57 protein-coding genes (2 of these 57 cut by a window edge) are annotated in these 55,847 nt (G+C 62.8%); 21 read left to right on the plus strand and 36 right to left on the minus strand.

Features of this window, described 5'->3' with window-relative positions; translation table 11 throughout:
• Together GJR99_RS04300 and GJR99_RS04305 are read right to left on the minus strand one after the other, a co-directional pair.
• Positions 1-499 carry the 5' end (the start) of a M24 family metallopeptidase gene (locus GJR99_RS04300; protein WP_151109619.1) on the minus strand. It extends 608 nt beyond the left edge of the window, so the window shows 499 of its 1,107 coding nt (coding positions 1-499); the start codon lies at positions 497-499; the stop codon falls past the left edge of the window.
• A 65-nt stretch (positions 500-564) separates the two neighbouring features.
• Positions 565-1,659, minus strand: coding sequence for a hemolysin family protein (locus GJR99_RS04305; RefSeq protein WP_151109621.1), 1,095 nt, complete (start codon positions 1,657-1,659; stop codon positions 565-567).
• Between the two features lie 129 nt (positions 1,660-1,788).
• On the opposite strand from GJR99_RS04305, the gene GJR99_RS04310 reads away from it, so the two are divergent.
• Complete coding sequence (locus GJR99_RS04310; RefSeq protein ID WP_151109623.1) at positions 1,789-3,114, plus strand: S8 family peptidase; 1,326 nt, start codon at positions 1,789-1,791, stop codon at positions 3,112-3,114.
• Between the two features lie 128 nt (positions 3,115-3,242).
• Positions 3,243-4,295, plus strand: coding sequence for a DUF7544 domain-containing protein (locus GJR99_RS04315; protein WP_151109625.1), 1,053 nt, complete (start codon positions 3,243-3,245; stop codon positions 4,293-4,295).
• A gap of 29 nt (positions 4,296-4,324) precedes the next feature.
• Here GJR99_RS04315 and GJR99_RS04320 read toward each other — a convergent pair whose 3' ends face one another.
• The gene (locus GJR99_RS04320; protein ID WP_151109627.1) at positions 4,325-5,629 is read right to left on the minus strand and encodes an MFS transporter; all 1,305 of its coding nucleotides are present in this window, start codon (positions 5,627-5,629) and stop codon (positions 4,325-4,327) included.
• 303 nt (positions 5,630-5,932) lie between these two features.
• On the opposite strand from GJR99_RS04320, the gene GJR99_RS04325 reads away from it, so the two are divergent.
• Positions 5,933-6,163, plus strand: a complete 231-nt coding sequence (locus GJR99_RS04325; RefSeq protein ID WP_151109628.1) for a DUF7543 family protein — start codon at positions 5,933-5,935, stop codon at positions 6,161-6,163.
• Positions 6,164-6,181: 18 nt separating this feature from the next.
• Here the strand turns inward: GJR99_RS04325 and GJR99_RS04330 are convergent, their stop codons facing one another.
• The 4 genes from GJR99_RS04330 to GJR99_RS04345 are packed head-to-tail and all read right to left on the minus strand — an operon-like array spanning position 6,182 to position 10,421.
• Positions 6,182-6,985, minus strand: coding sequence for an ABC transporter permease (locus GJR99_RS04330; RefSeq protein WP_225317596.1), 804 nt, complete (start codon positions 6,983-6,985; stop codon positions 6,182-6,184).
• The gene (locus tag GJR99_RS04335; RefSeq protein ID WP_151109630.1) at positions 6,982-8,142 is read right to left on the minus strand and encodes an ABC transporter ATP-binding protein; all 1,161 of its coding nucleotides are present in this window, start codon (positions 8,140-8,142) and stop codon (positions 6,982-6,984) included. The genes GJR99_RS04330 and GJR99_RS04335 overlap by 4 nt, the downstream gene beginning before the upstream one ends.
• On the minus strand, positions 8,139-8,921 hold the full coding sequence (locus tag GJR99_RS04340; protein WP_151109632.1) for a CBS domain-containing protein: 783 nt from the start codon (positions 8,919-8,921) through the stop codon (positions 8,139-8,141). The genes GJR99_RS04335 and GJR99_RS04340 overlap by 4 nt, the downstream gene beginning before the upstream one ends.
• A 42-nt stretch (positions 8,922-8,963) precedes the next feature.
• On the minus strand, positions 8,964-10,421 hold the full coding sequence (locus GJR99_RS04345; protein ID WP_151109634.1) for a DHHA1 domain-containing protein: 1,458 nt from the start codon (positions 10,419-10,421) through the stop codon (positions 8,964-8,966).
• A 90-nt stretch (positions 10,422-10,511) separates the two neighbouring features.
• On the opposite strand from GJR99_RS04345, the gene GJR99_RS04350 reads away from it, so the two are divergent.
• Entirely contained in the window at positions 10,512-10,892 is a 381-nt protein-coding gene (locus GJR99_RS04350) for a DUF7522 family protein (protein WP_151109636.1), read from the plus strand.
• Positions 10,893-10,923: 31 nt separating this feature from the next.
• Here GJR99_RS04350 and GJR99_RS04355 read toward each other — a convergent pair whose 3' ends face one another.
• The 14 genes from GJR99_RS04355 to GJR99_RS04420 form a co-directional block, all read right to left on the minus strand.
• Positions 10,924-12,444 (minus strand): NADH-quinone oxidoreductase subunit N, encoded by a 1,521-nt coding sequence (locus tag GJR99_RS04355; protein ID WP_151109638.1) that lies wholly within the window; start codon positions 12,442-12,444, stop codon positions 10,924-10,926.
• Positions 12,444-13,973: a complex I subunit 4 family protein gene (locus GJR99_RS04360; protein ID WP_151109640.1), complete on the minus strand. Its 1,530-nt coding sequence runs from the start codon at positions 13,971-13,973 to the stop codon at positions 12,444-12,446. The genes GJR99_RS04355 and GJR99_RS04360 overlap by 1 nt, the downstream gene beginning before the upstream one ends.
• On the minus strand, positions 13,970-15,991 hold the full coding sequence (nuoL, locus tag GJR99_RS04365; protein WP_151109642.1) for an NADH-quinone oxidoreductase subunit L: 2,022 nt from the start codon (positions 15,989-15,991) through the stop codon (positions 13,970-13,972). Before nuoL ends, GJR99_RS04360 begins: the two co-directional genes overlap by 4 nt.
• Before the next feature lie 4 nt (positions 15,992-15,995).
• Positions 15,996-16,298 carry an NADH-quinone oxidoreductase subunit NuoK gene (nuoK, locus tag GJR99_RS04370; RefSeq protein WP_151109644.1) on the minus strand — a complete coding sequence of 101 codons (303 nt, stop codon included), beginning with the start codon at positions 16,296-16,298 and terminating at the stop codon, positions 15,996-15,998.
• Complete coding sequence (locus tag GJR99_RS04375; protein WP_151109646.1) at positions 16,298-16,666, minus strand: proton-conducting membrane transporter; 369 nt, start codon at positions 16,664-16,666, stop codon at positions 16,298-16,300. Before GJR99_RS04375 ends, nuoK begins: the two co-directional genes overlap by 1 nt.
• Positions 16,663-16,923: an NADH-quinone oxidoreductase subunit J gene (locus tag GJR99_RS04380; RefSeq protein WP_058573143.1), complete on the minus strand. Its 261-nt coding sequence runs from the start codon at positions 16,921-16,923 to the stop codon at positions 16,663-16,665. The genes GJR99_RS04375 and GJR99_RS04380 overlap by 4 nt, the downstream gene beginning before the upstream one ends.
• A gap of 105 nt (positions 16,924-17,028) precedes the next feature.
• Positions 17,029-17,490 carry a NuoI/complex I 23 kDa subunit family protein gene (locus tag GJR99_RS04385; RefSeq protein WP_151109648.1) on the minus strand — a complete coding sequence of 154 codons (462 nt, stop codon included), beginning with the start codon at positions 17,488-17,490 and terminating at the stop codon, positions 17,029-17,031.
• Positions 17,487-18,536, minus strand: a complete 1,050-nt coding sequence (locus GJR99_RS04390; RefSeq protein ID WP_151109650.1) for a complex I subunit 1/NuoH family protein — start codon at positions 18,534-18,536, stop codon at positions 17,487-17,489. Before GJR99_RS04390 ends, GJR99_RS04385 begins: the two co-directional genes overlap by 4 nt.
• On the minus strand, positions 18,536-20,203 hold the full coding sequence (locus tag GJR99_RS04395; RefSeq protein WP_151109652.1) for an NADH-quinone oxidoreductase subunit D: 1,668 nt from the start codon (positions 20,201-20,203) through the stop codon (positions 18,536-18,538). The genes GJR99_RS04390 and GJR99_RS04395 overlap by 1 nt, the downstream gene beginning before the upstream one ends.
• A complete protein-coding gene (locus GJR99_RS04400; RefSeq protein ID WP_151109654.1) occupies positions 20,200-20,901 on the minus strand; it encodes an NADH-quinone oxidoreductase subunit B in 702 nt (233 codons plus the stop codon). Before GJR99_RS04400 ends, GJR99_RS04395 begins: the two co-directional genes overlap by 4 nt.
• Entirely contained in the window at positions 20,898-21,314 is a 417-nt protein-coding gene (locus tag GJR99_RS04405; protein WP_151109656.1) for an NADH-quinone oxidoreductase subunit A, read from the minus strand. The genes GJR99_RS04400 and GJR99_RS04405 overlap by 4 nt, the downstream gene beginning before the upstream one ends.
• A gap of 188 nt (positions 21,315-21,502) precedes the next feature.
• Positions 21,503-22,117 carry a 5-(carboxyamino)imidazole ribonucleotide mutase gene (gene purE / locus GJR99_RS04410; protein WP_151109658.1) on the minus strand — a complete coding sequence of 205 codons (615 nt, stop codon included), beginning with the start codon at positions 22,115-22,117 and terminating at the stop codon, positions 21,503-21,505.
• 79 nt (positions 22,118-22,196) lie between these two features.
• Complete coding sequence (locus GJR99_RS04415; protein WP_151109660.1) at positions 22,197-23,345, minus strand: 5-(carboxyamino)imidazole ribonucleotide synthase; 1,149 nt, start codon at positions 23,343-23,345, stop codon at positions 22,197-22,199.
• Positions 23,346-23,521: 176 nt separating this feature from the next.
• Positions 23,522-25,270, minus strand: coding sequence for a flippase activity-associated protein Agl23 (locus GJR99_RS04420; RefSeq protein WP_151109662.1), 1,749 nt, complete (start codon positions 25,268-25,270; stop codon positions 23,522-23,524).
• A 144-nt stretch (positions 25,271-25,414) separates the two neighbouring features.
• Between GJR99_RS04420 and ribH the strand changes: the two genes are divergently transcribed.
• Both ribH and GJR99_RS04430 read left to right on the plus strand, forming a co-directional pair.
• A complete protein-coding gene (gene ribH / locus GJR99_RS04425; protein WP_151109664.1) occupies positions 25,415-25,819 on the plus strand; it encodes a 6,7-dimethyl-8-ribityllumazine synthase in 405 nt (134 codons plus the stop codon).
• Positions 25,816-26,970, plus strand: coding sequence for a pyridoxal phosphate-dependent aminotransferase (locus GJR99_RS04430; RefSeq protein ID WP_151109666.1), 1,155 nt, complete (start codon positions 25,816-25,818; stop codon positions 26,968-26,970). The genes ribH and GJR99_RS04430 overlap by 4 nt, the downstream gene beginning before the upstream one ends.
• A gap of 66 nt (positions 26,971-27,036) precedes the next feature.
• Here the strand turns inward: GJR99_RS04430 and GJR99_RS04435 are convergent, their stop codons facing one another.
• Genes GJR99_RS04435 through GJR99_RS04445 form a run of 3 tightly spaced genes read right to left on the minus strand, consistent with a single transcriptional unit; the run spans position 27,037 to position 30,290 of the window.
• Positions 27,037-28,182 (minus strand): ABC transporter permease, encoded by a 1,146-nt coding sequence (locus GJR99_RS04435; protein WP_151109668.1) that lies wholly within the window; start codon positions 28,180-28,182, stop codon positions 27,037-27,039.
• Entirely contained in the window at positions 28,179-28,844 is a 666-nt protein-coding gene (locus tag GJR99_RS04440; RefSeq protein ID WP_151109670.1) for an ABC transporter ATP-binding protein, read from the minus strand. The genes GJR99_RS04435 and GJR99_RS04440 overlap by 4 nt, the downstream gene beginning before the upstream one ends.
• Positions 28,845-28,850: 6 nt before the next feature.
• Positions 28,851-30,290 carry a COG1361 family protein gene (locus GJR99_RS04445; RefSeq protein ID WP_151109673.1) on the minus strand — a complete coding sequence of 480 codons (1,440 nt, stop codon included), beginning with the start codon at positions 30,288-30,290 and terminating at the stop codon, positions 28,851-28,853.
• A 159-nt stretch (positions 30,291-30,449) separates the two neighbouring features.
• Between GJR99_RS04445 and GJR99_RS04450 the strand changes: the two genes are divergently transcribed.
• From GJR99_RS04450 to rbcL, 3 genes are all read left to right on the plus strand, one after another.
• The gene (locus GJR99_RS04450) at positions 30,450-32,369 is read left to right on the plus strand and encodes a DEAD/DEAH box helicase (protein ID WP_151109675.1); all 1,920 of its coding nucleotides are present in this window, start codon (positions 30,450-30,452) and stop codon (positions 32,367-32,369) included.
• Positions 32,370-32,443: 74 nt separating this feature from the next.
• Positions 32,444-33,364 (plus strand): sodium:calcium antiporter, encoded by a 921-nt coding sequence (locus tag GJR99_RS04455; RefSeq protein WP_151109677.1) that lies wholly within the window; start codon positions 32,444-32,446, stop codon positions 33,362-33,364.
• A 114-nt stretch (positions 33,365-33,478) separates the two neighbouring features.
• Positions 33,479-34,723: a type III ribulose-bisphosphate carboxylase gene (gene rbcL / locus GJR99_RS04460; RefSeq protein WP_151109679.1), complete on the plus strand. Its 1,245-nt coding sequence runs from the start codon at positions 33,479-33,481 to the stop codon at positions 34,721-34,723.
• Between the two features lie 24 nt (positions 34,724-34,747).
• Here the strand turns inward: rbcL and GJR99_RS04465 are convergent, their stop codons facing one another.
• Together GJR99_RS04465 and GJR99_RS04470 are read right to left on the minus strand one after the other, a co-directional pair.
• Positions 34,748-35,701 carry a ribose 1,5-bisphosphate isomerase gene (locus GJR99_RS04465; protein ID WP_151109681.1) on the minus strand — a complete coding sequence of 318 codons (954 nt, stop codon included), beginning with the start codon at positions 35,699-35,701 and terminating at the stop codon, positions 34,748-34,750.
• A gap of 69 nt (positions 35,702-35,770) precedes the next feature.
• Positions 35,771-37,249: an AMP phosphorylase gene (locus GJR99_RS04470; protein WP_151109683.1), complete on the minus strand. Its 1,479-nt coding sequence runs from the start codon at positions 37,247-37,249 to the stop codon at positions 35,771-35,773.
• Positions 37,250-37,384: 135 nt separating this feature from the next.
• Here GJR99_RS04470 and GJR99_RS04475 point away from each other — a divergent pair, with 135 nt between their 5' ends.
• Complete coding sequence (locus tag GJR99_RS04475; protein ID WP_151109686.1) at positions 37,385-37,924, plus strand: DoxX family protein; 540 nt, start codon at positions 37,385-37,387, stop codon at positions 37,922-37,924.
• Between the two features lie 419 nt (positions 37,925-38,343).
• On the opposite strand, the gene trxA is transcribed toward GJR99_RS04475, so the two are convergent.
• From trxA to GJR99_RS04490, 3 genes are all read right to left on the minus strand, one after another.
• A complete protein-coding gene (trxA, locus tag GJR99_RS04480; RefSeq protein WP_151109688.1) occupies positions 38,344-38,769 on the minus strand; it encodes a thioredoxin in 426 nt (141 codons plus the stop codon).
• 259 nt (positions 38,770-39,028) lie between these two features.
• A complete protein-coding gene (locus GJR99_RS04485; RefSeq protein WP_151109690.1) occupies positions 39,029-39,322 on the minus strand; it encodes a DUF7521 family protein in 294 nt (97 codons plus the stop codon).
• Position 39,323: 1 nt separating this feature from the next.
• On the minus strand, positions 39,324-39,698 hold the full coding sequence (locus GJR99_RS04490) for a helix-turn-helix domain-containing protein (RefSeq protein ID WP_151109692.1): 375 nt from the start codon (positions 39,696-39,698) through the stop codon (positions 39,324-39,326).
• A 202-nt stretch (positions 39,699-39,900) separates the two neighbouring features.
• Between GJR99_RS04490 and GJR99_RS04495 the strand changes: the two genes are divergently transcribed.
• Entirely contained in the window at positions 39,901-40,929 is a 1,029-nt protein-coding gene (locus GJR99_RS04495; protein ID WP_151109694.1) for a succinylglutamate desuccinylase/aspartoacylase family protein, read from the plus strand.
• Positions 40,930-40,943: 14 nt separating this feature from the next.
• Here the strand turns inward: GJR99_RS04495 and GJR99_RS04500 are convergent, their stop codons facing one another.
• Positions 40,944-41,789: an aldo/keto reductase gene (locus tag GJR99_RS04500; protein ID WP_151109696.1), complete on the minus strand. Its 846-nt coding sequence runs from the start codon at positions 41,787-41,789 to the stop codon at positions 40,944-40,946.
• A 104-nt stretch (positions 41,790-41,893) separates the two neighbouring features.
• On the opposite strand from GJR99_RS04500, the gene GJR99_RS04505 reads away from it, so the two are divergent.
• The 4 genes from GJR99_RS04505 to GJR99_RS04520 all read left to right on the plus strand — a co-directional run bounded on the left by GJR99_RS04505 (position 41,894) and on the right by GJR99_RS04520 (position 45,547).
• Entirely contained in the window at positions 41,894-42,580 is a 687-nt protein-coding gene (locus tag GJR99_RS04505; protein WP_151109698.1) for a YqjF family protein, read from the plus strand.
• 75 nt (positions 42,581-42,655) lie between these two features.
• Complete coding sequence (locus GJR99_RS04510; RefSeq protein WP_151109700.1) at positions 42,656-43,102, plus strand: transporter; 447 nt, start codon at positions 42,656-42,658, stop codon at positions 43,100-43,102.
• A gap of 139 nt (positions 43,103-43,241) precedes the next feature.
• Positions 43,242-43,706, plus strand: coding sequence for a PH domain-containing protein (locus GJR99_RS04515; protein ID WP_151109702.1), 465 nt, complete (start codon positions 43,242-43,244; stop codon positions 43,704-43,706).
• Complete coding sequence (locus GJR99_RS04520; RefSeq protein WP_151109704.1) at positions 43,703-45,547, plus strand: PH domain-containing protein; 1,845 nt, start codon at positions 43,703-43,705, stop codon at positions 45,545-45,547. Before GJR99_RS04515 ends, GJR99_RS04520 begins: the two co-directional genes overlap by 4 nt.
• On the opposite strand, the gene GJR99_RS04525 is transcribed toward GJR99_RS04520, so the two are convergent.
• On the minus strand, positions 45,544-45,879 hold the full coding sequence (locus GJR99_RS04525) for a VOC family protein (protein WP_151109706.1): 336 nt from the start codon (positions 45,877-45,879) through the stop codon (positions 45,544-45,546). The two genes, GJR99_RS04520 and GJR99_RS04525, sit on opposite strands and share 4 nt — an antisense overlap.
• A gap of 137 nt (positions 45,880-46,016) precedes the next feature.
• Here GJR99_RS04525 and GJR99_RS04530 point away from each other — a divergent pair, with 137 nt between their 5' ends.
• The 4 genes from GJR99_RS04530 to GJR99_RS04545 all read left to right on the plus strand — a co-directional run bounded on the left by GJR99_RS04530 (position 46,017) and on the right by GJR99_RS04545 (position 51,661).
• Complete coding sequence (locus tag GJR99_RS04530) at positions 46,017-46,499, plus strand: Lrp/AsnC family transcriptional regulator (RefSeq protein WP_151109708.1); 483 nt, start codon at positions 46,017-46,019, stop codon at positions 46,497-46,499.
• A 403-nt stretch (positions 46,500-46,902) separates the two neighbouring features.
• Complete coding sequence (locus GJR99_RS04535; protein ID WP_151109710.1) at positions 46,903-48,390, plus strand: proton-conducting transporter transmembrane domain-containing protein; 1,488 nt, start codon at positions 46,903-46,905, stop codon at positions 48,388-48,390.
• Complete coding sequence (locus GJR99_RS04540; RefSeq protein ID WP_151109712.1) at positions 48,380-50,869, plus strand: DUF2309 domain-containing protein; 2,490 nt, start codon at positions 48,380-48,382, stop codon at positions 50,867-50,869. Before GJR99_RS04535 ends, GJR99_RS04540 begins: the two co-directional genes overlap by 11 nt.
• Before the next feature lie 96 nt (positions 50,870-50,965).
• Positions 50,966-51,661: a carbonic anhydrase gene (locus GJR99_RS04545; protein ID WP_151109714.1), complete on the plus strand. Its 696-nt coding sequence runs from the start codon at positions 50,966-50,968 to the stop codon at positions 51,659-51,661.
• A 50-nt stretch (positions 51,662-51,711) separates the two neighbouring features.
• On the opposite strand, the gene GJR99_RS04550 is transcribed toward GJR99_RS04545, so the two are convergent.
• A complete protein-coding gene (locus GJR99_RS04550; protein WP_151109716.1) occupies positions 51,712-52,371 on the minus strand; it encodes a bifunctional 4-hydroxy-2-oxoglutarate aldolase/2-dehydro-3-deoxy-phosphogluconate aldolase in 660 nt (219 codons plus the stop codon).
• A gap of 168 nt (positions 52,372-52,539) precedes the next feature.
• Here GJR99_RS04550 and GJR99_RS04555 point away from each other — a divergent pair, with 168 nt between their 5' ends.
• Both GJR99_RS04555 and GJR99_RS04560 read left to right on the plus strand, forming a co-directional pair.
• A complete protein-coding gene (locus tag GJR99_RS04555; protein WP_151109719.1) occupies positions 52,540-53,568 on the plus strand; it encodes a S1C family serine protease in 1,029 nt (342 codons plus the stop codon).
• Positions 53,569-53,604: 36 nt separating this feature from the next.
• A complete protein-coding gene (locus GJR99_RS04560; RefSeq protein WP_225317597.1) occupies positions 53,605-54,054 on the plus strand; it encodes a hypothetical protein in 450 nt (149 codons plus the stop codon).
• Between the two features lie 5 nt (positions 54,055-54,059).
• Here the strand turns inward: GJR99_RS04560 and GJR99_RS04565 are convergent, their stop codons facing one another.
• From GJR99_RS04565 to GJR99_RS04580, 4 genes are all read right to left on the minus strand, one after another.
• Positions 54,060-54,491, minus strand: a complete 432-nt coding sequence (locus tag GJR99_RS04565; RefSeq protein WP_151109721.1) for a universal stress protein — start codon at positions 54,489-54,491, stop codon at positions 54,060-54,062.
• Between the two features lie 97 nt (positions 54,492-54,588).
• Entirely contained in the window at positions 54,589-54,807 is a 219-nt protein-coding gene (locus tag GJR99_RS04570; RefSeq protein WP_151113844.1) for a hypothetical protein, read from the minus strand.
• Positions 54,808-55,010: 203 nt separating this feature from the next.
• Positions 55,011-55,208 carry a CbaC protein gene (locus GJR99_RS04575; protein WP_151109723.1) on the minus strand — a complete coding sequence of 66 codons (198 nt, stop codon included), beginning with the start codon at positions 55,206-55,208 and terminating at the stop codon, positions 55,011-55,013.
• 49 nt (positions 55,209-55,257) lie between these two features.
• On the minus strand, positions 55,258-55,847 hold the end of the coding sequence (locus GJR99_RS04580) for a b(o/a)3-type cytochrome-c oxidase subunit 1 (RefSeq protein ID WP_151109725.1). Its footprint extends 1,177 nt past the window's final position; the window shows 590 of its 1,767 coding nt (coding positions 1,178-1,767); the start codon falls outside the window, past its right edge — the gene reads right to left on this strand; it ends in the stop codon at positions 55,258-55,260.

Genomic DNA, 55,847 nt, shown 5'->3' on the forward strand with positions numbered 1-55,847 from the left:
CCATCTCGCGGAGGCGTTCGACGACGCGGTCTGCGACCGCACCGGCACGGCGGAGTGCGTCGAGTTCGGCGTCGTCTTTCTGTGCCCGAAGCGGGGAGAGGACGTCGCTCGCGAGACCAAACTCTGCGTCGGGGAGGACCGCACTGAGGTCCTGGGTGAACTGTGCCCACATTGTGTCGTCGACGAGGATGCGCCCCCCACCCAGCGAGAGGTCCGACGTGATGGTCCGAACTGCAGCGACAGGGTCCTCGTCGTCGCTCCACGTCTCTACGTCTGCAACCCACGACTCGGCACGAATCTGCGTCTCGTAGAGGTCGGGAACCAGAAACACCGGCGCTCCCTCGCGGGGGACGAACAAAAAGAGGTGGCGCTCGGCGGGTTCCTCGTCGAACCCAGTGAGGTAGAGCAGGTTTCGACTCGGGAACAAGACAGCGGCGTCGGCACCGACGTCAGCCAATCGCTCTTGACAGGCACGGGTGCGTCGTTCGAATGGCGTCATGGCAGACGGTACGCAGGCCGAGAGAAAAGCGTGGGCGGTCCGTCTGCCGTGACGAACCTCTGCGCTTACGCACCGAGGTCGAGTGGGTCGTACAACTGCCCGGTAATCGACTCGAAGGCGTCCGAGGCGGTGACGAGCCCAACCACGTCGCCACTCTCGGAATCGCGAACCATCGCGAGTTCCTGATTCTCTGCTTGGAAGCGGTCGATGAGTTTGCTAACCGGGAGGTCGGAGTCGACGAAGATGGGCGGGACGGCGACGTCTTCGAGCGTTCGGTCGCCCGACTCCAACCGGTCGATGGTCGCGAGAACGGTCGGCGCGTAGACGACACCCCGAACGTCGTCTATCGAGTCTCCGACGAGTGGGAACCGCGAGTGTTGTGGGTTCGTCTGAATCCGCTGGAGGTTCTCCTCGGTCCCCATCGTCGTCTCGAGTTCGACGATATCGTTCACCGGAACCATCACCTCTCGGACCGGCAACTCTCCGATTCGAAGGGTGTTGAGTACCTCCTCACGACGTTCTTCCGGGAGCGACCCGCGAGCGAGGATGTCGCCCATCTGACTGCGCACCTCGCCTCGACTGAGACGCTCGCCGGATTCGTCGTCGTCCTCGTCGTGGTCGTCGAGTTCGGCTTCTTGCCACGAGCGCGTTATCTGGACACCACCGAGCGCCAGCAGACGCTTCGCGAACCAATCTGCGACCACGATGACGGGGTACATGAGTTTCGTCCACCCGTACAGCACGGGTGCGGTGTACTTGGCGACGAGTCGAGAGCGCTCGACGCCGAGATACGTCGGCACCTGTTCTCCGAGGACGACGTGTGCGAGGTTGATGATAGCAAGCGAGAGCAGGACCGAAAGCGACGTGTGTGCTCCCGGTTGGCCGCCGAGGACGGCGTTGAACACGGCGGCGAGTGCAGGTTCCGCGACGACACCGAGGCCGACGCTGGCGATAGTAATCCCTACCTGACATCCGGAGAGATAGACCTCCAGTCGCTCGGTCATCTCCCACGCGAGTTCGAGCCCACGCGACCCTTCGAACGCCGATTGGTCGAACTGCGGGACGCGAGTCATGGCGAACTCGGAGACGACGAAGAATCCGTTTGCGAACAACAATACGAGGCCACCGACGAGTCTGACTGCTGTCTCGACACCGACCATACGTCGCCCTGTTTGAACTGGAGGCCCCTGAGGGTGTTGGCTCACCGTCGGGGAGTCGTGACCCGGCCATTAAATTCGAACTCTAAATGTGCCATAACTACTATGTTCAATCGATTCACAAATCGTGGTATGCGTCACCAACACAGACGTACGTTCCTGAAGACGAGTGGTGCCCTCCTGGGTGGGATGTTCGCGGGTTCGACCGTGGTCGCCGCCGAGCAGTCGAGGCGGTTCGTCGTCGAGACGGACGACGTGGCGACTCTTCGACGCTCGGGACTCGACGTGGTCTACGACCTCACGGCGGCCGATATCGCCGTCGTCGAAGGAGACGAATCCGACGTCTCGTCGGTCACGTCGTCGTATGCGCCGGATATCGAACTCCATCTCGAAGAACCCGACGTCAACGAATCTGCACCCCAAGAGACGCGAGACGAACCGGGATACGAGATTCAGTGGGACAAACAGAACCTCGACATCCCCGAGGTCCACGGCATCACGCGTGGTGAGGGGACGCGGGTGGCCGTCATCGACTCCGGCGTCGACGCAGGACACCCGGACCTCGAACACGCAGTCAACGTCGACCTCTCTCGGAACTTCACCGGTGACGGCTATGGAGCAGGTATCCCCGCCGGCGGAGACCACGGAACCCACGTCGCGGGAATCGTCGCCGCAAACGACGCCAACGACGAGGGGGTCGTCGGGTCTGCACCGGGGACCGAAATCGTCGACTGCCGTGTCTTCTCGACCGGTCCGTACGCCTCGTTCGCAGACATCCTCGCGGCCGTCGTCTACGCTGCCGACGTCGGAAGCGACGCCGCGAACTTGAGCATCGGTGCGTATCCGATTCCCCGAGAGACGCTCCGGGAGTTCTACGGAAAAGTTCTCAACAACGTGATGACGTACGCGAACAGTCAGGGGACGGTTCTCGCCATCTCCGCCGGCAACGACTCGGCGGACCTCCAGCACGACAAGAACTTCATCAGCCTCCCGAACGAGGGCGCACAGGCGTTCAGCGTCGCCGCGACGGGACCGAAAGGGTACGCCTTCGACGCCGGCGACGCAGCACAGGGAGCCGAGAGCCCAGCGTTCTACACGAACTACGGCACCAACGCCATCGACATCGCCGCACCAGGCGGTGACGCAGTTCTGTCGGCCATCGAATCCCACCCTGAGTCGTGGTTCTACGACCTGGTGTACAACACCGTGTCGGTGCCGCAGTTCAACAAGAAGGGAGACTACATCAAAGCCGACGCCGCCTACGGGTGGAAGGCAGGAACGTCGATGGCGGCCCCACAGGTCGCCGCCGCAGTCGCACTCGTTCGGTCTGTCGACCCCGACCTCTCGGCCGACGACGTCAAGTCGCGGTTGAAACGCACTGCCTCCGTGCCCGACGGATACGACAAGGCGTACTACGGGTCCGGGTATCTCGACGTGCTCGCCGCCGTTACCGAGTGAACGTCACGTCTGAACCGACTGCACCGAATCGTCGAAGAATGCCCCTGCAGGCCCTGTAACCCGCGTTTCCCTGTTAAACACTGTCTCTCTCGAACACCTTTATGCTCTGAGACGACGCATTTTCACTCATGAGTTGGAAAGCAATCGACGCCCTCGACGACGCCCGTGACGCGACGGGTTCGCTCCTCCTCCCATTCGATTTGGGTCGGTGGGCGCGCCTCGCACTCATCGCCCTCTTCGTTGGCGGACTCGGAAGCGGCGGTGGGACCGCCGGAAACGCCGGAAACTCGGGATTTACCGTCCCTGCTGACGGTGGGGTACCACCCGGTGGTGTGCCAATCGACTCCCTTCCGGGATTCGTCACACCGGGGAGCGTCCTCGCCATCATCGTCGCCCTCGCGGCTCTCTTCCTCCTGCTCGGCCTCGTCTGGTCGGTCGTCGCGTCGGTGATGCAGTTCGTCTTCGTCGACGCCGTCGTCTCGAAAGACGTCCGCATCCGCAAACCGTTCCGTGAACGCCTCGGCCTCGGTCTGCGACTGTTCGTCTTCCAAGTCGGGTTAGTCGTCGCCGTGTTCCTGCTCTTGGGCCTCCCCCTCGCAGCAGTCGTCCTCGGCGGCATCAGCCTCGACGGGTCGGTGTTCCTCCTCGCGATACCGCTCGTCTTCCTCGCGATACTGGTGTTCTTGGTCCTCGCCATCGCGTTGCAGTTGACCACCGACTTCGTCGTCCCGACGATGATAGCCGAAGACCGGCCAGTCATCGACTCGTGGCGCCGTGTCGCGCCCCTGTTCCGCGCCGAGTTCTCCGAGTTCGGCCTCTACGTCCTCATTCGGTTCGTCCTCGGTATCCTCGCGGGCATCGCCGTCGGCGTCGCCGCAGCGCTCGTCTTGCTCGTCGTCGCCATCCCCTTCGCCATCGTCGGGGGCGGTATCGTCCTCGCACTCACGGGCGCACAGGTCAGCGTGTTCTCACCGGTCGGTCTGGTCCTCCTCGGTGCGCTCGGAGTCCTGTTCGTCCTCACGGCAATCACCGTGGGCGCGTTCGTCCAGATGCCCGTAGTGACGTTCTTCCGGTACTACTCGCTGTTCTTGCTCGGAAGCACAGACGAGTCACTCGACTTAGTCTCGAGGTTCCGTACCGAAGACGACACGCCCGCACCAGAAGGACCGACACCCGCCTGAACCCGCTGCTCACCAGCGAACACAGATTTTTACGCAGTCGTCGCCGCGATTACCTCTCGGTCTACCGTGCCCAAGAGGAGGAGAATCGGAATCATCAGCACCCCACCGACGACGAACGGGACCCAGAACGCGATTGCCGTGTAGAGACCGCCAGCGAGCGCCGGACCGAACGTCCGTGCGAGACTCCCGGCACTCTGGGTCAGTCCGAAGGCACCGCCTTGTTCGTCGTCGGTCGCAGACCGTGAGACGAGTGTGTTCAACGAGACGTTCGTGAGGGCGTTTCCGAACGACAGCGGCGTCATCACGACCAAGAGTGCGAGTACGCCAGGTGGAAGAACGGGACCGACCGGGAGGAGTGCGCCGAAACTGGGGATGTACGACCCGAACACTGGTGAGAACGGCACTGCAGCGAGCATGACGACCTGAATCGCCACACCACCGACTGCCAACCGGTACTCACCGAACCGGTCGGTCAGCGGGCCGACGAGGCCGCCTTGGACGAAGGCGAGAACCAGACCGACGTAGGTGAGGATGATTGCGTTCTCCGTCGCACCGTAGCCGTACTGGTCGTTCGTGAGGAAGATAAACTGACTCTCCAGCGCCGAGAAGGCGAAAGACGCGAGGAAAAACGAGACGACGAGCGCACCGAGTCCGTGCGTTCGGAGCGCAGTCACGAGTTGTTCGAGGCGAGACTCCCGGTCAGCAGTCGCAGTGCGTTCTTCCGGTGGCCGCGACTCGGGGAGGACGAAGAAGGCGACGACGAGGTTGAGGCCAGTGATGACTGCGGCGGCAAAACTCGGGAGTGAGAACTCGGAGACTGGAACGAACGCCGGGAGAACGTCGCGTGCGACGGCGAGAACAGGACCACTGGCGAAGAATCCACCGAGTGCCGGACCGAAGACGAACCCGAGTCCGAACGCGGCCCCGAGCAACCCAAGCCCTTTCGCGCGGTCCTCAGGAGGCGTGATGTCTGCGATGTACGCCTGTGCAGTTGCGATGTTCCCACCCATCGCCCCTGCGAGCATGCGCGCGGCGAACAGGACGGCGAGCGACCCTGCGATGCCGAACAGCGACCACGCGATGACGCTCCCCGTGAGCGAGAGCAGGAGCACTGGACGCCGTCCACGAGCGTCTGAGAGTCGGCCCAAGAGTGGCGCGGCGAGGAACTGCATCGCAGAGTACGACGCGATGAGCAGACTCCCGACGAACTCCGTCGCGCCGAACGAGAGGGCATAGAGCGGAATCACGGGGATGAGGATGCCGAATCCCAAGAGGTCCACGAAGACGATGAGGAAGACCACCCCGAGTGCCCGGCGGGGGTTTTCGACTGTCATGGTCAGTATCTGGGAGAGTCGAAGGAAAATCGCATCGGTCTGGAAAACCTGACTTATAGTAACCTGTGATTAATTAATACACTGACAACCGTGAGTGTCAGTATGGCCTTCGAATGGGTATCGTATTTCGAGTGTGGGAACTGCGGGTTGGAAAAGCCCTCCCCTGAGGTTCCATACGACCGTCTCGGATACGCAGTGTGTCCATCGTGCGGCGTCGAAACGATGCCAGTCTACGTCGAAATGACGAGCTTCCCGACCGTTTTGGATGGGTAAGCACTTCGGTCCAGCGCGTCTCGAGTACGTATGAGCTGGACAGAAGTCCGTCGTGACGACCGTATCGTCGAGTGGGAACGGACCGACGGTCACGCGACGCTTCGCCTTCGTCGGGGTCCGAACGCGTGGCACGTCAGATTCGACCGCCTCTATCAGTCGTCGGAAGGGACGGCGTACGAGAGTCGACGGTTCGACGACGAAGAAACCGCCCGCGAGACGCTCGACGCGTGGAAAGACAAGTACGACGTAGACGAGGCGTAACGCCACACCCACGTTCACTCAGTAGTGACCGAGAACGCCGCGCTGGCGAGCGCGACGAGTGAGGAGACGAAACACGAAGTAGCCGACGACGACGTACCCCATCCCGACGGCGACGAGAATGCCGACCTCCCTGAGGGGGAACTCCCAGAGTCGCACACCGCCGGTCATCGCTCGTTGTAACATGAAACTCCCCTGCGCCAGCGGAAGCAGTTTGAGTACCGGGGCCGCCTCGACGGGGGCCGCTGCGAGGCCGATAAACCCGAACTGGAGTAATCCGAAGATACTGTTGACGCGTTTGTAGAGCAACGCGAGTCCCGCCATCACGAACCCGACACCGACGACCGACGCGAGTGCGAAGACGCCGACTGGAACGACGGTCAAGAGGTCGACAGAGAGCGTGCGGCCAGTCGTCACGAGCATCAACACGAGCGTCGCACCGCCCCAGAGGAAGCTAAACGCCACGTTTACGACCGTCTTCGCGGCCATGACGCGGCCGAACCCGACCGGTGCCATGTAGAGTTGTTCGAGCGTCCCCCACTGGGCTTCGGTCATCACGTTTCCCGCGAGGTCCTGATACGCCGAGAAGGCCATCGTCACGAGGAAGTAGCCGACGATGAGCGAGTCCAGCGAGTCGTCGAACGCCGGGCCTGCGACCGCGCGCCCGCCGAAGAAGATGAGCGCGAAGAAGACGTAGATTGCGAGCAGTCCACCGACGGTGTTGACGGGGTACCGACGAAGCAGGATGTACTGCTTTCGCGCCACTGCGCCGAGGAGTATCAGCATCTCGCGGGCCGTCTCCTTCGTCGTCGCGTTCGAACTCATCGCGTCCCTCGAGTCGTGGACTCGCTCCCAGTCAACTGTAAGAACGCCTCTGTGAGGTCCGGTTCGACGGTGTTGACCGAGACGAGACGCCCACCACCTTCGACGAACCGTGCCGACAACGCGGGCAGGTCGTTCGCTTCTTCGAGCGCGACGAGGGCGCGCGTCCGGTCGCCGTCAGTCTCCCACGATTCGACGGTGTAGTCGGCGCGAATCGCCTGTTCGGTCGTCGCCGAAAGCCGTCCATCGACCACGATTCGAACGGCACTCGTCCGGAAGAGTTCGACGAGCGAGGTCACACCGTCGTCGGCGACGACCTGGCCCTGGTTGACGACGAGAACCCGGTCACACAGGTCTTCGACGACGCTCATGTCGTGACTCGTGAGGACGACGGTGAGGCCGCGTTCGTCGGCCAGTCGGCGGAGTTCTCGCCTGAGGTCGACCGAACTCTCCACGTCGAGGCCGAGCGTCGGTTCGTCGAGAAACGCGACGTCGACGTCGCGAGCGAGAGCGCACGCGAGGGCGACTTTCTGTTTCATGCCGCGAGAGAGTTCGTTTACCACGTCGTCGCCCCTGTCGAGGAGGTCCAGTTGGTCGAGGAGTGTGTCGTGTCGGGCCTTGACTGCGGGGTCGCGAGCGCTCTCACCTGCGAGGCCGCCGAAGAACGCGAGGTTCTCCCGGACCGTCAGTCGCCAGTAGACGTTTCGCGCGCCTTCGAGGGTCGCACCGACGCGTCTGTAGGCCCGTTCGGGGTCGTCGTGGACGTCGATACCACAGACGCGAACTGTGCCCTCGGTCGGGACGAGCAGTCCGAGCATCGCTTTCAACAACGTCGTCTTGCCCGCACCGTTCGGGCCGAGGACGCCGAGAATCGTCCCCTGTTCGACCGAAAACGAGACGTCGTCGACGGCGACCACCTCGTCGTAGCGCTTCGTCAGATTCGAGACTTCGATGACGGGTGGCTCACGAGTCTCTGGTCGGCCAGCGTGGTCCGAACGCTCTCCGTCCGTGTGGTTCGACCGCTCTCCGTCCGTGTGGTTCGACCGCTCTCCGTCCGTGTGGTCCGAGCGCACTGTCTCGTCGTGGTCGGTGTGATTCGTCTCGGGTCGAGTCGTCCGAATCGTCTCTCGTGCCGCATTCGATGCGGCGGGCGACCTCATTGTAAGCGCCGTGTGGTCTCGACGAGGGGGTGGCGAGCGTAATCGACGATGTCGATGTCGTCGATAGAGCGGAGCCCTTCGTTCTCTGCGGTTCGCTGCATCCCGAGTTCCACTGGGTCGTCGATGACGATGACGTAGGCGTCCATCTCCGTGATGTCGATTCGGTCGGCGGCGAGCGCGCGGTGGTGGCCGTCGGCCAACAAGAGCGTCCCGTTGTTGTCGATGACGACGAGCGGTTCTGCGAGGCCGCGTTCGAGTTCGTACTTTCGGCCCTCGAGTTCGTCGGCGTACACTCTCGCTTGCGTCGGAATGAGCGACCGAATCGAGACGGTCCGTCGCTCTTGGTGGACGGTGATGCCGTGAATCTGTTCGAGCGTCCGCATGAGTTTGCCGACCTTCTCGGGCGTCGCGCGCTCGATTTGACTGCGAATCACGTCCGTGTTCGAGATGATACCGACGAGGTTGCCCGCGTCGTCGACGACCGGGAGTTTCTGGATGCCCGACCGGAGGATGACGCGTGCGGCGTCGTTGACGTCCATCTCGGGGTGAGCGACCACGAGGTCCGTCGCCATCACCGTGTCGATGGGGTCGTCGTCGTTCGAGAGGAGGATGTCGCGGGCGGTGACGAAGCCTTCGACCTTGCGACCGTCACAGACCGGAAAGCCGTTGTGTCCGTCGCTCTCTGCGATACGGCGGGCCACGTCAGCGACCGTATCGCTCGGTGCGACTGTCTGAACCTCTCGAGTCATGTACTCTTTGACGGTCGCTTTGGTACTCATCCCTCCGAGGTAGGGTTACCGACGGCAAAAACGTGGTGGAGGTTAGTTGTCGAGTGGGTACTCGAAGGTGACGTCCGAATCCAACCGCGGTGTCGACGGTGGCGTCTCTATCGTCTCTAAGATTCGCCCGGCGACGATGTCCGTGACGATCGTCGCCAGCGACTCCCGAGAGTCGTCGCCGACGTCGTCTAAGATACCGAGCGGAATCTGCGCGCCGGCCATGTCTGCGTGGCCGCCAGCGCTCCCGATGGGGCCGAGTGCGTCCCGGAACATCTCACCGAGGTCGAGACGACCACCCTGTGACCGTCCGGAGACGTACACCGTCCCGTCCATCAATCCGTAGACGACAGTGACGTCGATGCCGTCCATCCCGAGGAGGTGGTCGGCCGCCTGCGCCAGTGCGTCTCGGTCGCGAATGTCACCCACGTTCGACGTGAGGATGTCGCCACGAACGTCACGATTGGCGATTCCGCGAGCGAGCGTCTCCATCGTCTCGGGGGCCATACTCGGCGTCTCGATACGCTGTAACAGGTCGACGTCGACGTGGGGGAACAGATACGCCGCCGCTTCGAAATCCGAAGTGGACACCTCACGTACGAAGTCGTTCGTGTCCACCTGAATGCCGAACAGAAGCGCGGTCGCAACCTGCTTGTCGGGGACGATACCGAGTCGCTCGAGATACTCCGTGAGGAGCGTGCTCGTCGCACCGACGCCGCTCCTGAGGTCGACGTACGTCGCTTCTATCGGCGCTCTCGGTGGGTGATGGTCCACGACGATGTCGATTTTCGTGTCGGCGGGGAGTCGGTCGTTGACGCCCGGTCGAGAGTGGTCGACGAGTGCGTATCCGGCGTACTCGTCTGGCCCCGGCGGTTCCGTGAGGACACGGAGGTCGAGGTTGAGGAGATTCACTAACGCCCGGTTCTCCTGGTGTGAGATATCCCCGAAGTAACAGACGTCCGATTCGACGTTCGCTCGTCTCGCGATGGTCTGCAACGCCAACCCGGACGCGATGGCGTCTGGGTCGGGGTTGTCGTGCATCACCACTGCGAGTGGCCCGTCGAGGTTCCGAAGCACTCGCATCAATCGGTAGAGTCGTCCGCTCTGCGGCGACCCCACGGCGTCGTAGACGTGGTCTGCGACGATTCGTTGCGGGTCGATAACTTCGTCGGCGATGCGTTCGACGTCCGCTCGAACCGACTCACTCGGGTCGTCGCCGAGGTAGACGACGAGCGTCGCGTCGGGGAACTGTTCGTGTGCGGTCACCGCTACGTCGCGGTTCTTGGTCGAGTCGTCGCCCGCGACGATGACGACGTCGGCGTGCTCAGGGTAGTTCACCGGGTCGTTCGGGTCGCCTTCGGTCGCGACGACGCCATCGGCGCGAAAGTCGTCGGCTCGGCCCTTGCGGTCGGTGACGACGAGGACAGACCCAGGTCTGTCGGCGAGCGTCTCGACGAGTGACCCCCCAACCGAGGCGCACCCGAGAACCAGGCGACGTACCATAGTAGCACGGTGGGTTTCAGGCCGCAAAACCCTACCGTCATCCAGTTCGCCGATGATATTATGTTATGTCGTGACATGCCACACAATACGATGGAACTCGAATCGCAACTCGTCTCTGACTCTCGTGCCGAGTCGCTCGTCCGAACCTGCCGAACGGTGGCCGGTGACGACCTCAGGAGTGTCACGTACTTCACGCACGACCGCTGTGAGCAACTCTACCTTCGGGCTGACCTCGAAGCAGACGCCGACCTGACGGGGTTCGTCGAACACGAAACCGACGGGTTTCAGGCGCGAACTGCCTACCGTGGGTCTGAACTCGGCAACTATCGCTACACGGTCAGAGCCTTCGAGCACGGCTACTTGACTCGCGTCACAGTCGCAGACAGAGGCGTCTTCGTCACGACGGACGGCCTGACGCTCCGACGGTCCGAGGAACTCGTATCGGCGCTCTCTGACTTACTGCGCGAATAAAAGAAACCGAGTTTTCAGGCCGTCGAGACGCTCAGAAGAGCGCCGCGGCGACGGTCTGTGCCGTCTCGATGACGGGTTGGAAGCCGGGGAGGAGAAGCACCGTCCCGACAGCGGCGAAGATGACCGCGACGTACAGCCCAACCGGCTGACTGCCGATTTCGAGCGGCTTCGACGGCTCTTCTATCCACATCGCCTTGACGACGCGGCTGTAGTAGAACAGCGACAGCGCGCTGTTGACCGCACCGACGGCGGCGAGCCACCAGAAGCCGGACTCGATGGCCGAGTAGAACAGGGCGTACTTCGAGACGAAGCCACCGAACGGTGGCAGCCCTGCCAGCGAGAACATGAAGATGGTCATCGCCGTCGCAGCGATGGGCACCTTCGTCGCGAGGCCGTTGTAGTCTTCGAAGGTTCGGCCGATGCCCCACTTCTCGGCCATGGCGATGAACAGGAACGCCCCCGTGTTCATGAAGCCGTAGACGAGGAGGTGAGCCATACTCGCGCCGAGAACGTCACCGTTCGCGGCACCACCGTCGACGGTGATGGCCGCGAGGCCGATGAGCGCGTAGCCAGCGTGTCCGATAGAGGAGTACGCGAGCATGCGCTTGACGTTCTCTTGGGTCGCTGCTGCGAAGTTACCGAGCGTCATCGTGACGACGGCGAGCACCGCGAACAGAATCGACCAGTCCACGCTGCCACCACCGAGCGCGGTGATGGTGTCGAGGGGGAACGCGACGGTGAAGACGCGGAAGGCGACGGCGAACCCGGCCGCCTTCGACGCCGACGAGAGGAACGCACTCACGGGTGCGGGTGCGCCTTCGTACGCCTCCGGCGCCCAGAAGTGGAACGGGACGGACGCGGTCTTGAAGGCGAACCCACCGGCGATCATCAGCACGCCGAGTCCGAGGACACCGACGAGTCCGTCGGCACCGGTGAGGTTAGCCGCGACGTCCGGGAGGACGAGCGACCCGGTGACGGCGTACACGAGGCTGATACCGAACGCGAACACCGCCGACGACACTGCACCGATGAGGAAGTACTTCAGCCCCGCCTCGACGCTGCCGCGGTTCTTCTTGAGGAACGCGACGAGCGCGTACGATGGCAGCGAGGCGAGTTCGAGGCTGACGAACACCGTCGCCAGCGAGTTCGACATCGACATGAGCGTCATCCCCGTCGCGGCGAAGATGACGAGCGAGTAGAACTCACCCTGGTAGCGGCGGTCTGCGAGGTAGTCGAACGACGCGACAGAGACCATCGCGGCGACGCTCGTGAAGATGAGCGTGAAGAACAGGCTCATCCCGTCGACGACGAGTGCGTCGCCGTAGAGCGAAATCGCACCGCCAGTCTTCTCCATGCCGGTTCCTGCGATGAGGAACCAGCCAGCGATACCACCAGCGGCGAGCGAACCGAGCGTCGCCGTGCCGGCGAGCAGACCGTTGTTCGACGTGTCCGGGTCGATGGTGTCGATGACCAACAAGAGCAGGCCCGTCAACGCGAGTACGATGGCGGGTGCCGTCGCCGTCCAGTCAGGGAGTGTCTGCAGTGGCGTCATTAGAACGCACCTCCCAGTTCGAGAATCGGATTAACTGCTTCCTGAATCATAGTGAAGAAGATGTCAGGCTGGACACCGAGCACGATGGTCAGAAGCAGCAGCACCGCGAGCGGTGCCACGTCGTGGAACGGTGCTTCTGTGATTTCGTAGTCGCCATCGAACTCGAATGGGCCGAACAGCGTCCGCTGCATCGCGAACAGCAGGTAGCCCGCCACGATGACGATACCGAACATGGCTGCACCGGTGAAAAGCGGCATGGCCGCCATCACGGTGGACTCGAACGAGCCCTTGAAGATGAAGAACTCGGCGGCGAATCCGGCCATGAGCGGGAGGCCCATGTAGCCGAACGCACCGGCGACGAAGATGCCCGCCGTAACGGGCATCTTGTCCGCCATCCCGGACATGTCCGTGACCATGCGCGTGTGCGTCGTGTTGTAGATGACACCGACGGCCATGAACATCAGACCGGAGATGAGGCCGTGGGCGACCATCTGGAAGGTCGCACCGCCGACACCGTAGGTGGTGTAGGCGATGAGACCGAGGATGACGTACCCCATCGACGACACGGAGGAGTACGCGACGATGCGCTTGAGGTCCTGTTGTGCCAGCGCGAGCAGTGCGCCGTAGATGACGCTCGCGACGGCAATCAGGGCGATGGGCAGCGCGAAGCTACGCGCCGTCTCCGGCAGCATCGTGAAGTTGAACCGGAGCAGGGCGTACGTACCCATCTTCAGGAGCACCCCGGCCAGCATGACCGACGCCGGCGTGGGGGCTTCGACGTGAGCGTCCGGCAGCCACGTGTGGAACGGGACGACCGGGACCTTGACCGCAAAGCCGAGGAACATCGCGATGAACGCGACCGACGCCAGTGCACTCGCCGAGAGACCGGCGAAGCCGCTGAGTTGGCCAGCCTGCAACGCCTGGGCAATCTCGGGCAGTCGGAGCGAGGAGATGGAGTCTCCCAGTCCGAACACGAGCGAGATGAACCCGATGAACATCACGAGCGACGCGATGTTCGTGTAGACGAAGAACTTGATCGCCGCGTACTTGCGGCGTGGGCCGCCCCAGACACCGATGAGGAAGTACATCGGGACGAGGACGGCCTCCCAGAAGACGAACCAGACGAAGAAGTCGAGCGCCGTGAAGACGCCGAGGAGGTTCGCCTCCATCAGGAGCATGAGTCCGTAGAACTGCGACTCACGTTCCGAGATAGGGGTCCACGAGCTCAGGATAGCGAGCGTGGTGAGGATGGTCGTCAGGACGACCAGCGGGAGGCTGATGCCGTCGACACCGACCATCCAGTGGAGGTCGTACTGGCCGAGTTGCAGCCAGACGACGTCTGTCTCGAACGCGATGTTCCCACCCAAGAGGGCGTTCCCGCTCGCGTCGTACTGTTGCCACATAACGAGGCTCCCGAGAACGGGAACCAGACTCAGCGCGAAGGCCGCCTTGCCGGCGATACGGTCCGGCAGGACGAACGTGACCAGCGCGGCGAGGAACGTGACTGCGATGAGCGCTTCGATTATCATGCGAACCAACCTCCGATGAGACCGAGGCCGAGAAGTAGCGCCGTCAATCCGAGGGTGAGGAGCGCGGCGTAGTTGCTCACCACACCACTCTGGATACGCCTCATGCGCGAACCGAGGAACAGACTGACGCTGGAGACGCCGTTGACGACGCCGTCGACGACGCCTTGGTCGAACTTATCGAGTACGCGCGAGATGGGCTGGACGACGCCAGTCGCGATCCAGACCTGGTACTCGTCTTGGTAGTAGTTGTTGTACAGTACGGTCTTGATGCTCCCGAGTTTCTCCGTGTGCTCGACGGGTTCGGGGACGTTGTACAGCACGTACGCGAGACCGGCACCAGCGAGTGCGAGACCGAGCGAGACGGCCGCACCGATGGCGACCGTGCCCGCCTCACCGCCGATGTAACCCGAACTGTACGGGATGAGTTCGGCGTAGTGGTGGGCGTTCAGCGAGTCGAAGCTCCCGTCGAGGAACTGGTGCAGGAAGTCGATTCCCTTGATGCCGAAGAGTTTCTCGACAGGGACCATGTTGACGAGACCAGCCGTCGCGGCGAGAACGCCGAGGACGGCGAGCGGAGCCTTCACGTTCCAGCGGACGCCGTGGGGGTTCCGCGCCGTCTCGGACCGGGGCTCACCGTGGAAGGTGAGGAACACCATGCGGAAGGTGTAGAAGCCGGTGAAGAAGACGGCAAGCAGGCCCATCGCGTAGGCAGCCAGCAGAATCGGACTGCCACCGAGGCCGTGGATGAGCGTCTCGTACAGCACCTCGTCTTTCGACCAGAAGCCGGCGAACGGGACGATACCCGCGAGCGCGAGCGACCCAGAGAGGAACGCGTAGTAGGTCACGGGCATCTTCTCTTTGAGACCACCCATGTCCCACATGTTCTCGTTGTGGTGCATCGCGATGATGACCGAACCGGCACCGAGGAAGAGAAGCGCCTTGAAGAAGGCGTGCGTCATGAGGTGGAACGTCGCGGCGACGTAGCCACCGGCACCGAGGCCGAGCATCATGTAGCCGTACTGGCTGATAGTCGAGTACGCGAGGACCTGCTTGATCTCTTTCTTGACGACACCCATCGTCGCCGCGAAGAGGGCGGTGAAGCCCCCGATGAGGGCGATGATGGCGAGCGTCGTCGGGGTCAGCGCGTAGAAGCCGTACATCCGGGCGACGAGGTAGACACCGGCCGCGACCATCGTCGCTGCGTGGATGAGTGCGGAGACCGGGGTCGGACCTTCCATCGCGTCCGGAAGCCACGTGTGCAGGGGGAACTGCGCGGACTTGCCGACGACGCCTCCGAGAACGAGGAGGCCGACGACGGTGAACCACGCCTGTTCGCCCATGCCGAGGAACGTGTTGACCGAGTGTTCGCCGGCGAGCGCTTCTTCTGCGAGCACCGGGAAGGCGTCGGGGCCAGCGAAGGCCGCCGAGCCGAACGTCGCGAACACCGCGACGACACCGATGAGGAAGAAGTAGTCACCGAAGCGAGTGACCAAGAATGCCTTCTTCGCCGCGCTCGGCGGGCCGTCCTGGCGGAACCAGAAGCCGATGAGCAGGTAGGAACACAGCCCCACGAGCTCGAAGAACATGAACGCCATGAGCAGGTTGTCTGCGACGACGAACCCGAGCATGGAGGCGGTAAAGAGGCCGAGCCCGGCGTAGTAGCGCGGGAGGCCAGTCTGACCGTCGTCGTTCATGTAGCCGAGACTGAAGACGTGGACGAGGAACGCGATGAGCGTCACGATGACCAGCATCATCGCCGAAAGCGGGTCGATGAGGAGGCCGAACGTGAGGTCGACCGCGTCTAACCCTTCTGCCCACGTGTAGATCGTCTGATTGTACGTCTGTCCGCCACTGACGGCGACGAACGTCGCGACTGCGAGCAGGAACGAGCCTGCAGTCGCGCCGATGCCCGCCAGGGCACCTCCCTTCGGCATGTACCGCCCCGCCCCGAGTGCGATCAGGAACGAGAGGAACGGGAGGAGGACAATGGCCGGAGCGAATTCGAGTATGCCTGCCATAAATTTACCACCTCATCGTCGTTGCCTTCGTGACGTCGACGTCGTCGAAGTTGCGGTACAGTACGAGGATGATACCGATACCCACCGCGACCTCGGCGGCGGCGAGCGCCATCGTGAAGAGGCCGAACGTCTGGCCCGTCACGTTGCCCCAGTAGTAGGAGAACGCGACGAGGTTGATGTTCGCGGCGTTGAGCATCAGTTCGACCGACATCAGGAACAACAGCGCGTTCCGCCGGGTGAGCAGGCCGAAGAGGCCGATGCAGAACACCGCGGCAGACAGGATGAGGTAGTACTGTGCGGGTACCATCAGTGGTCACCCTCCTCATCGTCGAACAGCGTGCGCTTGAGTTCCCGACCGCCGTCGGTCAGGATGGTGCGCATCTGACCGCTTTCTCCCTCGCGGCGTGCGAGGAGGACTGCGCCAGCGAGTGCGGCGACGAGCACGAGGTCGATGATTTCGAACGCGACCAGCATGCTTTCGCCTGGGACGCTGCCGAAGTCGAGGTTGAACATCGTGTATCCGATGCTCGCGGTCAGATTAGCTCCCTCCGCGAACCCTTGTGGGTTCGGGAACGACGCACCGAGGAACACGACTGCCATCACGACGAACAGCGCGACGGCAGCGAGTCCGGGTACGAGATGCGAACCGAGCTTCAACTGTGGTTTCGTGGTCATGTACTACTCACCTCCGGGTTGATACGCGTCAGCATCACGGCGAACGTAATGAGAATCAGCACCCCGCCGACGTAGACGAGGATCTGCATGGCGGCGAGGAACTCCGCCTGCAACATCACGTAATGCACCGCGACGCTCAAGAGCGCGCCCCCGAGCAGGAGTGCGGAATGCCAGATGTCCCGCACGAGGACGACGCCCAGGCTGCAGCCCACGGTGATGAGGGCGAACAGCGCGAACGCGATGGTTTCATAAACCATTGTGTGTGTCTCCTTGAGATATCCCTTTGAACATTTCGAGAACGTCCTCAGTGCCCCGTAACGGGCGCACGCTGACGGTACTCGAACGATTCACTCGCGGTCATGTTACTGATAGTCGACCTCTCCTTCGCCCTCGCCGACCCACGCGTTGCGGTCGGGGTTGCGAGAGTTGAGCGGGTCGATATCCTTGTACCACGGGACGTTCTTGAGCTGTTCTTTGTTGTAGACGAAGTCGTTCTTGGTGTCGGCCGTGAACTCGAAGTTCTGCGTGAGCAGAATCGCGTCGACGGGACAGACCTCCTCACACAGTCGGCAGTAGATACACTGGCCGATGTGCAGGTTGTACTGTTCGCCGTTGCGCTTGTCGTCTTGAACGATCTGAATCGTGTCGTTCGGACAGACGTTCTCACACTGGCGGCACCAGATACAGCGCTCTTGGCTGAACTTGTGGACACCGCGGAAGCGCGGACTCACTTCGGGCGCTTCCTCGGGGTACTCGACCGTGAAGGTCTGCCCGTCGAGTGCGTGCTTCAGCGTCACTGCCATACCCTTCAGAATTCCAATCATGCAATCACCCCCACGATGATGGCCGTGAGAACCAGGTTGGCGAAGGACAAGACGAGCATGCCCTTCCAACCGATTTCGAGGAACTGGTCGACGCGAAGGCGCGGCACTGCAGAGCGCGCCCACTGGGTGAACAGGAAGAACGCCCAGATTTTGATGGTGAACCAGACGAACCCAGGCAGGACCGGCCCTGCGGGGCCGCCGAGGAACAGCGTCGCCGCGATAGCGCCACCGAGGAAGATGTGGATGAACTCACCGAGGTAGATGAGGACGAAGTAGATAGAGGAGTACTCCGTCTGATACCCGGCGACGATTTCGGTCGGCGCTTCGGGGATGTCGAACGGGTTGCGTCCAATCTCCGCGAGGTTCGCGATGATGAACAGCGCGAACGCGAACGGGTTGACGAACGCGAACCAGGTCGGAATCGACACGCCCGCGACCGTGAGCAGCGGTTCTGCCTGCACGGCGACGATTTCGCTCATGCGAAGCGACCCGGCGAAGATGACGACCGAGGCCGCGGTGATGACGAGCGGAATCTCGTAGGCGATGTTCGCTGCGACGGCGCGAAGCGCACCGATGAGCGAGAACTTGTTGTTCGACGCGTAGCCAGACATGACGAGACCGAGCGAGGCAATCGACGCCGCCGCGAAGGCGAACGCGAGGCCAGTTTCGGGGTCTGCGAGTTGGATACCGTTCCCCATCGGGATGACAGCGAACCCAAGCAGCGCAGAAAACGGAATGATCATCGGTGCGATGTCCCACGCGGGACGGTCGACGCCTTCGGGAACGATGAGTTCCTTCGACATCAGACGGACAGCGTCCGGAATGATGACGAGCAACCCGAACGGCCCGATACGGTTGACCGCGATACGGTCACCGAACGCGGCCGTAATCTTCCGTTTCGCCCACGGGCCGGCGATTGCCGTCGTGATGAGCATGATGTTGGCGATGATGAACGCGCCAATCAGCCCACCGACGACGTCGCCGAGGACGCCTTCGAGGCCGAGGAGGCCGCTGATGGTGTCCGGAAGCGTAACTTGCAGACTCATCAACGGTCCACCTCGCCGAGAACGATGTCGAGGCTACCGAGCGATGCGATCATGTCCGGGATGTATTCGCCTTCGGACATCTCGGGGAGTGTCTGGAGGTTGGAGAAACACGGACTGCGAATCTTGAATCGGGCCGGCTTGTCCGTGCCGTCGGCGCGGATGTAGATGCCGAGTTCGCCCTTCGCGCCTTCGACGGCGCGGTAGATTTCCGTGTCCTCGTCGGGTTTGAGGGTGCGCGGAACGTTCGCCTGGATGTTCCGCTCGTCTTCTGGCCAGTCTTCGAGCAGGTCGACACACTGCTGGATAATCTTGGCCGACTCCTCGACTTCGCGCATACGCACGAGCAGGCGCGAGAAGTTGTCACAGCCGTCTTCGACGACGACGTCCCAGTCGAGTTTGTCGTAGTAGCCGTAGGGGTCGTCGCGGCGAAGGTCGTAGTCGATGCCAGACCCACGGGCGACCGGTCCGGTCGCACCGTAGCTCTTGGCGACTTCCGGTGGGAGGACACCAGTCCCGACCGTACGGGCCTGGAGAATCTCGTTCGAGGTGATCATGTCGTGGTACTCCTCGAGCGCCTCCGGCAGGTCGTCGATGAAGTCACGAATCTTCTCGAAGAACTCCTCGCGGGGTTCTGGGAGGTCCCAGACGACGCCACCGAGACGGAAGTAGTTGAACATCATCCGCTGACCGGTGAGGTCTTCGAGGATGTTCTGGACGATTTCACGGTCCCGCATGGCGTACATGAAGATTGCCGTGAAGTCGCCGTAGACGTCGAGTGCGAACGTGCCGAGCGCGATCATGTGCGACGCGATACGGCAGAGTTCGGCACCCATCGTCCGGATTATCTGTGCGTACTCCGGGACCTCGATGTCCGCGAGGTCCTCTGCGGTGCGGGCGTAGGCCCACTCGTTGAGGAGTCCAGCCGAGATGTAGTCCCAGCGGTCGGGGTACGGCATAATCTGGTGACGGTACGTCCCCATCTGGCACATCTGCTCTTCACTGCGGTGGAGGTAGCCGATGTCGGGGTCGAGGTCGACGACCTGTTCGCCGTCGACGACCGTCTCGACGTGCAGCACACCGTGGGTCGCCGGGTGGTGTGGGCCGATGTTGATGAACATCGTGTTGCCCTCGTCACCGCGACTGTCCTGTGCGAGGGGGTTGGCGTGCTCGGTGAGCGTCGCAATCTGCGGACGGTCCTGGTCGTAGTCGAGTCCCAGTGGGTGACCCTGCCACGTTTCCGGGAGGAGGATGCGGCGAAGGTCCGGGTGGTCCTCGTACCGAATTCCGACGAGGTCGTACGCTTCACGCTCGTGCCAGTCGGCCGTGCGGAACACGGGTTCTGCAGTCTGGCTGACCGGGTCGTCCTTCGACGTCGGGACGACGATGCTCACTTCGTCGGTGCGCTCGTCGTACTTCGTCAGGTGGTAGATGGACTCGTAGCGGTCCTCGTACTCCTGTGCGGTGACACACGAGAGGTGGTCGAATCCAGCCTCGTCGCGAAGTTTGAACAGCGTCTCTTGGACCTGGTCGGGTCGGATGACGAAGCCCGGTGCGTTGAGGTGTTCTTCGCGGCTGATGACGAGGTCACCGAGCAGGTCGGCGAGTTCGTCGCCACGGGAGCGCTCTTGCACTGCGTCTTCTTGCGGTTCCTGTTCTTCCACGCTCATGGTGAATCAGCCCAGTTGTACCGCATGACGAGGTCGTCTTCGTCGATTTGCTCTGCGAGTTTGTCGACGATTTCGTCGCGCTCGAGGTCGCCAAACTGTTCGAGTTCGTAGGGCTTGACCGTGACGGGGCTCGACTCGCCGTTCGCGATACGCTCTTGGAGCTTCGCGATACCGTAGACGAGTGCTTCCGGGCGCGGCGGGCAACCGGGGATGTGGATGTCCACCGGGATGACCTCTTCTGCGCCCTTGACGACGTTGTAACTCTCCTGGAACGGGCCGCCCGAGATGGTACACGAACCCATGCCGACGACGAACTTCGGTTCGGGCATCTGGTCGTACACACGCTTCATGCGCGGGGCGAACTTCGAAACGATGGTCCCCGGCACGATGATGACGTCGGCCTGTCGTGGCGACGCACGCGGCACACCGGCCGCGAAGCGGTCCAGGTCGTGCTTGATCGCGTACGTGTGCATCATCTCGATACTGCAGCAAGCGATACCGAACTGCAGCATAAACATCGAGGACCCACGAACCCAATTCATGAACTTGTCGAACTTCGTGAGGATGAACGGCGACGAACCGAACGCCTCCCGAAGTTTCGAGTTGAACCGGTCGTCCGCGCCGGCCATGCGGGCGTCGCGGGTCTCGGTCTGTACCTGTGTATCGTCCGTGACGAATGGTTTTTGTTCGCTACTCATGCGTCTTGTCTCTCTGTCTTACGACGGTTCGCCTGCGGGCTTTTGACCCACTTGACGGCGCCGTTGCGCCACGCCCAGACGAGTCCGACGACGAGCACACCGATGAAAACGAGCATCGGTGTCAGAATCGTCGCCAGAGACGCGCCTTGTTCGAGAGCGGAGCGGTAGATGACTGTCCATGGGAAAATCAGGACAGTCTCGATGTCGAACACGACGAACAGCAACGCGACCATGTAGTACTGTATGTTAAACTGGACGCGTGCCGTGCCGGTCGGCACCTCACCACTCTCGTAGGTGGCACTCTTTCCTTGTTCCGGTACGCTTGGGCGAAGCATCGCCGACATCGCCATCATGACTAATGGTAAGCCGACAGCGACGACGCCCATCGCACCGATTGCAATCCAATCACTCATGCGGTGTCTCCCTGACGTGCGGCGGTTAGAAGCGCTCCCCTATAAACATTGATTTGTGTGTTTCGGGCGCGAGAAGGCTTCTAAAAGGAAAATACGCTCATAGACGCCCGGAGGAGCGCTCCGGGGACGTTTCGGCCGAAATCGCGTCCGACGCGCCCCGCCAGCGACCCTCAAAATTGGGGGATATGTTACCGGGAAGATTCGCGGAAGCCCGCGATACCGAGGTCGTGGAGCGCGGCGGACGTTTCGGCCACGTCGGCGACGAGTTCTTCGTGATACTCGACGAGTCTGTCTTCGAGTTCCGGATAGCCGCGCGCGAGCATCTGGACCGCCGACAGTGCCGCGTTGAACGACTTGCCGGCGTCGACGGCGACGATGGGCGCTCCCGTCGGCATCCCGATGACCGAGTCGACGGACTTCTCCTGGACGGGGACGCCGACGACGGGGAGCGGATACGCGATGGACGCGGTCATGTTCGGGAGGTCGGCAGACTTCCCGCCCGCGCCCGCGATGATAACTTCGACGCCGCGCGCTCTCGCCGTCTCACCGTAGGCGTACATCAGGTCCGGCGTCCGGTGTGCGGAGACGACGTACGTCTCGTAGGTGAACCGCTCGTCGGGTGCGTCGTCGAAATCCGTCTGTTCACCGAACCCGAGCGTGTCGAGCGCCTCGTGCGCGCCGGACATCACGTCGAGGTCGGAGTCCGACCCCATGATGATGCCCACGTCGGGCGTCGTCGCGGGGTCACGGTCTGCGTCGGCCTGTGCGTGAAGTTCGTCGATGAGGTCCTGTTCGGTCGTCATTGATGATGAGGTGTGGTGTTCGGAGGTGTGGTGTTCGAAGGGGTGGTCAGTTCGGGATGGTTCGGTCGGAGGTGAGCAGTCAGTCGAAGTAGAGTCCGTCTCGGAGCGTACGCGCGCGGTCTAATAGTTCTTCGACGGCTTCGTCGTCAGTACCGATGGCAGTGAGGTGACCCATCTTTCGCAGCGGTCGCACCTCGTCTTTGCCGTACCAGTGGAGCGAGACACCCGACTCGGAGAGCGGTGCTTCGAGCCCTGCGAGCCGAGCAGGTTGCGACTCGTCGACGGTTCCGAGGATGTTCGCGCTCACGGTGGGCGCGCGTCGGTCGGTCGAACCGAGTGGCCACCCGAGGACGGCGCGGACGTGCTGTTCGAACTGCGAGCAGACTGCACCTTCGATGGTCCAGTGGCCCGAGTTGTGCGGGCGAGGGGCGACTTCGTTGACGAGGACGTCGCCGGCTGCCGTCTCGAACAGTTCGATGCCGAAGACGCCGCGTCCGGGGAGGTGTGAGAGCACCTCGCGGGCGACTCGGTCTGCCTCTTCGGTCACCTCGTCCGTCGTCCGTGCGGGGACGATGGTCTCACGGAGAATCTCCTCCTCGTGGACGTTCTCTCCGACGGGGAAGGTTCGAATCTGGCCGTCGCCACGAACGCCGATGACGGAGAGTTCGCGCTCGAAGTCGACGAACGCCTCGGCCATCGCCGGACCGCCGACTGCGTCGATGGCGTCTTCTGCGTCCTCGGGGTCGGTGACGGGGACGTTCCCACGGCCGTCGTAGCCACCGGTTCGGGCCTTCAGCATGACAGACCCGAACTCGTCGAGTGCGGCGCGTAAGTCCGCGGCGTCGTCGACGCGGTGGAACGGCGGAATCGGGATGTCTGCCTCACCGAAGGTGCGCTTCTGGACGAGTTTGTCTTCGATGGTTCGAAGCGCGTCGGGTGAGGGGTGGACCTCGATTCCTTCTTCGGCGGCGAGTTCGTCGAGGAGGTCTGGGTCCGCGAGTTCTATCTCGAACGTCAGCGCGTCGGACCGCGCGGCGAGTTCCGCCATCGCAGCTGGGTCGGTGAAGTCTCCGACGATTTGGTCGGCGACCGCCGACGCGGGGCAATCAGGAGTCGGGTCGAGAACGACGATGTCGACGCCGAGCGGAGCGGCGGCCTCGGCGAGCATACGCCCGAGTTGGCCCCCGCCGACGACGCCAAGCGTGGGTCCGGGTACGGTGACGGTCACGGTCGGCGATTCAGTACGTCGGTGCATAAATGTTGCCACATTTGACGCCCAAATGAACACGTTCGTGAGTATTTTGACGAGGGACTCCGCCAGTGGCGAGCGCAGTTGCTCGCCGACGAGCGTCGTCACGTCCTCGAAAAATCGTCGTCCGCGTCGTCAGCCCTGCGTCTGCGTCGTCAGCCCTGCGTCTGGTTCGCCGCTTCGAGGGCGTCTTCGTCGATGAAGACGACGATGTCCTCGTTCCAGAGTTTGAAGGCGTGTTGTCTGACGACGTAGCCGTCGAGTTCCGACTCGAGTTCGTCGCGGTCCCACTCGTAGGCGACGACGACCGGTGGTGCGTCTGCCGTCACGTTCTCGACACCGGCGTCCGGTGGGCTACTCGTGTGTTGCACGTCGCCCGCCTCGAAGTACCACGGGAGTGGCAGACGACTGTGCCACGACGGCCCACCGAGTGGATTCGACTCGTTTTCCACGTAGAAGTGAACCTCGTCACCGCCCGGTGGGTGCGTCCCGTAGAGCAGTACGTCGTCACCGTCGTTGGTCGCGGCGACGCGTTCGACGTCGGCGAGCGTGTCTTTCAGGTCGTTTTCGGGTTGTGCCCACTGGAGAATCTCTTTGTCTTCGTCTGTCGAGGCGTTCCAGTAATCGACGTTTGCGGCGGCGACACCACCGACAGATGCGAGTAGGACGAGTGCCGCGAGACCCATTCCGACCGTATCGCGGGCGTCGAACGCCTCGTATCCAGAGCGGAAGACGAACGCGGCACCGACGGCGGCGGGAATCGCGAGTGGAACCACGGCGTGGACGACGACCCACGGCGCTTGGATGTCCGTCGCCAGCGGGTAGCCGAAGATGCTCACGACACCCCAGTACGTCGCGAAGGCGACGAGCCATCGAATTCGACCCGCGACGACGCCGTAGCGGTCTACCACGATGCCGACGAGTGCGAAGACGATGAGCACGGGAGCGCCGTAGACGAACGTTTCGAGGAAGTCCTTGAGGTACGGGAGGTACTCGTGTGACTGGTGGCCGCCACCGAGCCAACTGTCCACCATCTCGTTCACTGCACCCACCGACCCTGCCTCGACGACGCCCGGAAGCGCGGCGGGGTTACCGAGAGCGTTCCAGAGGTCGGGACGCGGGGCGTAGAAGAAGACGAAGACGACGAAGAACGCGGCGACTCCACCGAGAAGGCCAGCAGCATAGCGCAGCGCTCCGTTTCCGAGACTTCCCGCCCCGCGTGTTTCGAGTCGCCGAGCGATGCTCTCGGGAATCTCCGTGAAGAAGATGGCGCGAGTCGAGTCACCCGTCGAGGTTCGTGCGAGGAGTCGGTGGTCGAAGACGAGGAACGCGGCGCCGACGAAACACAGCAGGTAGACGACGTAGTTCTCTTTCGCCGCCGCACCGGTCGCGAACGACGCGCCAGCAGGAATCAGATACGCGAGTCTGCCGGTGTCGTACGCGCGGACGACGAACCCGAGTGCGATAAACGAGAACGCGGCGACGAGCACGTCGTTGCGCATGAACCGCGAGTAGTAGACCAACAGCGGGTTCACCGCGAGGAAGATAGCCAGTGCGACTATCTCGTCGCGGCGGAGGTGCTCCCGAAAGAGCCACGCCGACAGCGGGAGGATTGCGCCGACGATTGCGACCGGGAGGCGAGCAGCGAAGTCTCCTGCGGGGAAGACCGCGAAGAGGTAGTCGTTGACGATGGGAAGAAATGGTCCGTGGATGATGGGCCGGTAGCTGAACTCCCCCGTCTCGTGGTAGCGGAGAATCCAGTAGGCGACGCGGCCTTCGTCCCAGTGCGAGATGCGGTCGCCAAGCGCAACCACGCGGGTGAAGAGCGCGACGACGGCCACGCCGAGAACCGCGAGAAGGGCACGAGACCGGGGGAGAACGTCGGCCTCATTGTCAGCACTCATATGCATTCATCCAAACCCCGACAATACAACTGTTGTGCTTGCGAGTCGCCCGCGACGGTGAGGTGCCCGTTCAGAGCGGCCGACCACAGGGTCATTTTCGGGTGGTGTCGGTAGTTCTTTTATCTGCGACGGGAAGGGTCGGCTATGGTCTCTCTCGGACTCGTAGTGGCCCGATTCAACTCGTCGGTCACCGAACAGATGGAGGAAGCGGCACACGACGCTGCCGCAGAGCGCGACGCGGAGGTGGCCGAGACGATTCACGTCCCCGGCGCGTACGACTCGCCCCTCGCCGCGGACCGACTCGCTCGCCGCGACGACATCGACGCCGTGGCCGTCATCGGCGCGATCGTCACGGGTGACACCGCTCACGACCGAGTCATCGCCGACGCGACGGCGAAGTCCCTCACGGACGTCTCGCTGGACCGTGACAAACCCGTCACGTTCGGCGTCTCCGGCCCTGGGATGAGCGGTGCCGAAGCGCGCGAACGCGTCAGCAAAGGTGCGGAAGCGGTTTACGCCGCGACCGAGATGGTGGAGGCGTTAGCATGAACTTCGACTTCAGCGACCGTGTTGGCCGGGTAGAACCGAGCGCCACGCTCGCCATCTCGAACCTCGCGAGCGAACTGGAAGCCCAGGGTGAAGACGTGGTCGACCTCTCGGTCGGCGCGCCCGACTTCCCGACGCCCGAAAACATCGTACAGGCAGCCAAAGACGCGATGGACGCCGGTCACACCGGCTACACCTCGTCGAACGGCATTCCGGAACTCAAGGAAGCCATCGCGGAGAAACTCCGCGGCAACGGCGTCTCGGCCGAGGCAGACGAAGTCATCGTCACGCCCGGCGGCAAGCAGGCACTCTACGAGACGTTCCAGACCCTCATCGACGACGGCGACGAAGTCGTCTTGCTGGACCCCGCGTGGGTCTCCTACGAGGCGATGGTGAAACTCGCAAACGGCTCGCTGAAGCGCGTCGACCTCGCGCAACACGACTTCCGTCTCGAACCCGCCCTCGACGAACTCGCAGACACCGTCTCCGACGAGACGAAACTCCTCGTCGTCAACACGCCGTCGAACCCGACGGGTGGCGTCTTCTCCGACGCCGCACTCGAAGGCGTCCGTGACCTCGCGGTCGAACACGACTTCGCGGTCATCTCCGACGAAATCTACGAGCGCATCACCTACGACGGATTCGAGCACACCTCGCTCGGTTCCCTCGACGGCATGGAAGACCGCACCATCACCATCAACGGCTTCTCGAAGGCGTTCTCGATGACCGGCTGGCGACTCGGCTACCTGCACGCCCCCGAGGACTTCGTCGGACAGGCAGGCAAGCTTCACTCGCACTCCGTCTCGTGTGCCGTCAACTTCGTCCAGCACGCCGGCGTCGAGGCGCTCTCCGAGCGCACCGACGACACCGTCGAAGAGATGCGCGACGCGTTCGAAGGTCGCCGCGACATGCTCGTGGACCTCCTCGCAGAACACGACGTCGACGTCGCCGTCCCGAAGGGCGCGTTCTACATGATGCTCCCCGTCGACGACGACGACCAGGCGTGGTGTGAGGGTGCGATTCAGGACGCGAAAGTCGCGACCGTCCCCGGAAGCGCCTTCAACGCGCCGGGCTACGCCCGCATCTCCTACGCGGCGAGTGAAGAACGTCTCCGCGAGGCCGTCGAACGCCTCGCCGAGCACGACTACATCTAAGGCTTCGACTCTCGTTTTCTTCCAACGCTCTGTGAGCCAAAAGCGGACGCGCCGAACGCGCCTGTCCTATTTTCGTAACGCCTCGACCGGTCGTTCGTTGGCGGCTTTCCACGCCGGATACAGTCCCGAGAGGACACTCGTCCCGATACCGAATCCCACGGCGAGGAGGATGTAGAGGAAGTTGACGACCTGGAACGTCGCCAGCGGGTCGTCCAAGACGAACGAGTTGAGTGCGATACCTGCACCGAGTGCGAGAATCGCGCCGATGACGCCGCCTGCAACACCCAGCAGTCCGGCCTCGGCGAGAATCATCCGAATCACGTCACCCCGCTGGACGCCGACGGCCCGAAGCACGCCAATCTCCTGTCGGCGCTCGATGGTGCTCATGAGCATGACGTTGAGGATGCTCACACCGGCGACGACGAGCGAAATCGACCCGATGCCGATGAGGAACGTGTTGAGGATGCCGAAGAACTGGTTGATTCCTTGCGTAATCGCCTGCAGTTCGAAGACGTTCACGCGCTCTTCGCGTTCGTTCAGCGACTCGCGGATGGCGATGGCAGACTCGTTCGCCGCCTGTCCGGACTCCGAACTCACGATGACCTGGTTGTAGCCGGTTCCGTTCACGTCTTCGACCGGGACGACGACGGCGTTGTTCGGGTTGACGAGCGAGATACCCTGTTCTTCGGCGAGCACTGCAGAGATTCGGTAGGTTCGGCCATCGATAGAGATGGTGTTTCCGGGTTCGGCGTCGAGGATTTCGGCAGTTCCCGACCCGACGAGGACGCCCTGTCGGAGTCTATCTGGAACGCGACCATCCTGCGCCTCGTACAGCGCACCGGGATTTTCCATCCCGTATATCGTGACCACCGTCTGTCGTTGCCCCCGTGTCACGAGTCCCGTGTCGGTCCGAACCGCGACGACTTCACTGTCGACGACGACCCGACGTATCTCGGCTACGTCTCGCTCACTCAACTCCTCGATACCCTCCTGAAAGTTCGGTGAGATGGTTATCTCGTTGCCAATCTCGCCGAGTTGCTGTGACGCTCCCGTGCGGAGCGTCGTCCCGAACATCCCGAGCGAGGCGATTGCGAGGACGCCGATGATGATGCCGAGGACGGCGAGACCAGAGCGTATCTTGTTTCGCGAGAGGTTCCGACGAGCCATCAACAACGCCGGAACGCGTCGGTAGAGGTCGTCGAGCCTGCTCATTGGATTCTCCCATCGACCAGTTCGATCGTCCGGTCGGCGTATTCGGTAATCTGTGGGTCGTGAGTGACTGCGATGACCGCGACGTCGTCTTCGCGTCGAATCTCGTCGAACAGGTCGAGGACGCTCCGACCGGTCTTTCGGTCGAGGTTCCCGGTCGGTTCGTCAGCGAGCAGGATTCGCGGTTCGTTGACGAGCGCACGGGCGACTGCGACACGCTGTTTCTGCCCGCCAGAGAGTTGGTCCGGCCGGTAGTGGAGGCGGTCTCCCAGCCCCACCCGTTCGAGGAGCGTCGTCGCCCGTTCTCGTGCCGTCGGGTCGTCGCCGAAGAGCGTCGGCACTTCGACGTTCTCCAGCGCCGACAGCGTCGGAATCAGGTGGAAACTCTGGAAGATGAACCCGATGAACTGTTTGCGCTGGGTCGTCATCTCGGCGTCCGAGAGGTCGGTCACGTCCTGCCCGTCGAGGAGGACGGTCCCTTCGGTGGGCGTGTCGAGTAACCCGAGGACGTTCAGCATCGTCGACTTCCCACTCCCAGAGGGACCCATCACGGTGACGAACTCGCCGGGGTCCGCGTGGAAATCGACGTCTCGCAACGCCTCGACGATTTCGCCCCCGGTGTCGTACCGTTTCCAGACGTGCTGAAGTTCGATGATGTGGCTCATCTCGAATCAGCGCCGTCGGTACGCGTAGATGCTGACGCCGACCACGACGAGGAGCGCGACGGCCCCGCCGCCGAGAAGGAGCGTCGAGTTAATTCCACTCCCACGGTTCTGTTCGTCGGGGTCCGACAGGCCAGAGACGTCGACCATCGTCTCGGCGGTTCGCTCGCGCCCATCGACGAGGTACGTCACCTCGACGGGAACGGTCGTCACACCAGCTTCGACGTTGGCGTAGAGGTCGAACGAGGCGAAATCGCTCGCCGGGACGCTCCCGACGAAGTACTCTTTGTACGGGCGGGCCGGTTCGACGCCATCGGTCGGAACGACGCGAACGACGACGCTCTGGGCGTCACTGAGTCCGACGTTGCTCGCACTCCCCGAGATGTGGACGGCCCCGTCTTCGAGTTCGACGTCGACACCGGTGAGTTCGATTTCACCGGGTGAGGCGACGTAGTCGATGGCCGTCGTCGTCGTTCCCATTTGGCCGCCGGTTTCGTACGTTGCAATCACGTCGAGCGTCGCTCGGTCGACCGACGAGACGTTCAGCCGAACCGTTCGTTCGGACTCCGCGGGAATCGACTCGACGGGTTTCCTGAGGACGACCGAACCGCCGTCACGCAGTGAGATGACGAGGTCGTCGAGCGGGGCGTTTCCGAGATTCGTCACGTCGACGACGACGGCGGGGCGAGCACCGTCACCGAGCGACGCGTCGAGACGGACTTCCTGGCGGAGTGGTTCCGCGACGAGGGGGGCCGCCGCAGTCGTCGTTCTCGCGTTTCCGTCGGCGGTGGTGTACTGAAGGCTCGCGACGACTTGCGACTCTGCCGTCGACGGGGTTACGCCGAAGTCGAACGTCCGCGCCTCACCGGATTCGAGTCGCGGAACGACGCGCGTCGCGTTTTCGACCGTCGCCCCGTCCGCAGCGACCGAGAGGCGAACGTTCCGGGCGACGACGTCTTCACCGTTCGAGACGGTGACTGCCACCGGTGTCTCCGTCCCGATGACTGCGTCGCCGACTTCGATGGCGACCTGTGGACCACCCTCACGAACACGAACCACGACAGGGTACTGGAGTCGTTGGGTCTCCCCGTTGCTCTGTCCGATGACGGTTACACGAAGGTCGTACGTCCCTGGGTCTTCGAGACGGAGTGAGAGCGGGATTCGAAGGTCGCTTCCGGGCGGGATGGTACCGAGGTCTTCGACCCGTGCGAGGTCCCTCGTCCCCCCGGCGGTACGGACGTACACGTCTGTCACGTCGAGATTCGTGGGGCTGGTTTGAGCGTTCTGTACGACTGTCGTCAGTGTGAACCGCTCGTCGGGTGTCGGTTGCGCCGGCGAGACGATGACGTCGTCGATGTAGGCCGTCGCCTCTTGACCGGCCGTCGTGGCCGGGATACCGGCCAGAACGACGGCGAAGATGAGGACGACCAGGAGGGCGCGTTGAAACATGTTTCTCAACTCATCTATCGCCCAGGCGACGGAAATACCTGCCGAGCAATACAGTCACACGGGACTGAAATCACAGCGAGGCGACTCGACATGCCAAGGTTCAGATGTATCTGCATCTGGCGAAGATATTTAAGTGAATCCGAACCCAGTGTGTGACAGATGCGCGTGCGTGACCTCCCGCTGCCGGCGACGCTAGTCTCTCACTACGAGTCGAGCGGCATCGAAGAACTGTATCCGCCACAGGTTGCCGCCGTGGAGGCTGGAATCGCAGACGGGGGCCGCGTCGTCGCCGCCATTCCGACCGCCAGCGGGAAGACGTTCATCGCGGAACTGGCGATGCTCACCGCCGACGGCCCAGGTCTCTACATCGTCCCGCTTCGTGCGCTCGCCCGCGAGAAGTACGAGACGTTCGACAAACTCCCCGGTGTGAGCGTCGGTATCTCGACCGGTGACTTCGACTCGGCCGAAGAAGACCTCGGCGAGTACGACATCGTCGTCGCGACGAGCGAGAAGGTCGATTCCGCGATTCGAAATGGCGCGTCGTGGGTCGAAAACCTCGCGTGCGTCGTCGTCGACGAGGTCCACCTCCTGGGCGCGCCTGGACGGGGGCCAACACTCGAAATCACGCTCGCGACGTTACAGCGACGCGTCCCCGACCTGCAACTCGTCGCGCTCTCTGCGACAGTCGACAACCCCGAAGTCATCGCCCACTGGTTGAACGCCGAACTCGTCGAGAGTACGTGGCGACCCGTCTCGCTTCGGACCGGCGTCTACGCCGACGGAACCGTCGAGTTCGACGACGACTCGACGCTCACTGTGGACGTCCCGCCGGTCGGCCCGAACGAAGACGCTGCAACAGAGGCTACCGTCTCGCTCGTCGCCGATGCCGTCGAAAGCGGTGGCCAGTGTCTCGCGTTCGTTCGCTCTCGCCGCGAGGCGGAGAACCTCGCCGAGCGACTCGCAGACGAAGCCCTCTCGCCCGCACCGGACCTCGGCGGCGAACTCGCCGAACTGGGCGGCACCACGACCGGGCAGCGACTCGCAGACTGTGCCCGGACTGGCGTCGGATTCCACCACGCAGGACTCCGAAGTTCGCAGCGGGCGGCCGTCGAGAACGCCTTCCGCGACAGACGACTCGCCGTCATCTGTGCGACGCCGACGCTCGCGGCGGGCGTGAACGTCCCCGCGCGGAGAGTCGTCATCCGCGACCAGAAACGCTACACTGGAGAGTCGATGGCGTGGATTCCCGTCCTCGACGTCCACCAGATGTGCGGCCGCGCGGGCCGACCGCATCTCGACCCCTACGGTGAGGCGGTGCTCGTCGGCGACGACACCGTGAAAGACGAACTCGTCGAGCGCTACGTGGAGGCCGACGCCGAAGCGGTCGATTCGCAGTTCGCCGACGACGAAGCGCTCCGAACGCACGTTCTCTCCGTCGTCGCCTCCGGGTTCGCCGACTCACTCGACGGCGTCGCGGACGTGTTCTCTGCGACCTACTACGCCCACCAGAACCCGGACGTCGACCTCACAGACCTCGTCAGCGACGTCGTCTCCGACCTCGTGGCCATGGAGATGCTCACCGTGGGCGACGACTCGCTGTCGGCGACGACGCTCGGCGCACAGACCTCTCGACAGTACGTCTCGCCGACGACCGGTGCGCGAATCGTCTCGGGCGTCCGCACCATCGAGACGATGGCAGCCGAGAACGTGACGGCACGGACCGCGCTGGAAGTCGTCTGCGACACGCCCGACATGCTCGACACCTATCTCGGGAACCGTGAGCGGGCCGTCATGTACCAGTACGCGCGAAACCACGCCAGCGAGTTCACCACCGCGATGCACGAAGCGGACCCGTTCGAAGAGTGGCTGACTGCGGTCAAGACCGCACGAATCCTCCACGAGTGGTCCGAAGGTGTGGACATCGAAGAACTGGTCGACAACTACCGAATCGGGCCGGGCGACCTCGAATCCCGTGTCGAACGCGCCGAGTGGTTGTTGGGCGCGGCGGACGCACTCTGTGGCGCACTCGACACCGACGTTCCCGAGTTCCGCGAGGTGCGGGCGCTCCTGTCACCCTGATTCGTGGGTCGGGCGACTGATTCGCCGCCGACCCGACAGTTTACGTCGTTGCGCCGAGACGTTCGACTACCGACATGATAGTCGAGGTCACGTTGTTCGTCGCTGGCCTCGCCGGACTCGTCTTCGGCGCAGACCGTGCGGTCACCGCCGCGGCCGAAGTCGCCCGGTTCTACGGTGTCTCGCAGTTCTTCATCGGCGTGACGCTCATCTCCGTCGGCACGTCGATTCCCGAGATGACGACGTCCATCGTCGCGGCGTACTACGGGGCCGGCGACATCGTCGTCGGGAACATCATCGGGTCGGAGACGTCACAGATTACCCTCGCTATCGGTATCGTCGCACTCATCGCCCCCATCGTGGCGAAGCGCCGGGAAGTGATGGTCTACGGCGGCGCGATGACGCTCGCGATGATTATCATGCTCTTGACCCTCGAAGACGGCGTCGTCCAGCGGTCGGAGGGCTTTCTGATGATGCTCGCCTACGTGAACTTCGTCTACATCCTCTATACGAACGAAGGTGGCGAGGAGATTGCCGAAGAAGTCATCGAAGAAGAAGAGCCACCCGAGCGAGGACTCCCAATCGTCGCGTTCGGACTACTCTTGGTCGTCGTCGGTGGACAGGTGATGGTGACGAACGGTATCGCACTCGCCCGGTTGGCCGGTGTCTCCGAGTTCTTCGTCGGGTTGCTCACGGGACTCGGGACGACGGCACCCGAAATCGTCGTCGCCGGTATCGCTGCCAGAGAGGGGAAAGCCGGCATCTCTGTCGGGGCGATTCTCGGAAGCAACATCACCGACCCCGTCTTCTCGCTCGGCGTTGGGGCACTGGTCGCAGACGTGGTCGTCTCCGACGTCGCGTCGGTGACGCTGTCGGGACTCTACATGCTCGGCGTCTCGCTCGCCGTGTTGGCGCTGTTCTACTGGCGGAAGGGAATCGACCGCAGGGCAGCACTGCTCTGTATCGGCCTCTACCTCCCGACGTTCGTCGTCTTCTGACTCGGTTCACAGACCGCAGTCGACACCAGATTACCGAACCCTCAGAGTTCGCGTTCTCCCTACAAAGTCGCTTCGGGACGTCGTTTTATGCCTCGCGGGGGCGTAGGCGAAGCTATGGGTATCACGTACGAAGACTTCCTCGACCTCGAGTACGAACCGACCGCCGAGGACCTCGTCTGCACGTTCCGCATCGACCCCGCGACAGGCATGTCCACGGAGGCGGCCGCCAGTCGCGTGGCGTCGGAGTCCTCCAACGGAACGTGGGCCGCCCTCCAGACCGGTGCGGACTTCACCGACATGGGTGCGACCACGTTCTCGATAGACGGCGACACCATCAAAGTCGCCTACCCCGCCGGCCTCTTCGAACCCGGCAACATGCCGCAGGTGCTCTCCTGTATCGCCGGCAACATCATGGGGATGAAAGCGGTCGATACGATTCGACTCGTCGACTGTGAGTGGCCCGACGCTATCGTCTCGTCGTACCCCGGTCCACTCTACGGGTCGTCCGTCAGAGAGGAGATATTCGGCGTCACCGACCGCCCGATTACGGCCACCGTTCCAAAACCGAAAGTCGGCCTCTCGACGAAGGCTCACGCACAGGTTGGCTACGACGCGTGGGTCGGCGGCGTCGACCTGCTGAAAGACGACGAGAACCTGACCGACCAGGATTTCAACCCCTTCTCCGACCGCCTCACCGAATCGCTGGCGCTCCGTGACGACGCCGAAGACGAGACAGGGGAGAAAAAATCGTATCTCATCAACGTCACCGCTGACACCCAGACGATGCTGGACCGCGTCGACGAGGTGGCCGCACAGGGTGGCGAGTACGTCATGGTGGACATCATCACCGCCGGTTGGGCGGGTCTCCAGACCGTCCGCGAACGAACCGAGAAACACGGCATGGCGATTCACGCCCACCGTGCCATGCACGCCGCCTTCGACCGGCTGCCGACCCACGGTGTCTCGATGCGCGTCCTCGCACAGGTGTCGCGTCTCTGCGGCGTCGACCAACTCCACACCGGAACCGCAGGACTCGGCAAACTCGCCAACGAAGACACCGTCGGCATCAACCAGTGGATGCGGAGCGACCTCTACGGCATGACCGACGTCTTGCCCGTCGCGTCCGGCGGTCTCCACCCCGGACTCCTGCCCGACCTCCTCGACGCCACGGGGACGAACGTCTGTGTCCAACTCGGTGGCGGTATCCACGGCCACCCCGACGGCACTCGCGCCGGTGCAGTCGCGCTCCGCGCCGCAATCGACGCCTACACCGATGGCCGAACGATTACCGAGGCCGCAGAAGAGACGCCCGAACTCGCCGTCGCCCTCGACAAGTGGGGCACCGAGACGCCGCGGTAACTCCCTCCAGCGGCCGCGAACTGCTCAGGCGTCCGCCCACGGTTCGGTCGTCCCCTCGCCGAACAGTTCGCGCATCAGGATGACGATGCTCTCGGGCGGGAACTGCCCGCGTTCGGTGACGATAGCGTCGACGTAGCGGGGTGGAGTCACGTCGAACGCCGGGTTCTTGACCGTTGGGTTGCCGATTTCTGCGAGCGTCTCGTCGTCGAGTATCTCCTCGGTGTCGCGCATCTCGATATCGACGGTGTGACCCGTCATCGTTCCCGGATGGAGTTTCAGCGTCTGTGCGGCCACCATAATCGGTGTGCCTCTGTCGCGGGCGTTGACCGCGAGGCCGCTCGTCCCGATTTTGTTGATGACGCTCCCGTCGGCGGCGACGGCGTCCGCACCGACCAACACGTGGTCGACGTCGTTGAGATACCGGCGGGCCGCCGAATCGACGATGAGCGTGACGGGGACGCCCATCTCGTGGAGTTGTTTCGCAGTGATGTGCCCCTGGTTGCGTGGCCGGGTCTCTTTGACGATAGCCTCGATGTGTTTTCCCTGTTCGACTGCCGCTTCGACACACGCGAGTGCGTCCGTCGAGTGGCAGTGCGTCATGATGACGTCGCCGTCGCGGAGGCGGTTCGCACCGACCTGTCCGAGGTCTGCTTGCGCCCGTTCGAGACGGGCACAGAACTCGTCTGCCGAGTCGACGACGTTCTGTCGAAGCCTCTCGACGGTCGTACTCGACATGCCCCGGAGGACGTACCGAAGCGCGTTGGGGAGACTCACGGCCGTCGGCCGGGTCTCGTAGAGCGTCCGGGCGGCCGCTCGAAGTTCACCCCGAAACACCTCCGGGTCGGTCGCCTCACTCTCTTGGGCCTGCGTCCGGAGGGCGCGAGCTACCGCGTCCGCGATGGTCGCCGCGCCGCGGATTTCCATCGTATCGATTTCCTCCGCGATGCGCCGCACCTCGGGGCGTACGCGTTCGTCCATACCTCGACATACGGCGGTCGGATGGAAAAAAGCCGCTGCCGTGGGCGACTCGGGTGCACAGTGCTCGTCTCAGAGTCGGTCGACGAGTGCTTCGTCGGGATGGCGGACGCGAACCGTCTCCACTCGCTCGGTCAAGTCGATTGCGTCGGAGAGTTTGTCCGACGACTCCGCGTGGATGGTAAACAGCGCCTCGTCAACTGCGACGACGTCACGGATTCGGTGGTGGAGTTCGATACCCGCGCCGGGGTCTTTCGGTGCGCCCGCCCGTCTGGCGATTTCGTTCACGAGACGGTTGTTGATGTGCGTGACGACACCTTCTCGGTCGGCACGGACGGTGTGGGTGTGCCGGCCGGGAGAGAGGTCTGTTGCCTTCACGTCGGGGTCGCCGTTCTGCGCTGCGAGTATCTCGCGGAACTTCTCACGCGCCTGTCCCGAGTCGAGTATCTCGGTTGCGTCGGCGTCGACACCGGCAGACTCGAAGAGGAGGTCCGCGAGGCGGATTGCTTTCACGCGGAGGGCGTTCGGACCGTTACCTTCGAGCGTCGCGAGGACTTCGCGCGCTTCGAGAACTGGGCCGACGCCGCTCCCGACTGGCGACGCACCGTTCGTGATTGCACACTCGACGGTCATCCCGAGGTGTGTGCCAACCCGGTCGAAGTCCTCCGCGAGTTCACGTGCTTCGGCGAGACTCTCGACTTTCGCGCCTTCGCCGTAGGGGATATCGACGACGACGTGTGTGGAGCCGGCGCTCTTTTTCTTCGAGAGGACGGAGGCGATGAGTTGGCCTCGTGGGTCGATAGAAAGCGGTGTCTCGGCGCGGATGATTCGGTCGTCGACCGGAGAGAGGTTCACTGCGCCACCCCAGACGAGACAGCCCCCGGTCTGGCCGACGATGTCTCGTATCTCCTCGACAGAGAACTCCACGTCACAGAGCACTTCCATCGTATCTGCTGTGCCGGCAGCAGAGGTGACCGCTCGAGACGACGTTTTCGGGATTTTCACGCCGGCGGACGCGACGATAGGGACGATGATTGGAGTGACGCGATTCCCAGCGACACCGCCGATAGAGTGCTTGTCGGCGACGATTGGGTCGTCCCACGTAATCGTCTCTCCCACCTCGGCCATACACTCGGTGAGGTGGAGTGTCTCTTCCATCGAGAGGCCGTTGGTGTAGGTCGCAGAGATGTACGCCCCGAGTTCGACGTCTGCGAGTCGTTCTTCGTAGATGTCGTTGACGATTCGGGAGAGTTCGTGGCGTTCGAGTTCGATGTCGTTGAGTTTCTTGCGGATGTAGTAGACCGAGTTCGGTTGCGGCGCGACCGAAACCTCGATGTCGCCCTCGATGTGGCCGAGTCGCCGGGTCACGCCGAGTGTGCCTTCTGCGACGAGTTCGTCCGTCAACTCCACGATTCCGATAGTCGTCCGCCCATCGTGTCGGAGTTGCACGCGTTCGAGCGCGTGGACACCGAGTTCTGCCGCGTCCGCCTCGTTGAGAAGGACCGTGGGAGAGCGAGTCCCGATATCGATGGGTACGGCGACGAGTTCCATAGCCTGAATTGGTCGGAGACGAACATAAACCGTCCTCGCGGACGCAACTCGACCTGCATGATTCCTCAGTAGCGGGAACCACGTTCCCGTTATATCGGATTTCCGGACGTCTCCTCCACTAGAGGTGAACGCTCCATGGCATCCAACTATTTCGAGAGTAACGTCGGGGGAGTGACCGTCCACGCGGAGGCCCACCCGCTCAGCGTCTGGGCCGTGCTCGCGCTCAGAGTCACGATCGGACTCGCCTTCGCCATCTCTGGCGTCGAGAACATCAGCAGTGGATTCGACGTCCGAGGATTCCTCCTGTATTCGGTGGTCGAAAACGGCAGTCCATTCGCGCCCCTCTTTACCACGCTGGGGGGCAACGACCTGTTCGTCCAGTTCGCCAACGTCGTGGTCCCGTGGGGAGAACTGTTCATCGGACTCGCACTCGTCTTCGGTGCGCTGACGCGACTGGCCGCCTTCGGAGGTGCGGCGATGATGCTCGTGTTCTACCTTGCGAACTGGAACATCGAAAACGGCATGGTCAATCTGACCTTCATGGTGGTTCTCCTCTCTGTCGCCGCCTTCGGTGCAGGGCGTATCGTCGGACTCGACGTGCTAGTCGAACAGTACCGTATCGCGGGCGTCCCGCTCGTCGAGCGGTATCCATCGCTCAGATACGTTCTCGGGTGAGGCGACACTCTCGTGCGACTCTGCGGCGGAACTGAGGGGAGGCGGCGTGGTGCGCCGCCCGAGGTGGTGGTGATGGTGGGCCCGAGGTGGTGGGTGTGGGCCCGAGGTGGTGATGGTGAAAACGAGGTGAGGTCGGCAACCGGCCTCTCGGCCAGTCACCAAAACGTCCCGACAGTGACCTGTTTTTGGACCGAGTGTGGGCCAAGAGACGACCCGTGGGGGAACGTGGGGAGACCGGTGGTGGATTCGGGAGGCTCCTGTGGGGAGCGTCGCAGACCCGTGAGATGGTGGGGAACCGAGAGCGGGTCTGTCGTGGGTTCGTCGTGGCCGTGGTGGGTCCGTCGTGGCCGTGGAAGCGGTGGTGGAACGCGTGGCGGCCGGGTGGTCACGTCAGCGGACGCGAGCGGTGATGGATTCGCTTAGGCGAGATGGGCGTCGACGAGACCCTTGAGGTCGTCGTATCCGCGGACGCCCACGATCTGCTCGGCGACTTCGCCGTCTGCGAAGAGGACCATCGTCGGGACGCCGCGAACCTGATACTGCGCAGCGAGTTGCTGGTTCGCGTCGACGTCGACTTTGACCATCGCAGCGTCGGTGTTCTCGGCCAGTTGCTCGATGGTTGGTTCGAGCATCTTGCACGGTCCACACCAGTCTGCGTAGAAGTCGGCGAGCACGACGTCGTAGTTCGAGATGACGTCGTTCAGTTCGTCTGCGCCGTTGACGTAGATTGGTTCACTCGGGGCAGATTCGACTTCTTCGACGGCACCACTGCCGTCTCCGCGAAGTTGGCTTTCGAGTTGTTCGCGTTTTTGCTGGCGAATTTCGTTCAGTTCGTCGTCGGACATATCTATCGATATCGCCCGCACCCTATTAACGGTTTTGCACGTTCTAAACAATATAATCGTGGTACTTGCTCTCACGAAACGTCCGAGAGTACGGTAGGAGAATTCGGTGTAATCGGGACACTTCGAGGGCGTACAGGTCGTGAGCGCCGTCGAGGTGGACGTGAACATCGCTACGAGGCAAAGTTCGACTGTCGGCACTCGTGTGGACAGCGTGCAGTGGACACGTCGCGCTCGAAAGAAGCCGTGGGGGGCGCGACAGTTACTCGACGTAGAGCGAGTAGGTGATGACCGCAAATCCGATGAGCGTCAACACGGCGTCGATGAGGACGCCCGTCGCGAGATTGATGTCGAGCAGTATGTCGAATGCACCCGCGAGGAGTGCGCCGAAGGTGACGATACCGAACCCGAGTGCCAACGCCCTGAGCGCCGGCGAACGAGTTCGCCTGTACGCTTTGAAGCTGAAGTAGGTGATGAGGCCGCCGAGCACGAGAATTCCCGTCTTGACGACGATGATGAACGTCGCCATCGTCGGCGATGCGTTGAGGTGTCCCATCTTACGTCTCCCTCCGGACCTGCGTCCAGATGTCTGCGATTCGTTCTTCGGGAGTCCGTTCGGGCCGCCCCACGGCCACGTCGAAGTCCCGTTCTTCGTTCAGGGCGATTCGTACTTCGTCGAACGCCACTTCGTAGGTGGTTGCGTGGTGACCATCGGCCCGAATCTGCGTCCCCTCTGCGAGGAGCGCCGCATCGGTGAGTAAGTCCAACTTTCGGTACGTCGTAGAAAGCGGGATGTCACACGTTTCAGATATTTCACTTGCCGTCATTGGTTCTTCGAGTCCTCTGATGATGGCTCGTGCGTCCGCGTCGTCGAGTGCGTCAAGCACTGCTGTTAGTTCGGCCGACTCCATCGCGGACCGGTCGCGTGCCATTACCGTGACACTCCGGCGAGAACCTTATTAACCCACCGGGTCGCTGCCACCTCCCGAGCGATTTTTCGTGCGTCGTCGTCTAAACCCTCTTAATTGAGGTCCTGTGGTCGCTGCGAGACGTGGGACAGTCCCACACTGGGGGTGTGTCACCGCGAGCCGTCGCCAGTCAATCTTCTTACGTGTCCCGAGCGATGGCGGGTACATGGAACCCCAACCGTTCCGGTATGACGCCGAAGTCGCACCGGGTGAGGTTCGGCACCTCCGCTACGAGATTAGCGAGACATATCTCGGCGACCCTGTCGAAATCCCCGTCACCATCATCAACGGGGCCCACGCCGGGCCATCGGTGTTCATGAACGCGGCGCTTCACGGCGACGAACTCAACGGTGTGAAGGTGATGCAGGAGGTTAGCAGTCGGTACGACCCCGCAGAGATACACGGGACACTCGTCTGTATTCACGTCGCGAACGTCCCCGGCTATCTGGCCCAACAGCGCTACATCCCGATCTACGACCTCGACCTCAATCGGTCGTTCCCTGGGCGCGACGGGGCTAACACCGCCGAGCGGATGGCTAACCAGATATACCGACACTTCGTCGAACCCTGTGACATCGGCATCGACTTCCACACCTCGACGCGCAACCGAACTACGATGTACCACGTGCGAGCGGACATGTCCCGGCCAGAAGTCGCTCGCCTAGCCCGCGCGTTCGGTGCGAATCTGATTCTCTCGGGCGAGGCCGAAGCGAACTCGCTCAGAACGGTCGCCACGAACGACGGCATCCCGACGATTACTGTCGAGATGGGTCGTGCCCACCGATTCCAACCAGCACTGGTGGAGCGCGCACTCGACGGTGTCGAGAGCGTCCTCGCGGAGTACGGCGTGCTTCCGGACGAGCCAGTCAGTTGGCCAGGGTGGACACGCATCATCGACTCTGCGATGGACAAGACGTGGTTACGCGCAGACGTCGGCGGACTCGTCGAGATGCAGTACGGCGAAGTGCCACTCGTCTACGAAGGCGACACCATCTGCACGATATCCGACCACTTCAAGACGAGAGAGACGCGCGTCGAAGCCCCCTTCACCGGCCTCGTCGTCGGCGTCCTCCAGAATCCGGTCGCCGCACCGGGGCATCCGCTGTGCCACCTCGTGAGCGTCGACGACGCGACGCTCCGCGAGATAGAACGCGAGATCGAAGCGGGAGAGTTCACCGAACGACCGTGGAGCTAACCTGACTCTCGCGGTTACTCTTCTAACCGAGTCACGTCTTCGTCGTCGAGTCCGATGTGGGAGGCCGCGACGTTGTCACGGAGGTGAGGGACGCTCGCCGTACCGGGAATGGGCAACATCACGTCGGAGCGGTCGAGCAACCACGCGATGGCGATTTGCTCTGGGGTCGCGTCGTGCTTCGTCGCCACAGCAGAGAGGGCGTCTTCTTTGTCTCCGAAGTCGCCGGCGCCGAGTGGGAACCACGGAATGAACCCGATTCCGTACCCTTCGCAGGCCTCCAACACCGCTTCCGACTCGCGGTTCGCGACGTTGTACTGGTTCTGGACGGTGGCGATATCGACGATTTCGCGTGCTTCGTCGAGTTTCTCGACCGAGACGTTCGAGAGGCCGACGTGTCGAATCAGCCCTTCGTCTTTCATCTCTGCCAGCGCGTGGACCGACTCTTCGAAGGGGACGTGTGGGTCGGGCCGGTGGAGTTGGTAGAGGTCGATGGTATCGACGCGGAGTCGGTCCAGACTCCCGAGGATGGCGTTTCGAAGGTAGTCTGGGTCACCGTTCGGTTTCCAATCGCCGTCCGAGTTGCGGAGAAGGCCTCCTTTCGTCGCCACGACGAGTTCGTCTGGGTAGGGTGCGAGTGCCTCACCGATGAGTCGCTCCGAGACGGCGGGTCCGTAGGAGTCTGCCGTGTCGATGAAGTCGATTCCGTGCGCGAGAGATTCGTGGAGGACCTTCTTCGCGTTCGCCACGTCGTCGGGTTCACCGATGATGTCTGCGCCCGTGAGACGCATCGCACCAAACCCGAGTCTGTGGACTGTCAACTCGCCGCCGATGTCGAACGTACCGCTCGCATTCTCGACCATGTGTATCTGATAGACGGCCAACACAGTGGGCGTTTCGGCGGTTGGACCCAGGTTCGGTCGTCAGCCGCCGAAATCGACTCCTCTCGTCGGCACGTATAGTAGCTATGGATCTCCTGTCGATGCGCTGGCGACACACGTTGTTCGCACACTGGCGCGTGGACCCAGATATCGTCCAAGCGCACCTTCCGGACCGACTCTCCGTCGCGACGTACGACGGTGACGCGTGGGTCGGCGTCGTCTCGTTCGACATGGTGGATATCCGACCACGCGGTTCACCGATTGGCCTGTCGTTTCCCGAAGTGAACCTGCGAACCTACGTCGAACCACGCTTCGGTGGCGAACGGGGCGTCTACTTCTTCACCCTCGACGCCGCGGACCGCCTCGGCGTCACGTCGGCCAGAGTTGGCTACCGACTCCCCTACCACCACGCGACGATGTCCGTCCGAGAACGAGACGGCGATATCGAGTTCCAGAGTTACCGCCCTGCGTCGCGGGACGTGCCAGCGGCACACTTCGACGCGACGTATCGCCCACTCGGCGACCCACGTCCTCCCAAACCGGGGTCGCTCACCGAGTTCCTCGTGGAGAACTACCGATTTTACACCGACGAGTGGCCCATCGTCATCGGCGTCATCGACCACGACCCCTGGCCGATACAGAACGTCGACGCCGAGATACGGGCGAATACGATGTTCGAGGCGTGTGGCTTCGACCACCCCGACGGCGACCCACTCGTCCACTACGCCCACGACGTGATGGTGACCGCAGAACAACCAGCGCTTCTGCACTGACGTTCGTCTCTACGCACCCGACGCGTCCCGAGGAGAAGGTGAAACCTTCAAGCCCCACTGAACGAAGGCGGAAACATGGCACTCATCGACACAGTCATGGCAACGGTCCACTTGCTCGTCGGCGGACTCTGGACGGGGAGCGTCCTCTTCTTCGCACTCGCCGTCCTTCCGACGGCCCGTTCCGGCGAAATTCGCGCCGGTGCGTTCGAATCGATTATCTCTCGTCTCACGATGGGGTCCCGTGTCGCAGCACTGCTCATGTTCGTCACCGGTGGTCACCTCGCCGGAACGCGCTACACCGTCGGGTCGCTGTTCGGGTCGGGCCGCGGTCACCTCGTTCTCACGATGCTGGTCCTCTGGTTGGGCCTGACCGCTCTCGTCGAAGTCGGGCAGAGTCGGGCGAAAGACGGCCTCGCACAGAAGAAGGTCCGGACACCGGCGGAGAACGCCGCGCCGTTCTACCTCGGTGCAGCACTCGTCGCCGTCTTGCTCCTCCTCGATGCGGGACTGCTCCTGAACTGAGCACCGGGCGGTTTTTCTCCGACACGCTGTCGAGTGACACCGGCAGGATTCGATAGCGTCAGTCGATTCGGCCACAGATATTTATCTACTGCCGGCCCACCCTGAACTATAGTATGTTCACGTCCACGGAGGGAGACCAGTGAATCGTCTCCACCCTCGGATTCGTCTTCTCTGGGTCGCGCGAGCAGTCATCTTCGCCCTTCTCGTCGGCGGCGTGGCAGCGGCGGGCGTGTTGTTTACACCGCTTCCGATACCCACACTCGCCCCAGTGGCGATTAGCTTCGTCTTACTCGTCGTCGGCGTCCCCTACGCCCTGCTCCGCTACCGAGCGTGGGGGTACGAGATTCGAGACGACTCGCTGTATCTCCAGCGCGGCGTCCTCACGAAAGTCTACACTGTCGTCCCTTACGTCCGCGTCCAGCACGTCGACTCGGCCCGTGGACCGCTCGAACGACTCGCCGGTCTCGCCTCGACCATCGTCTACACGGCCGGGTCGCGCGGTGCCGACGTTTCGATACCCGGACTCACCCCCGACGGTGCGGAGGACCTTCAGGACCGACTGAAACGCCTCGCCATCCGTGCCGAGGGCGACGACGCGGTATGACGCACCTCTCGCCTCTCTCGGTTCCGTACCGGGCGGCACAGCGCAGCGTCAGCATCGCCTTCGCGCTCGTGTTCCTCGCGTTTTCCGGCGGGACCGCATTCGGTGGGATTCTCGGCGGCCTCGGCGCAGTTGCACTCGTCGGGTTCGCCGTCCTCGCCATCGCAGGCTACGAGTTCGCCTACTACGAGCGATTCGAATACGAACTCACCGAAGACACGCTCGACATTCGGTCTGGCGTCTTCTCACGACGGAATCGGGAGATTCCCTACCGACGCATCCAGAACGTCGATATCTCTCGGAACGTCGCCCAGCGACTGTTCGGACTGGCCGCCGTCGACTTCGAGACCGCCGGTGGAGGCGGGACCGAAGGCAGTCTCCGATTCGTCACCTACGAGGAGGCCCAACGTATCCAGAAAGCGGTCGCCCGACTGAAGCGCGGCGACACGTCACCCGACGCGCCAGAACCGGACCGAGAGCTCCTCTTCGAACTGACGCCACGTGAACTCGGTATCGTCGGTGCGCTCTCGTTCGACCTTCGCCTCCCCGGCATCGTGTTTCTCTTCGCGACGAGTATCCTCCCAATCGTCGCCTCCTTCGTCGACGTTCCCATCCCCACTCGAGGGATGGCCGCTGGTATCGTCGGCGTGGTCGTCCTGGCCTTCTTCGTCGCAGTCGCCTCGTGGGCCGCAGGATTCGCGACTGCCGTGGTGAACTACTACGGGTTCCGCCTGACTCGCGTCGGTGACGAACTCCAGTACGAACGTGGCCTCATCCAGCATTACACCGGGTCGATTCCCATCGACAAACTCCAGACACTCACTATCGAAGACAACCCGCTGAAGCGCCGATTCGGCTATGCGACGCTCCTCGTCGAGACGGCAGGGTACGCCCCCGGTGCAGAGAACGCGGGCGGTTCGAATCGGTCACGTCGCGGGTCCGAAGCGGCGATTCCACTCGCCAGTCGTGACCGCGTTCGCGCACTCGTCGAAGAGATAGAAGGCGTCTCTGAACCGACGTTCGAACGGCCACCGTCACGAATCCGCCGGCGCTACGTCATCCGGTATCTACTCGCTGTCGGCGGTATCGTGGGTGGGCTCTACGGGTTGAACGTCGTCTTCGGCGGCGTCCCGTGGTACATCCCACTGGGGTTGATTCCCGTCGCCGCCGTGGCCGGTGTCTATCAGTACCGACACCGTGGCCGAGCACTCACCGAGGACCACTTCGTCACGCGAAACGGCTTCTGGAAGCGTGAGACTCGCTTCGTGCCGTACTACCGCATCCAGACGGCCATCGAAGCGCGAACGATATTCCAGCGACGCTGGCGCGTCTCGACAGTGACTGCCGACACCGCTGGGAGTCTCTCTATCGTCGGTGGCGACGCCGCAGCAGTCGATATCGAAGCATACGACGCCGCCAGTCTCCGCGACGAGTTGGACGACAGACTCCGCGACGCACTCGCCGAACGCCGCGAGGAACGCCGACGCGAACGGCAGGCCACACTCGGTATCGAGATTGCCGAAGCCGAGGGAGACCGAGACGAAACGACCGCAGAAGCCGTCATAACTGGTGACGACGGCCGAATCGTGGATGGACTCGTGGACGAAGCAGAACCGGACACCGAATCCGAACCCGACGCTGAACCAGAACCCGACGCTGAACCAGAACCAGACTCCGAAAACAGCGCCGACCGCGATGCTGAAGACAGCGCCGACCGCGATGCCAGCGACGTCGACGCCGACGAATCCGGGGAATCGAACGACGAAGTCGCCGAGTCGAGCCAGTTCATCTGGGGAGCGTCGGTCACAGACGAACGTGACGACGACGCAGACGACGAGCGTTAGTCGAGAAACACCTGAAACTCGGCGGCCCGGCCGTCCGGGTCGTCGGCGAAGAACTGGTAGATTCCGTAGGTGTCGTTTTCGTGCGGGCTGTCACGAGCAACGTCGACGAGCGCGTCGTACATCTCGTCGACGTCGAGTTTCGACTCGGAGACGAACGTGAGAATCCCGCAGTCGTCGGTGTGGTCTCGGTCACAGAACCCGAATCGAAAGCCACCGAAATCGAGGATGGTGCAGTCGACCTGTTCGAGCCACACCTCGGCGCCGACACGGTCGGTGTAGAACTCCACGACTGCGTCGTGCTGTTCTGTCGCGAAGAAGACGATTCCAGACATACGTCTGCTGCGACGTTAGCGGTCAAAGTCGTTGCGGGGAGAGATTTTTGCAGAAGCGACGCAGAGACCGGTACAGACAATCGGTGACCGGCCTGGGAGAGCAAAATATCTTTCTCTCGCCCTCGAGACGTACGGATATGGTTGGCCACGACATCGACGATGTCGACCGCGCGATTCTCCACGCCCTGCAGGAAGACGCGCGAAATCTGACGTCGGGGGACATCGCAGAGCGGTCCGGGACGTCCGACAGCACCGTTCGAAAGCGCATCAAGCGCCTCGAAGAACAGAAGGTTATCAAGGGGTACCACGCCGCTATCGACTACCAGCAGTCGGGATACCCGTTCAAGATGCTCTTGTTTTGTACCGCACCGATTCCCAAACGAGGAGCGATGATACAAGACGTGTTGTCTATCGACGGTGTGGTCTCCGTGCAGGAACTCGTCACTGGCGAGAAGAACCTCCTCGTCACGGTGGTCGGCAAGAACGACGACGACGTCACACCCGTCGCACAGGAACTGCTCGAACTCGGCCTCACCGTCGCCGACGAGGTGCTCGTACGAACTCACGAGACGACACCGTTCGGCGGATTTACGAACGAACGGTCCGACGAGACCGAGTGATTCGCCCGCGACGTCACGGCAAACACCGCTGTCTTTTCACACCGCTGTAAACGACACCGAACGATTCGTTCAGTGAAGAATGCCACTCGAACAGAGTGTGCACAGAATGGGGCATGGGCGATAGATGGGGCCGCTATCGACGATGGAGTGCCGGCTGATACGGCAATCACAGAGGGTACAGTGAGCACCCGGTGAGCTGGGCAGCCAATACGAGAGCCCACCGCTGTCTGTTACATGGCAACACAGGCCATAATGTTCTTTCATAGGCCATTAAGGGAACAGAATGTTCGAATAGAAGGATTTAATAATTATTTCGTTCGTAATATGGGCAAGACGAGGACAGTCAGTGACGGGCCGCTCACGGCGAGGGGTAACCGCACGGACTGCCGACAGTTCACGAACGATGACAGACGAAACGACAGTACCTCGGGTCGGACCGCTTCCGAAGACGACGGCGGAGACGCCACGGCTTCCGATTGCTCTCACGCGAGTCGTGTGGCTCCTGTGGGCAGTGAGCCTCGTCTTGGCCGGGGCCCGACTGTCGAGCGACCAGAGCTGGTCGTTGTTCGGTCTGTTCTCGGTCGACGGGCTGACCGTCGTGATGTGGGTCGTCGCGACGTTCTTCAGTGGAATCGTCCACAGTTACTCGCGGCGCTACATGGCCGGAGACAGTGCGCTCAACAGGTTCTTCGGCAACGTGTTCGCGTTCACGCTCGTCGTGATGGCGCTCGTCGCAGCAGATTCGCTCGTCGTGTTCGCGGCACTGTGGCTGGCGATGGGACTGGTGATGGCCAATCTCATCGGCCACGTCGACTCCTGGAGACACGCACACTCGGCCGCTTCACACGCTCGCCGCTCTTTCGCGGGAGGTAGTGTGTTGCTCGCCATCTCCTTCGCGACGTTGTGGTGGGAGACCGGCGCAACGACGATTTCTGGCGTCGCGACGGCGGAAGTCACGACCTCAGGGACCGTCCTGTTCGCGGTGGCGGCGCTCCTACTGGCGGCGATGATTCAGTCAGCATTGCTCCCGTTCCACACGTGGCTGCTGTCGTCGATGACCGCGCCGACGCCCGCGTCGGCACTGATGCACGCCGGGTTCGTCAACGCAGGTGGAATCTTGTTACTCCGGTTCGCTCCGGTCGTCACTGTCGACGGTGTCTTCATGCTGGCAATCGTGCTCGTGGGCGCGACGAGTGCTCTCCTCGGAAAGCTCCTCAAGACCGTCCAGACCGACGTCAAGAGTCAACTCGGCTGTTCGACCATCGGGCAGATGGGGTTCATGTTCATGCAGGCAGGACTCGGCTTCTTTGGTGCTGCCATCACCCACCTCGTCTTGCACGGCTTCTACAAAGCGTACCAGTTCCTCTCCTCGGGGAGTAACGTAGAACAGAAAGCACCCGGTGAAAAGAGCGACGTGGCTCCGTCCATGGGGGTTTCCGGTGTCGCAGTGACTGCGTTGACCGCACTCGCAGGTGGTGTCCTGTTCGCCCTCGTCACCGGGAAGGGTCTGGCGTTCGATACCGGACTGCTACTCGCGGGGCTCGTCGTGTTGACTACGATGCACGCCGCCCGCGAGACGATTCGCCACACTGCGCTGCCCCGAGCCCTTCGCTACGGGGGCGTTCCGCTGGTGTTCCTGCCAGCAATCGCGGTGTACGCGTCGGTGTACAACCTCATCGAGCACGCGTTAGTCGGGGTTCCACTCGTCACGGTCCCGGCCGAACTGACGCCCGTTCACCTCGCCGTCGCCGCCGCGTTCGTCCTCGCGTACATCACCATCGAGAGCGGGGTCTACCGTCGCAGCACTCGCTTGTACGTGACACTCGCAAACGCGACGCGCCCCACGTCTGGAACCATCGTGACGAACAGAGAGGAGTACAATGAACACTAACGAGACGATTCACGACACCATCGAACAGGCTGCAACGACCGTCGGGTCGGTCTGGCCGCTTCACTCTTTCGTGACGGCTAACCCACTCAGTGGCTTCGAAGACCACTCGTTCCACGAGGCCGTCCAGCAGGCCGAACGCCTGTTCGGCGGCCGCGGCTATCCGAGTGCTGACGTGTTTCGCGCAGCGCTCGACACGGGTCAAATCGACCCAGAGACGCTTCGGAGCGAACTGCGTGCACACGGGTACGACGCGGAACCATCGGACCTCTTGGCGCGCATGGAGGCCGACGAAGACCCGGCCACCGAAGACGACGAGTCGAGTCCGCACGACGTGGTCGATGCGTACCTGACGAAGTGGCTCGCCGCCTTCCTCGACGAGGGCCAGGCGTCGTGGGCGATGCCGAACCGTGACCGCGGATTCTACGCCGCGTTCCGTTCTGTGGCACGCCACGACCGCTCGCTCCCGGACCGGAACGCAGTTGCGGAACTTCCAGACGACCCGACCGAGGCAATCGAACAGGTCGTCTCGACGTATCCACGGGACCAGTTGGCTGACCTCTTCGAGTTCCACCTCGGGAGGCTTCCAGGGTGGACCGGTTTCATCAAACAGCGGGCCGCCAGTGGCGGGGCCTGGCAAGCGACGTACCCCATCACACTCACGGAGTATCTGGCCGTTCGGTTAGTTCTCACAGACATCCTCGATGCCCCGCCCGACCCGCCGACGTCCGCAGCGGAATCGACACGTACCGAACGTGACCCAGAAGACGACGACGATGTCCCGCTCCCGGAACTCTGGTTGAACGCGTGGGAGGCTACGTATCGTACTCAACTCGTCGAGTCGATTACCGAACAGCGCCAGTCGACGGCCGCGGCCGGAGACGGTGAGAAAGCGGTCGTTCTCGAAGACGGCGGCCGTCCAGACGCACAACTCGTCTTCTGTATCGACACGCGCTCGGAGGTCATCCGACGCCACGTCGAGGACACGGGTGCCTACGAGACCTACGGCTACGCGGGATTCTTCGGCATCCCGATGCGCTACGAAGCCTACGACTCCGGAGTCACGATAGACGCCTGCCCACCGATTCTCGAGGCACAACACTACGTCACCGAAGACCCGGTCGATGGGTGTGACCACGAACACGGACGCTTCGACACGTGGGCGAACAGTACCCGCGCCGCCGCGAACGTCCTCAAGTCACTCAAATCGAACGCTGCGACCGTGTTCAGTTTCGTCGAGAGTGCTGGAAGTGGATACGGGGTCGCACTCGCCGCACGGACCCTCTTTCCGGCGCGTGTGTACGACTTCCTCAGCGCGACCTCCGAGCGAATCCCGTCGAATGCAGACTTCTGCGAACCGGCACTCGACTACGACGGTGACGCCGACGGAGACCTGCCACGCGGACTGTCTACCGCAGAGAAAGTCGAGTACGCCGCCACCGCGTTCGAACTCATGGGGTGGGACGAATTCGCGCGCGTCGTCGCGTTCGTCGGCCACGCCAGTCAGACCGCGAACAACCCGTTCGAGTCCAGCCTGGACTGTGGTGCCTGTGCCGGTAACGCCGGCGGCCCGAGCGCTCGCGTCCTCGCGGCCATCTGCAACGACGACGAGGTCAAGACCGAACTCCGTGAGCAGGGATTCGACATCCCATCGGACACCGTCTTCGTCGCTGGCGAACACAACACGACGACGGACGAAGTGACGCTCTTTACCGGGTCTGTCCCGGAGAGCCACGAGTCCGACGTCGAACGACTTCGCTCCGACCTCGAAACCGCCCGCGCCGGTGCGGCCGCAGAGCGGACCGAACCGATGAGTGTGTCGTCGCCAGCGACTCGCGAGACCGAACGCCGGGCCACAGACTGGGCTGAGACGCGCCCCGAGTGGGGACTCGCGGGTAACGCAGGATTCGTCGTCGGCCCCCGTTCACTCACGCAGGGACTCGACCTCGACGGTCGGTCGTTCCTCCACTCGTACGACTGGCGGCACGACGACTCGGGTGAGGCGCTGGCGGCCATCCTGAGCGGCCCGATGGTCGTCACCCAGTGGATAAATATGCAGTACTACTTTTCGACCGTGGACAACGCAGTCTACGGAAGCGGGTCGAAGATTACCCACAACCCGGTCGGAAACGTCGGCGTCTACCAGGGCAACGGCGGCGACCTGATGACGGGACTGCCGCTCCAGTCGGTCAAAGCGGCCGACGACGACCCGTATCACCAACCGCTGCGCCTCTCGGTAGTGGTTCACGCCCCGGTCGAACGTGTGACCACGATCCTCGAAGAGAACCCCGACGTCACAGAACTGCTTGACAACGGTTGGCTCTCGCTGACCGTCGTCGACCCGACGCAGAACGAGACGTCGTTCGAGTACGACGGGAACCCGACGTGGGTGGGCGACGGAGCAGACGACAGTCACGACGCAGTCGAGGAGCCGAATACAGCAGAGAAGACGGTCACGCCGCCGATGGCGGCCGACGACTGACTCGGCGGCTATGGTCTCTCTGTCGGGAGCGATGCCCAACGGTGAATCTTCGTTCCTTCCCTGGTATTTACCTCTGTTGCGCGATAGTACACCGCAATGGCGAATTCGGTACTGGAGTCGCTCTTGACTGGAAACGCACACTACGTCGAACACCTCGACGCGGACCACTTCGAAGGAGTCCGAGACGTGCAGGAACCGCCAGTCGTCACCGTCGGCTGTTCTGACTCTCGTGTCCCAGTCGAAGCACTCTGGTGTTCCGACAAAGCGGGAACTCTCTTCAAATCGGTCAACATCGCCAATCAGGCGTGGACCACCGTCGATGGCTCACTCGTCGTCAACGATGTCGTCGGCTATGCGGTCGCCGAACTCGGCGTCTCGGACATCGTCGTCCTCGGTCACACGGGGTGCGGTGGGCTCTCGTCGGCCTACGAATCCGTCGTCGGTGACGGTGACAAAGACTTCCCGGTGGCCGTCGAAGAAGCCGTCTCGCGCCTCGTTCCGCTAGTCGAAGAAGCACGTGAACTGGGACTGTTCGACGAAGAGACACCGACGGCCGACGCAGTCAACCGACTCGTCGAGTACGCCGTCGTCCGGCAGGTAGAGTTCCTCACCGAGAGCGACGAAGTCCCCGAATCGACCGACTGCTGGGGATTCGTCTACGACTTCCAGCACGCCTACGGCGACGACGACGGCGCGGCCTACCTCGTCGCCGCAAATGGAGATTCAGACCCCGAACGCGTCGCCGAGTGGGTTCCGGACGAGTTCGAGGGGCGTGTCAAGTCGATACGCTGAACGACCGACTCGGTGAACGACTGACTCGCTGCGCAGTCGAGTCGAGAACGTCAGTTCTCGCGTGCGTCGTCGATAATCTGTGAGAACTCGCGGGCCGTCTCGGTGATGGCTTCGAAGTCGCCGTTAGCGATTGCGTCGCCGTCCATGAGCGCACCGCCGGCACCGACGACGACAGCGCCTGCGTCGATGTAGTCAGCGGCGTTGTCGAGTCCGACGCCGCCGGTCGGCATCATCGGAATCTGTGGGAGTGGACCCTTCATGCTCTTGAGGTGGCCCGGTCCGAGCGACGACGCGGGGAAGACTTTCACGAGGTCAGCACCCGCCGAATAGGCGTCGACGGCCTCTGTCGGCGTCATGATACCTGGGGCGACGAGCGTCCCGTATCGGTTACACGTCTCGACGACGCCCTCGTCGAAGTTCGGGCCGACGACGAACTCCGCTCCGGCCTGAATCGCCGCCGTCGCCGTCGGAGCGTCGAGAACCGTTCCCGCGCCGACGATCGCTTCGTCGTCCGAAAACGACGCCGACACCTCGCTGATGAGGTCCATCGCGTTCGGATTGTCGGCCGTAATCTCGTACGCGGTGACGCCGCCTTCTTTCAGCGCGTCTGCGACGTCGATGATAGTGTCGGCGTCTGCGCCGCGCATCACCGCGACGACGCCGCTGTCGGCTATTCGCTGCATGTCCTCGTGTACGTCGAGTGCGACCATCGTTGTCTCGACATTTACTACAGAAGTTAATAAATTGGGGGCTCCCCCGACGGTTCGTCCGCAGAATCTCCTTGTCGACTGTCATCACGCGACACGCTCAAATCGTCTCGGCACTAACCCGAGGTAAGCGACGGCCGACCGCGTGTGCTGTCCGACCGCCGCACTATCATGTCCATCCACTCCGATTTCGAAGGACTGTACCGCGACGTCATCCCCTCGGTCGTCTCCGTCTACGTCGGCGGCCGTCGTCGCATCGGCGGGGCCGGGAGCGCGTTCGTCTACGACGACCAGCACCTCGTGACGAACGAACACGTCTCTCGGCTCGCAGACGAGACGAAGTCGAACCGCGTCGAACTCCGGTTCGCCGACGGGTCGTGGCGCGTCGGCGAGGTCGTCGGTTCAGACGTGTACACCGACCTCGCCGTCGTCGCCGTCGACGACTTACCAGCAGACGCCGCCGCACTCCGACTGGCGACCGAAAATCCGTCACCCGGACGGCCCGTCGCCGCACTCGGGAATCCACTCGGTCTCGAAGGCTCCATCTCCGCCGGTATCGTCTCCGGCGCGAACCGGTCGCTCCCCACCTCCAACGGATTCGCCATCCCTGACGTCGTCCAGACGGACGCGCCTATCAACCCTGGGAACTCGGGCGGCCCACTCGTGGGATTCAGCGTCGGGGGCGACGGTGACCCGACGTACGAAGTCGTCGGCGTCAACCGTGCGAAACAGGGAGACAACATCGGGTTCGCCGTCTCACCGCTGATCGCCAACCGCATCCTTCCGGACCTCGTCACCGACGGCTACTATCGCCACTCGTACCTCCGGGCACGCACCCTCGACGTGACACCCTCCGTCGCCGAGGCGAACGGCCTCGACACACCACGTGGCGTCCTCGTCGTCGGGTCGGCCGCCGGTGAGTCAGGTGCCGAAATCCTGCGTGGGTGCGCCGAGAAGACGCGCCTTCGTGGCTGGGAGATTCCCGTCGGCGGCGACGTTATCGTCGCCATCGAAGGCAACGAAGTCCGAGCACACGAGGAGTTGATGCGCTATCTCATCACGGAAACCCGACCCGGTGAACCGGTGGCAATCGACGTTCTCCGCGACGGAGACCCGATGACACTCGTCGTCGAACTCGACGAACGCCCGACCGTGGACAAAGACGGCCGCGACGGTGGGAGTCAAATCCCCATCGAATGAGTACTGTTTTGACACTACTTGCCCAATAGGTTCGCTGTGTCTTCTCCACCAGACGACTCGACAGGTGGTGGTTCCACCGACGACGTAGACGACGGTTCGACTGCCACAGCAGACAATGGGCAACGTGAACGCCCATCTGTCGCGACGCTTTTCGACGAGATTTCGCCGTTACGACTCGCTATCGGCGTCGTGTTCGTCGCGTTCGTCGTCTTCGCGGTCGTCTCGGGGTGGATATCTGCCACGTCCCCCGACATCGTCGGTGTCGCGCTGCTCTGTGTCGTCTTTCTCTCCGGTGGGTTCGTCCCGTTCAACACGACGGTGGCGTACTACATCACTCAATCAGCGGCGTTCATGCTCTGGGGAGTGTCGCGACTGCTGTTCGCCGGCTTCGACGTCGTTCCGCTGTTACTCGGGGGATTCGGCGCGATCGGCCTCGTCTTCTACGGTCAGCGGGCGCTCAGAGACGGAGTGTTCGCGGAGGCCTGAGACGGTCACTCCCGAACCGTCATCACGGGAGCGTCGGCGAGACGAACGACTCGTTCAGTGGTGCTCCCCAAGATAGCGTGTTCGAGGCCAGAGCGGCCGTGTGTCGCCATCACGACGAGGTCGATGCCGAGTTCGTCGATTGCGTCGAGTATCTCACGGTGAGGAACACCGATTCGAACGGTCGTATGGCACGTGACGTCGTCGGCGGCGGCGAGCGTCGCGATTTCTTCGACTGCCACCTCTGCGGCGTCTCGGAGACTGGCCTGGACTCGTTCGACTGGGATATCGGCGGCAGTCCACAGACCGAGGTCACTCGAGTCGATAACCGATAACACGTGGAGTTCCGCCCCGTACGCGGTCGCGATGTCGATACCACGGCGGGCGGCAGCGAGCGAACGGGCGCTGCCGTCGGTGGGAACGAGGACAGACGAATACATGTCACTCTATTGGTGTTCGAACGCTATGGCTTTTCCGCGGCCACAGCTACTGGTGACCGATATCGTCGGCAGAATGGAAGCAACGAACGGGTCGGTTTCAGACGCGAGTGCGTGGTTTCGGAACGGCCTTCCGCACTGCTGCGGCGGACGCGACGAGGAGTCCACCGAACAGGATGGAGACGAATAGCTCAGGGGCGACGGTCAGACCGGGGACGTCACCAACTGTGCTAACGAGTGCGTATCCGGCAACGACCGTGAGGACGATGCCGATGACGACTGCAAGGCCGATTCCCGCTTTCATCAGGTCGATTTTCATGCTCACCCCATCATACACCCTGAGATTCCATATATAGGCAGAATCGTTCCCAGAGACCGGGAAAATTCTGGGCTTCTGCCTCAATTTAGAGCCATTTCATAAGGGACGAGAGGGCCACGACGAGGCGTCTGCGTCGCAACGTCGTGTGAAAAAAGTGGTCGTCGAGCGGTCCGAAACAGCGATGTGTCGCCTTCTCGAGTCGGCTACGGCGACACCGAGTTATCCTTCTCGCCGTACAGTCCGTACAGGACGAACATGAGGCCGAGGAACAGGAACTCGATGATAGCCACCGCAATCAACGGCAGTTCGATGTTGAAGAACCCCGCCACCGTCCGGAGCTCGATGGCTATCGGGACGCTGATGGCGATGATGATGAGCGACGTCGCCTTGGTGAGTCTCATGCGACCACCTCCAGAACTTCGTTCTGGCGTAATTGCATTCGCCGGTGGCTCATGCAATCACCCCCACGAGCGTGTTGACAGCACCAGTCAGGGCCGTCGTCGCGAGGTCGAGACCCGCCGAGATGGTGGCCGGAACGGGGAGGCCACCACCGAAGAGGCCACCACCGTTCTGGATGATTGCGGCCACGGGCAACGTGTACGCGAGGATGACGAGGAGCACCGCGATACCGGTCCACATCGTCAGGTTGTCGAGGATGCGCGGACTGCCTTCGGCACCCGAAAGCGGTGCGGGGAGATACTCGTCGACCGGTCGGTCAGACTCCTCACCGAGTGAGGTCAGGAGCATGTTGAACAGGAACAGCACCACCGACAGGAACAACAGCGTCCCGCCGAGGGCAATCTGCACGCGAAGTTCGAAGATGCTCCCGATTGGCGTCACGAAGTCGAAGTTCTGGTACTGTGGTTCTGCAGTGCGGCGTGGGATACCGGCGAGACCAGCACGGTGCATCGCGTTGGACATGAAGACCATCCCGATGAACCACATGGTGACCTGCAGAAGGCCGATCGGTCGGCTGTAGAGTTTCGTTCCGGTAAGCTGGGGAACGAGCCAGTACGACCCTGCCATCATCGTCAGTGCGA

The organism is Haloferax marinum, from assembly GCF_009674625.1.
Taxonomy (GTDB): Archaea; Halobacteriota; Halobacteria; order Halobacteriales; family Haloferacaceae; genus Haloferax; species Haloferax marinum.

Coding starts and splice junctions, on each gene's coding strand:
- rbcL (WP_151109679.1), top strand. CDS start 33,479: ATGGGTATCACGTACGAAGACTTCCTCGACCTCGAGTACGAACCGACC.
- GJR99_RS04525 (WP_151109706.1), bottom strand. CDS start 45,879: ATGTCTGGAATCGTCTTCTTCGCGACAGAACAGCACGACGCAGTCGTG.
- GJR99_RS04520 (WP_151109704.1), top strand. CDS start 43,703: ATGACGCACCTCTCGCCTCTCTCGGTTCCGTACCGGGCGGCACAGCGC.
- GJR99_RS04395 (WP_151109652.1), bottom strand. CDS start 20,203: ATGAGCGTGGAAGAACAGGAACCGCAAGAAGACGCAGTGCAAGAGCGC.
- GJR99_RS04565 (WP_151109721.1), bottom strand. CDS start 54,491: ATGTATTCGTCTGTCCTCGTTCCCACCGACGGCAGCGCCCGTTCGCTC.
- GJR99_RS04405 (WP_151109656.1), bottom strand. CDS start 21,314: ATGAGTGATTGGATTGCAATCGGTGCGATGGGCGTCGTCGCTGTCGGC.
- GJR99_RS04535 (WP_151109710.1), top strand. CDS start 46,903: ATGACAGACGAAACGACAGTACCTCGGGTCGGACCGCTTCCGAAGACG.
- GJR99_RS04340 (WP_151109632.1), bottom strand. CDS start 8,921: ATGAGTACCAAAGCGACCGTCAAAGAGTACATGACTCGAGAGGTTCAG.
- GJR99_RS04430 (WP_151109666.1), top strand. CDS start 25,816: ATGAACTTCGACTTCAGCGACCGTGTTGGCCGGGTAGAACCGAGCGCC.
- GJR99_RS04530 (WP_151109708.1), top strand. CDS start 46,017: ATGGTTGGCCACGACATCGACGATGTCGACCGCGCGATTCTCCACGCC.
- GJR99_RS04355 (WP_151109638.1), bottom strand. CDS start 12,444: ATGACGCCACTGCAGACACTCCCTGACTGGACGGCGACGGCACCCGCC.
- GJR99_RS04540 (WP_151109712.1), top strand. CDS start 48,380: ATGAACACTAACGAGACGATTCACGACACCATCGAACAGGCTGCAACG.
- GJR99_RS04305 (WP_151109621.1), bottom strand. CDS start 1,659: ATGGTCGGTGTCGAGACAGCAGTCAGACTCGTCGGTGGCCTCGTATTG.
- GJR99_RS04485 (WP_151109690.1), bottom strand. CDS start 39,322: ATGGGACACCTCAACGCATCGCCGACGATGGCGACGTTCATCATCGTC.
- GJR99_RS04310 (WP_151109623.1), top strand. CDS start 1,789: ATGCGTCACCAACACAGACGTACGTTCCTGAAGACGAGTGGTGCCCTC.
- ribH (WP_151109664.1), top strand. CDS start 25,415: ATGGTCTCTCTCGGACTCGTAGTGGCCCGATTCAACTCGTCGGTCACC.
- GJR99_RS04550 (WP_151109716.1), bottom strand. CDS start 52,371: ATGGTCGCACTCGACGTACACGAGGACATGCAGCGAATAGCCGACAGC.
- nuoL (WP_151109642.1), bottom strand. CDS start 15,991: ATGGCAGGCATACTCGAATTCGCTCCGGCCATTGTCCTCCTCCCGTTC.
- GJR99_RS04505 (WP_151109698.1), top strand. CDS start 41,894: ATGGATCTCCTGTCGATGCGCTGGCGACACACGTTGTTCGCACACTGG.
- GJR99_RS04380 (WP_058573143.1), bottom strand. CDS start 16,923: ATGGTTTATGAAACCATCGCGTTCGCGCTGTTCGCCCTCATCACCGTG.
- GJR99_RS04470 (WP_151109683.1), bottom strand. CDS start 37,249: ATGGAACTCGTCGCCGTACCCATCGATATCGGGACTCGCTCTCCCACG.
- GJR99_RS04345 (WP_151109634.1), bottom strand. CDS start 10,421: ATGGTACGTCGCCTGGTTCTCGGGTGCGCCTCGGTTGGGGGGTCACTC.
- GJR99_RS04450 (WP_151109675.1), top strand. CDS start 30,450: ATGCGCGTGCGTGACCTCCCGCTGCCGGCGACGCTAGTCTCTCACTAC.
- GJR99_RS04435 (WP_151109668.1), bottom strand. CDS start 28,182: ATGAGCAGGCTCGACGACCTCTACCGACGCGTTCCGGCGTTGTTGATG.
- GJR99_RS04555 (WP_151109719.1), top strand. CDS start 52,540: ATGTCCATCCACTCCGATTTCGAAGGACTGTACCGCGACGTCATCCCC.
- GJR99_RS04510 (WP_151109700.1), top strand. CDS start 42,656: ATGGCACTCATCGACACAGTCATGGCAACGGTCCACTTGCTCGTCGGC.
- GJR99_RS04335 (WP_151109630.1), bottom strand. CDS start 8,142: ATGAGGTCGCCCGCCGCATCGAATGCGGCACGAGAGACGATTCGGACG.
- GJR99_RS04320 (WP_151109627.1), bottom strand. CDS start 5,629: ATGACAGTCGAAAACCCCCGCCGGGCACTCGGGGTGGTCTTCCTCATC.
- GJR99_RS04375 (WP_151109646.1), bottom strand. CDS start 16,666: ATGACCACGAAACCACAGTTGAAGCTCGGTTCGCATCTCGTACCCGGA.
- GJR99_RS04420 (WP_151109662.1), bottom strand. CDS start 25,270: ATGAGTGCTGACAATGAGGCCGACGTTCTCCCCCGGTCTCGTGCCCTT.
- purE (WP_151109658.1), bottom strand. CDS start 22,117: ATGACGACCGAACAGGACCTCATCGACGAACTTCACGCACAGGCCGAC.
- GJR99_RS04390 (WP_151109650.1), bottom strand. CDS start 18,536: ATGAGTCTGCAAGTTACGCTTCCGGACACCATCAGCGGCCTCCTCGGC.
- GJR99_RS04570 (WP_151113844.1), bottom strand. CDS start 54,807: ATGAAAATCGACCTGATGAAAGCGGGAATCGGCCTTGCAGTCGTCATC.
- GJR99_RS04575 (WP_151109723.1), bottom strand. CDS start 55,208: ATGAGACTCACCAAGGCGACGTCGCTCATCATCATCGCCATCAGCGTC.
- GJR99_RS04360 (WP_151109640.1), bottom strand. CDS start 13,973: ATGATAATCGAAGCGCTCATCGCAGTCACGTTCCTCGCCGCGCTGGTC.
- GJR99_RS04330 (WP_225317596.1), bottom strand. CDS start 6,985: ATGAGTTCGAACGCGACGACGAAGGAGACGGCCCGCGAGATGCTGATA.
- GJR99_RS04315 (WP_151109625.1), top strand. CDS start 3,243: ATGAGTTGGAAAGCAATCGACGCCCTCGACGACGCCCGTGACGCGACG.
- GJR99_RS04500 (WP_151109696.1), bottom strand. CDS start 41,789: ATGGTCGAGAATGCGAGCGGTACGTTCGACATCGGCGGCGAGTTGACA.
- GJR99_RS04325 (WP_151109628.1), top strand. CDS start 5,933: ATGAGCTGGACAGAAGTCCGTCGTGACGACCGTATCGTCGAGTGGGAA.
- GJR99_RS04490 (WP_151109692.1), bottom strand. CDS start 39,698: ATGGCACGCGACCGGTCCGCGATGGAGTCGGCCGAACTAACAGCAGTG.
- GJR99_RS04400 (WP_151109654.1), bottom strand. CDS start 20,901: ATGAGTAGCGAACAAAAACCATTCGTCACGGACGATACACAGGTACAG.
- GJR99_RS04385 (WP_151109648.1), bottom strand. CDS start 17,490: ATGATTGGAATTCTGAAGGGTATGGCAGTGACGCTGAAGCACGCACTC.
- nuoK (WP_151109644.1), bottom strand. CDS start 16,298: ATGGTACCCGCACAGTACTACCTCATCCTGTCTGCCGCGGTGTTCTGC.
- GJR99_RS04475 (WP_151109686.1), top strand. CDS start 37,385: ATGGCATCCAACTATTTCGAGAGTAACGTCGGGGGAGTGACCGTCCAC.
- GJR99_RS04440 (WP_151109670.1), bottom strand. CDS start 28,844: ATGAGCCACATCATCGAACTTCAGCACGTCTGGAAACGGTACGACACC.
- GJR99_RS04350 (WP_151109636.1), top strand. CDS start 10,512: ATGGAACTCGAATCGCAACTCGTCTCTGACTCTCGTGCCGAGTCGCTC.
- GJR99_RS04465 (WP_151109681.1), bottom strand. CDS start 35,701: ATGGACGAACGCGTACGCCCCGAGGTGCGGCGCATCGCGGAGGAAATC.
- GJR99_RS04545 (WP_151109714.1), top strand. CDS start 50,966: ATGGCGAATTCGGTACTGGAGTCGCTCTTGACTGGAAACGCACACTAC.
- GJR99_RS04495 (WP_151109694.1), top strand. CDS start 39,901: ATGGAACCCCAACCGTTCCGGTATGACGCCGAAGTCGCACCGGGTGAG.
- trxA (WP_151109688.1), bottom strand. CDS start 38,769: ATGTCCGACGACGAACTGAACGAAATTCGCCAGCAAAAACGCGAACAA.
- GJR99_RS04445 (WP_151109673.1), bottom strand. CDS start 30,290: ATGTTTCAACGCGCCCTCCTGGTCGTCCTCATCTTCGCCGTCGTTCTG.
- GJR99_RS04455 (WP_151109677.1), top strand. CDS start 32,444: ATGATAGTCGAGGTCACGTTGTTCGTCGCTGGCCTCGCCGGACTCGTC.